Source organism: Nonomuraea sp. NPDC050643 (assembly GCF_040654715.1).
Taxonomy (GTDB): domain Bacteria; phylum Actinomycetota; class Actinomycetes; order Streptosporangiales; family Streptosporangiaceae; genus Nonomuraea.
Window position 1 is genome coordinate 268582 of sequence record NZ_JBFAIM010000004.1, and the last position, 54510, is coordinate 323091.

Annotated in this window: 59 protein-coding genes; 27 read left to right on the forward strand and 32 right to left on the reverse strand. The window is 69.9% G+C overall.

Going from position 1 to position 54510, the window contains the following annotated elements; genetic code table 11:
- Positions 1–244: 244 nt before the first annotated feature.
- On the reverse strand, positions 245–457 hold the full coding sequence (locus tag AB0I15_RS07365; protein ID WP_358091398.1) for a hypothetical protein: 213 nt from the start codon (positions 455–457) through the stop codon (positions 245–247).
- 228 nt (positions 458–685) lie between these two features.
- Here AB0I15_RS07365 and AB0I15_RS07370 point away from each other — a divergent pair, with 228 nt between their 5' ends.
- The 9 genes from AB0I15_RS07370 to AB0I15_RS07410 all read left to right on the forward strand — a co-directional run bounded on the left by AB0I15_RS07370 (position 686) and on the right by AB0I15_RS07410 (position 9926).
- The gene (locus AB0I15_RS07370) at positions 686–3403 is read left to right on the forward strand and encodes a fibronectin type III domain-containing protein (RefSeq protein ID WP_358091400.1); all 2718 of its coding nucleotides are present in this window, start codon (positions 686–688) and stop codon (positions 3401–3403) included.
- Positions 3404–3407: 4 nt separating this feature from the next.
- Entirely contained in the window at positions 3408–3848 is a 441-nt protein-coding gene (locus tag AB0I15_RS07375) for a hypothetical protein (RefSeq protein ID WP_358091402.1), read from the forward strand.
- Between the two features lie 467 nt (positions 3849–4315).
- Positions 4316–4495 carry a hypothetical protein gene (locus tag AB0I15_RS07380; protein ID WP_358091404.1) on the forward strand — a complete coding sequence of 60 codons (180 nt, stop codon included), beginning with the start codon at positions 4316–4318 and terminating at the stop codon, positions 4493–4495.
- The gene (locus tag AB0I15_RS07385; protein ID WP_358091406.1) at positions 4473–7280 is read left to right on the forward strand and encodes a hypothetical protein; all 2808 of its coding nucleotides are present in this window, start codon (positions 4473–4475) and stop codon (positions 7278–7280) included. The genes AB0I15_RS07380 and AB0I15_RS07385 overlap by 23 nt, the downstream gene beginning before the upstream one ends.
- On the forward strand, positions 7277–7942 hold the full coding sequence (locus AB0I15_RS07390; RefSeq protein ID WP_358091408.1) for a hypothetical protein: 666 nt from the start codon (positions 7277–7279) through the stop codon (positions 7940–7942). Before AB0I15_RS07385 ends, AB0I15_RS07390 begins: the two co-directional genes overlap by 4 nt.
- Entirely contained in the window at positions 7939–8277 is a 339-nt protein-coding gene (locus AB0I15_RS07395; protein WP_358091410.1) for a hypothetical protein, read from the forward strand. The genes AB0I15_RS07390 and AB0I15_RS07395 overlap by 4 nt, the downstream gene beginning before the upstream one ends.
- A 40-nt stretch (positions 8278–8317) precedes the next feature.
- Positions 8318–9280: an N-acetylmuramoyl-L-alanine amidase gene (locus AB0I15_RS07400; protein WP_358091412.1), complete on the forward strand. Its 963-nt coding sequence runs from the start codon at positions 8318–8320 to the stop codon at positions 9278–9280.
- Between the two features lie 32 nt (positions 9281–9312).
- On the forward strand, positions 9313–9609 hold the full coding sequence (locus AB0I15_RS07405) for a hypothetical protein (protein WP_358091414.1): 297 nt from the start codon (positions 9313–9315) through the stop codon (positions 9607–9609).
- A gap of 56 nt (positions 9610–9665) precedes the next feature.
- A complete protein-coding gene (locus tag AB0I15_RS07410; RefSeq protein WP_358091416.1) occupies positions 9666–9926 on the forward strand; it encodes a hypothetical protein in 261 nt (86 codons plus the stop codon).
- 104 nt (positions 9927–10030) lie between these two features.
- Here AB0I15_RS07410 and AB0I15_RS07415 read toward each other — a convergent pair whose 3' ends face one another.
- The 11 genes from AB0I15_RS07415 to AB0I15_RS07465 form a co-directional block, all read right to left on the reverse strand.
- Complete coding sequence (locus AB0I15_RS07415; RefSeq protein ID WP_358091418.1) at positions 10031–10798, reverse strand: endonuclease/exonuclease/phosphatase family protein; 768 nt, start codon at positions 10796–10798, stop codon at positions 10031–10033.
- Positions 10795–11415 (reverse strand): HAD family hydrolase, encoded by a 621-nt coding sequence (locus tag AB0I15_RS07420; protein WP_358091420.1) that lies wholly within the window; start codon positions 11413–11415, stop codon positions 10795–10797. The genes AB0I15_RS07415 and AB0I15_RS07420 overlap by 4 nt, the downstream gene beginning before the upstream one ends.
- Positions 11325–12137 carry a hypothetical protein gene (locus AB0I15_RS07425; RefSeq protein ID WP_358091422.1) on the reverse strand — a complete coding sequence of 271 codons (813 nt, stop codon included), beginning with the start codon at positions 12135–12137 and terminating at the stop codon, positions 11325–11327. Before AB0I15_RS07425 ends, AB0I15_RS07420 begins: the two co-directional genes overlap by 91 nt.
- A 70-nt stretch (positions 12138–12207) precedes the next feature.
- A complete protein-coding gene (locus AB0I15_RS07430; RefSeq protein ID WP_358091424.1) occupies positions 12208–12339 on the reverse strand; it encodes a hypothetical protein in 132 nt (43 codons plus the stop codon).
- The gene (locus tag AB0I15_RS07435) at positions 12336–13451 is read right to left on the reverse strand and encodes a radical SAM protein (RefSeq protein ID WP_358091426.1); all 1116 of its coding nucleotides are present in this window, start codon (positions 13449–13451) and stop codon (positions 12336–12338) included. The genes AB0I15_RS07430 and AB0I15_RS07435 overlap by 4 nt, the downstream gene beginning before the upstream one ends.
- Positions 13452–13635: 184 nt before the next feature.
- Positions 13636–14772, reverse strand: coding sequence for a methyltransferase (locus tag AB0I15_RS07440; RefSeq protein WP_358091428.1), 1137 nt, complete (start codon positions 14770–14772; stop codon positions 13636–13638).
- Positions 14769–15800: an ABC transporter substrate-binding protein gene (locus AB0I15_RS07445; protein ID WP_358091430.1), complete on the reverse strand. Its 1032-nt coding sequence runs from the start codon at positions 15798–15800 to the stop codon at positions 14769–14771. Before AB0I15_RS07445 ends, AB0I15_RS07440 begins: the two co-directional genes overlap by 4 nt.
- A 36-nt stretch (positions 15801–15836) precedes the next feature.
- Complete coding sequence (locus AB0I15_RS07450; protein ID WP_358091432.1) at positions 15837–15989, reverse strand: hypothetical protein; 153 nt, start codon at positions 15987–15989, stop codon at positions 15837–15839.
- A gap of 2 nt (positions 15990–15991) precedes the next feature.
- Positions 15992–16267 (reverse strand): hypothetical protein, encoded by a 276-nt coding sequence (locus AB0I15_RS07455; protein ID WP_358091434.1) that lies wholly within the window; start codon positions 16265–16267, stop codon positions 15992–15994.
- A gap of 328 nt (positions 16268–16595) precedes the next feature.
- Complete coding sequence (locus AB0I15_RS07460) at positions 16596–17510, reverse strand: hypothetical protein (RefSeq protein ID WP_358091436.1); 915 nt, start codon at positions 17508–17510, stop codon at positions 16596–16598.
- A gap of 35 nt (positions 17511–17545) precedes the next feature.
- Entirely contained in the window at positions 17546–18364 is an 819-nt protein-coding gene (locus AB0I15_RS07465) for an SAM-dependent methyltransferase (RefSeq protein WP_358091438.1), read from the reverse strand.
- Between the two features lie 306 nt (positions 18365–18670).
- Here AB0I15_RS07465 and AB0I15_RS07470 point away from each other — a divergent pair, with 306 nt between their 5' ends.
- Positions 18671–19903 carry a helix-turn-helix domain-containing protein gene (locus AB0I15_RS07470; RefSeq protein WP_358091440.1) on the forward strand — a complete coding sequence of 411 codons (1233 nt, stop codon included), beginning with the start codon at positions 18671–18673 and terminating at the stop codon, positions 19901–19903.
- Between the two features lie 26 nt (positions 19904–19929).
- Positions 19930–20775 (forward strand): bifunctional diaminohydroxyphosphoribosylaminopyrimidine deaminase/5-amino-6-(5-phosphoribosylamino)uracil reductase RibD, encoded by an 846-nt coding sequence (gene ribD, locus AB0I15_RS07475; RefSeq protein ID WP_358091588.1) that lies wholly within the window; start codon positions 19930–19932, stop codon positions 20773–20775.
- On the opposite strand, the gene AB0I15_RS07480 is transcribed toward ribD, so the two are convergent.
- Positions 20762–21463 (reverse strand): GntR family transcriptional regulator, encoded by a 702-nt coding sequence (locus AB0I15_RS07480; RefSeq protein ID WP_358091442.1) that lies wholly within the window; start codon positions 21461–21463, stop codon positions 20762–20764. The two genes, ribD and AB0I15_RS07480, sit on opposite strands and share 14 nt — an antisense overlap.
- A 288-nt stretch (positions 21464–21751) precedes the next feature.
- Between AB0I15_RS07480 and AB0I15_RS07485 the strand changes: the two genes are divergently transcribed.
- The 8 genes from AB0I15_RS07485 to AB0I15_RS07520 all read left to right on the forward strand — a co-directional run bounded on the left by AB0I15_RS07485 (position 21752) and on the right by AB0I15_RS07520 (position 27856).
- Positions 21752–22108 (forward strand): WhiB family transcriptional regulator, encoded by a 357-nt coding sequence (locus tag AB0I15_RS07485; protein ID WP_358091444.1) that lies wholly within the window; start codon positions 21752–21754, stop codon positions 22106–22108.
- Complete coding sequence (locus tag AB0I15_RS07490; protein ID WP_358091446.1) at positions 22105–23364, forward strand: DUF2637 domain-containing protein; 1260 nt, start codon at positions 22105–22107, stop codon at positions 23362–23364. The genes AB0I15_RS07485 and AB0I15_RS07490 overlap by 4 nt, the downstream gene beginning before the upstream one ends.
- Complete coding sequence (locus tag AB0I15_RS07495; RefSeq protein ID WP_358091448.1) at positions 23361–23789, forward strand: hypothetical protein; 429 nt, start codon at positions 23361–23363, stop codon at positions 23787–23789. The genes AB0I15_RS07490 and AB0I15_RS07495 overlap by 4 nt, the downstream gene beginning before the upstream one ends.
- 159 nt (positions 23790–23948) lie before the next feature.
- Positions 23949–24173 carry a hypothetical protein gene (locus AB0I15_RS07500; RefSeq protein ID WP_358091450.1) on the forward strand — a complete coding sequence of 75 codons (225 nt, stop codon included), beginning with the start codon at positions 23949–23951 and terminating at the stop codon, positions 24171–24173.
- A 2-nt stretch (positions 24174–24175) separates the two neighbouring features.
- Complete coding sequence (locus AB0I15_RS07505) at positions 24176–24628, forward strand: hypothetical protein (protein ID WP_358091452.1); 453 nt, start codon at positions 24176–24178, stop codon at positions 24626–24628.
- A gap of 15 nt (positions 24629–24643) precedes the next feature.
- Positions 24644–25057, forward strand: a complete 414-nt coding sequence (locus AB0I15_RS07510) for a hypothetical protein (RefSeq protein ID WP_358091454.1) — start codon at positions 24644–24646, stop codon at positions 25055–25057.
- Complete coding sequence (locus tag AB0I15_RS07515) at positions 25054–25905, forward strand: hypothetical protein (RefSeq protein WP_358091456.1); 852 nt, start codon at positions 25054–25056, stop codon at positions 25903–25905. Before AB0I15_RS07510 ends, AB0I15_RS07515 begins: the two co-directional genes overlap by 4 nt.
- A 130-nt stretch (positions 25906–26035) precedes the next feature.
- Positions 26036–27856, forward strand: coding sequence for a hypothetical protein (locus AB0I15_RS07520; protein WP_358091458.1), 1821 nt, complete (start codon positions 26036–26038; stop codon positions 27854–27856).
- A gap of 307 nt (positions 27857–28163) precedes the next feature.
- Here AB0I15_RS07520 and AB0I15_RS07525 read toward each other — a convergent pair whose 3' ends face one another.
- On the reverse strand, positions 28164–28898 hold the full coding sequence (locus AB0I15_RS07525) for a hypothetical protein (RefSeq protein ID WP_358091460.1): 735 nt from the start codon (positions 28896–28898) through the stop codon (positions 28164–28166).
- A gap of 229 nt (positions 28899–29127) precedes the next feature.
- On the opposite strand from AB0I15_RS07525, the gene AB0I15_RS07530 reads away from it, so the two are divergent.
- Complete coding sequence (locus tag AB0I15_RS07530) at positions 29128–29316, forward strand: helix-turn-helix domain-containing protein (protein ID WP_358091462.1); 189 nt, start codon at positions 29128–29130, stop codon at positions 29314–29316.
- A gap of 181 nt (positions 29317–29497) precedes the next feature.
- Here AB0I15_RS07530 and glnA read toward each other — a convergent pair whose 3' ends face one another.
- Complete coding sequence (gene glnA, locus AB0I15_RS07535; RefSeq protein ID WP_358091464.1) at positions 29498–30922, reverse strand: type I glutamate--ammonia ligase; 1425 nt, start codon at positions 30920–30922, stop codon at positions 29498–29500.
- A gap of 132 nt (positions 30923–31054) precedes the next feature.
- Positions 31055–31354, reverse strand: a complete 300-nt coding sequence (locus AB0I15_RS07540; RefSeq protein WP_358091466.1) for a hypothetical protein — start codon at positions 31352–31354, stop codon at positions 31055–31057.
- A 77-nt stretch (positions 31355–31431) separates the two neighbouring features.
- On the opposite strand from AB0I15_RS07540, the gene AB0I15_RS07545 reads away from it, so the two are divergent.
- Genes AB0I15_RS07545 through AB0I15_RS07555 form a run of 3 tightly spaced genes read left to right on the forward strand, consistent with a single transcriptional unit; the run spans position 31432 to position 33505 of the window.
- Complete coding sequence (locus AB0I15_RS07545; protein ID WP_358091468.1) at positions 31432–31893, forward strand: RDD family protein; 462 nt, start codon at positions 31432–31434, stop codon at positions 31891–31893.
- A gap of 59 nt (positions 31894–31952) precedes the next feature.
- Positions 31953–32573 (forward strand): helix-turn-helix domain-containing protein, encoded by a 621-nt coding sequence (locus AB0I15_RS07550; protein WP_358091470.1) that lies wholly within the window; start codon positions 31953–31955, stop codon positions 32571–32573.
- Positions 32570–33505 carry a hypothetical protein gene (locus AB0I15_RS07555; protein WP_358091472.1) on the forward strand — a complete coding sequence of 312 codons (936 nt, stop codon included), beginning with the start codon at positions 32570–32572 and terminating at the stop codon, positions 33503–33505. The genes AB0I15_RS07550 and AB0I15_RS07555 overlap by 4 nt, the downstream gene beginning before the upstream one ends.
- Here AB0I15_RS07555 and AB0I15_RS07560 read toward each other — a convergent pair.
- The 14 genes from AB0I15_RS07560 to AB0I15_RS07625 form a co-directional block, all read right to left on the reverse strand.
- Positions 33486–34250 carry a methyltransferase domain-containing protein gene (locus tag AB0I15_RS07560; RefSeq protein WP_358091474.1) on the reverse strand — a complete coding sequence of 255 codons (765 nt, stop codon included), beginning with the start codon at positions 34248–34250 and terminating at the stop codon, positions 33486–33488. The genes AB0I15_RS07555 and AB0I15_RS07560 overlap by 20 nt on opposite strands.
- Complete coding sequence (locus AB0I15_RS07565; protein WP_358091476.1) at positions 34250–34930, reverse strand: DUF4191 domain-containing protein; 681 nt, start codon at positions 34928–34930, stop codon at positions 34250–34252. Before AB0I15_RS07565 ends, AB0I15_RS07560 begins: the two co-directional genes overlap by 1 nt.
- 66 nt (positions 34931–34996) lie before the next feature.
- A complete protein-coding gene (locus AB0I15_RS07570; RefSeq protein ID WP_358091590.1) occupies positions 34997–37288 on the reverse strand; it encodes a glycoside hydrolase family 3 C-terminal domain-containing protein in 2292 nt (763 codons plus the stop codon).
- Between the two features lie 122 nt (positions 37289–37410).
- Entirely contained in the window at positions 37411–38229 is an 819-nt protein-coding gene (locus AB0I15_RS07575; protein WP_358091478.1) for an alpha/beta fold hydrolase, read from the reverse strand.
- Positions 38205–38591, reverse strand: coding sequence for a VOC family protein (locus tag AB0I15_RS07580; RefSeq protein ID WP_358091480.1), 387 nt, complete (start codon positions 38589–38591; stop codon positions 38205–38207). Before AB0I15_RS07580 ends, AB0I15_RS07575 begins: the two co-directional genes overlap by 25 nt.
- 90 nt (positions 38592–38681) lie before the next feature.
- Entirely contained in the window at positions 38682–39638 is a 957-nt protein-coding gene (locus AB0I15_RS07585) for a helix-turn-helix domain-containing protein (protein WP_358091482.1), read from the reverse strand.
- Positions 39639–39783: 145 nt separating this feature from the next.
- Positions 39784–40713 (reverse strand): lipoyl synthase, encoded by a 930-nt coding sequence (gene lipA, locus AB0I15_RS07590; protein WP_358091484.1) that lies wholly within the window; start codon positions 40711–40713, stop codon positions 39784–39786.
- Positions 40714–40755: 42 nt separating this feature from the next.
- Complete coding sequence (locus tag AB0I15_RS07595) at positions 40756–41742, reverse strand: hypothetical protein (RefSeq protein ID WP_358091486.1); 987 nt, start codon at positions 41740–41742, stop codon at positions 40756–40758.
- A gap of 110 nt (positions 41743–41852) precedes the next feature.
- The gene (gene lipB / locus AB0I15_RS07600; RefSeq protein WP_358091488.1) at positions 41853–42545 is read right to left on the reverse strand and encodes a lipoyl(octanoyl) transferase LipB; all 693 of its coding nucleotides are present in this window, start codon (positions 42543–42545) and stop codon (positions 41853–41855) included.
- A 37-nt stretch (positions 42546–42582) separates the two neighbouring features.
- Positions 42583–43320 (reverse strand): peptidase E, encoded by a 738-nt coding sequence (locus AB0I15_RS07605; protein ID WP_358091490.1) that lies wholly within the window; start codon positions 43318–43320, stop codon positions 42583–42585.
- A gap of 38 nt (positions 43321–43358) precedes the next feature.
- Complete coding sequence (locus AB0I15_RS07610; RefSeq protein WP_358091492.1) at positions 43359–44252, reverse strand: TIGR01777 family oxidoreductase; 894 nt, start codon at positions 44250–44252, stop codon at positions 43359–43361.
- 237 nt (positions 44253–44489) lie between these two features.
- Positions 44490–45938 carry a 2-oxoglutarate dehydrogenase, E2 component, dihydrolipoamide succinyltransferase gene (sucB, locus tag AB0I15_RS07615; RefSeq protein WP_358091494.1) on the reverse strand — a complete coding sequence of 483 codons (1449 nt, stop codon included), beginning with the start codon at positions 45936–45938 and terminating at the stop codon, positions 44490–44492.
- 38 nt (positions 45939–45976) lie between these two features.
- Positions 45977–47341 (reverse strand): dihydrolipoyl dehydrogenase, encoded by a 1365-nt coding sequence (gene lpdA, locus AB0I15_RS07620; protein WP_358091495.1) that lies wholly within the window; start codon positions 47339–47341, stop codon positions 45977–45979.
- Positions 47342–47392: 51 nt separating this feature from the next.
- Complete coding sequence (locus AB0I15_RS07625) at positions 47393–48874, reverse strand: leucyl aminopeptidase (protein ID WP_358091497.1); 1482 nt, start codon at positions 48872–48874, stop codon at positions 47393–47395.
- Between the two features lie 105 nt (positions 48875–48979).
- Between AB0I15_RS07625 and AB0I15_RS07630 the strand changes: the two genes are divergently transcribed.
- From AB0I15_RS07630 to AB0I15_RS07640, 3 genes are read left to right on the forward strand one after another with little or no spacing between them, the layout of a single operon-like run.
- A complete protein-coding gene (locus AB0I15_RS07630; protein WP_358091499.1) occupies positions 48980–49327 on the forward strand; it encodes a GntR family transcriptional regulator in 348 nt (115 codons plus the stop codon).
- Positions 49324–50286: a hypothetical protein gene (locus AB0I15_RS07635; RefSeq protein WP_358091501.1), complete on the forward strand. Its 963-nt coding sequence runs from the start codon at positions 49324–49326 to the stop codon at positions 50284–50286. Before AB0I15_RS07630 ends, AB0I15_RS07635 begins: the two co-directional genes overlap by 4 nt.
- A complete protein-coding gene (locus tag AB0I15_RS07640) occupies positions 50283–51215 on the forward strand; it encodes a CPBP family intramembrane glutamic endopeptidase (RefSeq protein WP_358091503.1) in 933 nt (310 codons plus the stop codon). Before AB0I15_RS07635 ends, AB0I15_RS07640 begins: the two co-directional genes overlap by 4 nt.
- Before the next feature lie 101 nt (positions 51216–51316).
- Here AB0I15_RS07640 and AB0I15_RS07645 read toward each other — a convergent pair whose 3' ends face one another.
- Positions 51317–52372 carry an adenosylcobinamide-GDP ribazoletransferase gene (locus AB0I15_RS07645; protein ID WP_358091505.1) on the reverse strand — a complete coding sequence of 352 codons (1056 nt, stop codon included), beginning with the start codon at positions 52370–52372 and terminating at the stop codon, positions 51317–51319.
- Between the two features lie 34 nt (positions 52373–52406).
- Between AB0I15_RS07645 and AB0I15_RS07650 the strand changes: the two genes are divergently transcribed.
- On the forward strand, positions 52407–53207 hold the full coding sequence (locus tag AB0I15_RS07650; protein ID WP_358091507.1) for an ATP-binding cassette domain-containing protein: 801 nt from the start codon (positions 52407–52409) through the stop codon (positions 53205–53207).
- Positions 53208–53293: 86 nt separating this feature from the next.
- On the opposite strand, the gene AB0I15_RS07655 is transcribed toward AB0I15_RS07650, so the two are convergent.
- A complete protein-coding gene (locus tag AB0I15_RS07655) occupies positions 53294–54409 on the reverse strand; it encodes a bifunctional adenosylcobinamide kinase/adenosylcobinamide-phosphate guanylyltransferase (protein ID WP_358091508.1) in 1116 nt (371 codons plus the stop codon).
- Positions 54410–54510 lie beyond the last annotated feature (101 nt).

The following is a 54510-nucleotide window of genomic DNA, read 5'->3' on the forward strand; positions in this document are numbered from 1 at the left end:
GGCAGTTCGGAGAAGTTGAGTTCCCACGAACGGGAAGTTCTGGTTCCAGCGTGTGTTGGCAGTTCGGAGAAGTTGAGTTCCCACGAACGGGAAGTTCTGGTTCCAGCGGGAGATGGGAAGTTGCTAGACTGCCAACGAGTTCTAGCGGCTGGCCAGAGATGGCCGGTCGAGACAGATTTGGGGTGACCCCGCTCCTGGCCGCCAAACCGTAGAGCGGGGCCTGACGAACCAGCTAGCGCTATGCCTAGCTAGGCCCGATCCCCTTGAGAAGGTCGAGCAGGGCGATCAGGAGTTGGATCACTACTATTAACCACTCCTGGTCGTCCGGATCGCCCGAACCCGCTTCTTGCATCCGTGCCTCCATCTGGACCGACATCGCCTCGGGGGCAGCCGCGGCCCGTTCGGCCGCCCCGCGAGAGATCCACAAGGACTGATCCTGTTGGGTCTCCCGCAGCACGGCCGCGCGAACCATGGAGTGAACGCGCAGTGCAAGCTATGAGCCGTAAGTCTAGCGCGCCCGCAACCTTGGCATTGCCTTTCTTTGTGGCTGTGGGAATCGGTAGGAAATGGTTCCACAACTGCTACTTAAGAAAGCTGCGCAGGTCAGCAGTTCAGGCGACACATTCGCGACGCATTTTAGCCTAGTGAAATGTTTCCGAACTTGGGTCGATGAGGAGGCGAGCCGGTGTCGTTCGACCTCCGACTTGTCGTTTTCGCCCCATTCGGCGACAGGGTTGGCACGCTCCCGCATCCGCTGTCGGTCGAGGCTGGCTGGCCGCTCAACGACGTGCCGTCGCTTCAGTTCGCATACACCACCACGGCGACCGGCGCGGCCCTGCTCGATCAGCCGTGCGAGATCGCCGTCGAGTGGAGTACGGACGGCATCGTGTGGACTGAAGGGCCGGACGCGCGGTTCCTGCGCATCAAGCGCCGTGGTGACGGCTCTGACACGACTGGGCTGGCCAAGTTCGAGCTGCCTGGCTTTGTGTGGATGCTCCGCAAGATCGTGCTTCATCCCGGTGTGGCGCCGCTGGTGGACGGCAAGAGGCCGTTCCTCTCGGCTACGGCTGGAGAGATCCTGCAGACGTTCATCGGTGAGGCCCAGGGCCGGGGCGCCGTGCCGGGTCTGCAATGGGACTTCAGCCCGGAAGAGGACAGCGCGGGCCAGGCGTGGGACAAGGTCATCACGATCTACTACCAGCCGGGTACCGACGCGCTGACCGCGCTGCAGAACCTTGCTGAACAGGGCGTCTGCGACTTCCGTACGTCCGGTCGCACCGTCCAGGTGTTCAACGCCGACACCACGATGGCGGACGACCTGGCGTCCGGGCCCAGCCCGGTGGACCTTCGGTACGGACGCGACGTTGCCGAAGCACCCGACGAGGGCACGCTGGAGGACACGGCGTCATCGGTACTTGTCGTCGGCGACAACGGACTCGTCAAGACCTTCACCAACCCCGCCGCCGTCCAGCCGTGGGGGCCTTGGGAGCAGTACGTCGGTGCGGGTGGCGTGTCGGATGAGGGGACTGCGACGATCTTGGCGCAGTCCGCGCTCGAGCGCGCCGGGGCTGAGCGGGTGCAACGGACGCGCGGCGTCGTCTTGTACGGGGCGCGCTGGCTGCCGCTGGCGGACTACCGGCCGGGTGACCGGGTGCTCGCGCCCGAGGACGGCGGCGTGCTGGAGTCGCTGCGCATCCGGCAGGTGACGTTGGCGCGCAGCTCCACCGGCGTGCTCGGTGGGTCACTGGTGCTGCATGACCGGTTCCTGGAGCGGGACATCCGGCTGGCCAGGCGGACAGCCGGGATTGTCGGCGGTTCGACGGCGGACGGCGGGTCAGGGGCTCGCCCGGCCCCGGAAACTCCGGAGCCGCGCACACCGGCGGCTCCGGCCGGGCTGGTCGTGAACCCGCTCGCGTACATCGACGAGCACGGCCTGCCGCATGGGCAGGTGACGGTCACGTGGGGCGCGGTCACCTCCGACGTCGGCGGGGTCGCGCTGAACGTGGGCGGCTACGAGCTGTTCATGCGGATCAACGAGACTGGCGCGCCGTGGTTCCTCGTCACCTCGACAGAGGCGGGCGATACAACGGCGACGTACTCGCCGCTCGTCATCGGCGAGTCGTACGCCTTCAAGGTCCGGGCGGTCAACCTCGGCAAGGTCGGGGCGTTCTCCGAACCGGTGGCGGTGACGATCCCCGACGACGACGAAGCGCCCCCGGTGCCGACTGCTCCGCAGCTCTCCACGCGGCTTGGCGTCATCCGGGCCACGTGGAACGGGCTCGGCGTCGGTTCGGTGCCGATGCCGATGGACTTCCTGCACGTCCGTGTGTGGATGCAGGACCCGCTCACGCCCGGCTGGTCGGAGATCGGCGTTTTGGGTGAGGCCGGGGCGATTCTCGTCCCGGGTCTTCCGTACGGCGCGGACCGGCAGTTCCGGTTCACGGCCATTGACAGGTCCGGCAATGAATCTTCCCCATCCTCGTCGGCGACGATCGCCGCGGTGCAGCTTGTCCAGGGCGACGCCGCGAACGAGTCGATCACGACGGGTGCGTTGGTCGCGAACGCGGTCACCGCCGACAAGCTGGCCGTGGGCGCTGTCGAGGCCGAGCACATCAAGGCCGGTGCGGTGGTGGCCGACAAGCTCGCCGCCGTGCTGACGTTGTCCACGCGGGTCGTCGCGGGCAGCGCGTCCGGTGCGCGGGTCGAGCTCAACAGCTCGGGCCTGGTGGCGTTCAACGGCTCCGGGCAGCAGACCGCCAGCATCTCGGCGGCCACCGGCGCGGTGTCGATCGTGGGCCAGCTCGCATCCGGGGTGACCGGCGCGCGGATCGTGGTCAACCCCGCAGGTGCGGCCAGCCCGGAGATCCGCTTCATCCCGGGCAGCGGGATCAACCAGTCGCGCATCTACAGCGACGGCTCCCGCTTCACCGGGGAGGCGACGCTGGTCATGGAGTCGGGCACCAACCAGGCGGCTACGGCGATGTGCCGCCTGACGCACGCGGCCGGTTTCTGGCAGGCGGCCATCCTGAACCCCACGAACGGGGAGCAGCGCGGTGGCGCGGTGTCGGCGGTGGAGGGGCAGGCGTCGATCGGGTGGGTGCACCCGACGCAGCAGGACCAGCTCCTCGTATTCGATCAGACGGGCACGTTTCATCGGGGGACGTGGCTTTACGCCAACGACTCCGGCTTGATCATGCTGTCGGTCACGGTATCGAGAGGCGCCACCTACTACCAGGTGGCGCTCGGCTTCGCCTTCCCAAGCGTGCCGAAGGTGACGTTCACGGCCGAGCAGACCACGACCATACAGCTCTTCAGCCGCACCAACAGCGACCTGTTCTTCTTCGATCCGTCCGCCGGGACTTCGCCGCCGGCGCGGACGTTTCACATCTGGGCCTGGAGGTGATGCGGTGCCGGACGATTGGCAGGTCACGGAGGTGACCGATACGGCGGACGATTCCGGGAGGGTCGAGGCGTGGGAGATCACGCTGACCCGGGCGGCCGATGGGGTCACGGTAGGGGTGTTTCTGCCGAAGGTGGCGATCGAGTCCACCGCCGTGGCGTGCGGGCTGGTCTCGACGGATGAGGCGATCGACGTGCTGATGCACCGCGCGGTCCATCCGATCTATGAGCCGAACCTTCCCGAGGCAAACCCGTGGCAGCTCAGCGGCGAGCAGGCCCGCGCTGCCGTGCTGGAGCGGGTCGAGCGTTGCAAACGCGATCACGCGACCGTTGTGACAGCCGCGCCGAAGGCCCGTACGGCGGCTGACGTGCTCGCGCCGTTGCGGGCCGCGCGGATCGACCCGGTGAAGGCTGCGGCCACGCGACTGGAGCGGCGTGCGCATCTGTGACACGGTGACCATGGCGATACCAGGGTTCGAGTGAACCAAGGGCATATGGGTACGGCGGTTACAAAAGCTGGGCCTGGCCCTGATCCTGTGCGCGCCCCCGATAGTGCGCACGGGTGCTACGGCCTACCAGCTACCCATCGACCCTGTGGCCATGGAACCATCCGCCGACGCACACGCGGTTCCCTTCTATGACTGCAACGCTGCCGCCGCCAGCGTTGCATTGCCAAGCCGCGATCTGAGGCAGGGCCAGAGCCGGGGTGGCGAAGCCGGTGACGAGGGCGGCCGCCACGAGGGCAGGGGCAACGAGACGCTTCACGGTACTCCATGTAGTTGAGTGACTACTGACAGTGTTGATTATGGCTTGATGGCGAGCCGCCAGCAATAGCCGTGAATCGAGCAGTTGCGCTGCCCTGGCGCGCGGCGCGGGGTCCTGCCTCCTCTATACGAAGGATTCGCATGACTGCACGATGCCGCAGGCACTTATGCAGGACCTGACGGTTGAGCCCGCGCGGATTATCGCCGTGCTGCGCCGCCGCGTCGAGGAACTGCTGTACGAGAACGCTGTGCTGTCGGCGGCTGTGGACCAGCAGCGCGACGAGATCAACGAACTGAGGGGGACCAGCGGTGCAGGTGATCATCCCGGGTGAGGCCGCGAAGTTCGCGCTGCGGCTGGCGGCGTACGCGCCTAACGGCGGTCGGCTGGGGGTGTTGCCGCAGCACAGCGGGTTCGAGCTGGGCGACCCGCTGAACGACGTGCCCAGTCTCAAGGTGACCTATCCGACCGGCGGGCTGAACTGGAACCTGATCGCCGGGCACTGCGAGGTCGCGGTGGAGTACGCGGTGAGCAGCGGCCTGTGGGTCGAACCGCCGAACGCTCGGTTCCTCCGCATCAAGCGGAGCGGCGACAGCACGGACCGCGCCGGTTCCCGATCATACGACCTGCCCGGCTGGGCGTGGATGATGCGGAAGGTCGTGCTGTACCCCAACAGCGCGATGGTGGACGGCAAGCGCCAGTTCAACGCCGTGTCGCCGGGCGAGATCCTGGCGACGTTCATCCAGGAGGGGAAGGCGCGCGGCGCGCTGACCCACCTGGGATTCGACTTCTCGCTGTCGCAGGACAGCGATGGGAAGGCGTGGGCGAAGACGCTGACGCTGGCGATCGAGCCGGGCAAGGATCTGCTCAGCGTCCTGATCAATTTGAGCGAGCAGGGCGTGCTCGACTGGCGGATGCAGGGCCGCACCTTGCAGGTGTTCAACCCGGACACGGTGCTCGGCCGGGACCGGGCATCTGGGCCGACACCGGTTGATCTGCGGCTTGGCCGTGACGTCATCGAAGCTCCGGACACGGGGACGCTGGAGGATGCCGTGTCGGCCATCCTGATCGGCGGCGAGGCCGGCCTGTCGGTGGAGGTGACCAACTCGGCCGCTGTCGCGCCGTGGGGCAGGTGGGAGACCTACCAATCGCAGAGCGGCGTCTCGGATGAGGGAACGGCGAGGCTCCTGGGACAGAACGCCCTGGAACGGGTCGCTCGCGAGCGGGTGCAGGTCACTCGCGGCCTGATGTTCGACCTCGCGCGGTGGCTGCCGTTCGAGCACTACCAGCCGGGGGACTACCTGCTCGCGCCGGGGGACGGCGGGGCGATGGAGTCGCTCCGTCTGCGGCAGATCACCCTGTCGGTGGACACGGACGGCCAGGTCGGCGGCAACGTCGTCTTGAATGATCGTTTCCTGGAACGCGAGATCAGGTTGGCCAGGCAAGCCGCCGGGATCCTCGACGGAGGAGTGGGGTCGGGCGGATCCGGCGGCGAGCCGGCTCCGGAGACGAACAACCGGACTCCTGCCGCGCCGCAGGGTCTCATCGTCGAGGCCGCTGCCTACCTGGATGAGCACGGGTACGCGCGCGGGCAGGCCACCGTCACCTGGTCGGCGGTGAATCAGGACGTCAACGGCGTCGCGCTCGGCATCGACGGATACGAGGTGTACACCCGCCGCAACCAGGCGGGGGAGCTGTGGCTGCTGGTCGCGCAGACCGCTTCCGGCGACACCACGGCGACCGTCTCACCGCTGGTGGTCGGCTGGGAGTACGCGTGGAAGGTCCGCACCATCTCGGCCGGCGTCAAGGGCGCATTCTCCGATCAAGTGGTCAAGCTGGTGCCCGGCGACGCGACGCCGCCGCCGGTGCCCACCGCCCCGCAGCTTTCGACGCGGTTGGGCGTGATCCACGTCGCGTGGGATGGGCTCGGCGCGGGCGGTGTTGTCATGCCGATCGACTTCGAGCGGATCCGCGTCTGGATGGATGACCCGCTTACGCAGGAGGCTGCGGCCGAGGTCGGGTACCTCGACGCGGCCGGGTCGATCGTCGTGCCGGATCAGCCGTACAACGCGGACTGCACGTTCTGGTTCACCGCCGTTGACCGGTCGCAGAACGAGTCGGCCGCATCGGGGCCCGCAACTATCGCGACGCAGCCGCTCGTTGATGCGGACCTGATCGGCGAGGTGATCGACGGCGCGACCAACATCATCGACGGGACGATCCCTGGCGACGCGAAGATCACCGCTGACTCGATCACGGGCCGCCTGATCCGGGCGCTGGCGATCGAGGCCGACAAGATCGCCGTCAACGCCGTCACGGCGGACAAGGTGGCCGCGGGCGCGATCCAGGCCGGGCACATCTCGGCGAACGCCATCACGGCGGACAAGATCGCGGCCAACGCCATCACGGCCGCGAAGCTCTCAGCGGACGCGATCAACGGCAAGACGATCACGGGCAGCCTGATCCGGACGGGGACGACTGGACAGCGGATCGTGATCGACCCCAGCACGCTGGACATCCGTTTCTACCCGGACGGCAACTCCAACTACAGCCGGTTGTGGACGTCCGACGACGACTTCGCCGGTGAGGCGACCTTCCGCATCACATCCGGCACGAACCCGGGCATGACGGCGAGGACGTACTTCACCCTGGCCGCCGGCTGGACGAAGCTCCAGGTGCTGAACCCGAACAACTCCAACGCCAACGGCGGGTTCCTGGAGTCGGCCGAGGACTACAGCCGGATCGGCTACGAGAACGACACCTCCGACAACCAGTACATGTGGTTCGACGCGTCCGGGATGACCACCCATTACGGCAAGTGGTGGGACTCCGCGTTCGCGTCGAACACGTGGGGTGTCCACGCCGGGTCGCGGATCGCCAGCTCGGGTTGGACCGGGGTGGAGATCGGCTATGGGCCCACGATGCAGGGGAACATGGGGCCCGTCGCGGTGCTCCGGGATGGCGCGATGACGGCGGATCCCAGCCTGCAGCCGAACTTCTACTGGTGCATCGAGTACTCCACCCAGACGTCTTTCCTGATCTCCTGGTCGGAGGGCGGCGGGGTGCGCTCGGGCAAGGCGGTCTATTGGTGGGCCCATCGACACAACGGGAGCGCATGATGCCTTTGGCCTGGACAACCTGGGACGCCGAACTGTCCTACGGTCCTGTCTACTTTTCGCAGAAGGACGCGGTTCGCGCCAACCCGATGGGGGCTGAGCCACTGTGGGGTGTCGCGGTCGTCAAGGAGGACGATTCCCGGTTCCTCAAGACGTTCCCTCACTCCACCCTGGAGTGGCGAAGCGCGGAGTATGGCGTTGATCACGAGGACGTGGACACGCTTCTCGACATCATCCTGCACGAGAGCTACATCCCGCGCGAGGACGACCCGCTCGCCCTCATGGACCCCGCGTCGTCGAGGATCTTGGCGGCCACGCGCGGTACGCCCGTCTGCTGGACTCCCGGCGTCTCGGACAAGGACCGGCTCGACGCGCACCTGAACCGGATCGCCGCGGTGAAGAAGTACCGTGTGCGGCTGGAGCCCGCCAGCGTGGACGACCGGCAGGGCGCTCTCACGTACGTGGGGTCGCGCAGGGTCGCGCCGGCTGATCCGCTGGATCCGATCCGGGCGGCGCAGCTCGACCCTATCCGGGTGGAGTCGCGGCGCCTGGCGGTCGAGTGGGCTCGCTCGACGGGAGGGATGGCGCAGGAGCCCAACTTCTCGCTGAAGCCGCCGGACGCGTTCATGGGCATGCCGACTCAGATGGGCGCTGCGACGATATGACCGAGGAAAGGCCCAACCTCGCGCTGGCGTTGGCCGAGCTGCGTGGCGCGGTCGAGTTGGGGTTCGAGCGGACGAACGGCAGCACGGCGTTGATCTTGCTGCGTCTTGAACAGGCGGACGACCGGCACGCCGAACTGGTCAAGCGCGTTGAGCAGGACCGGGCTGCTGGTGAAGCTCGATATGCCGTGCTGGAAGGACGCTTGGACGTGATCGAGCGTGAGGCGGTGACGCGCGGCCAACTCGCCGAACGGACCCGGCAGATCATCGCCGTCGTCACCGTCCTGGTCGGCGTGGCGGGCGCGGTGATTGCGCTGATTCAGCTCACGCGCGGCTGACCGGTCAGTTCTTCCCATCAACGAACCCGAGGGGGATCACATGCCATGGCTGACGCAGCTCGCCGACGTCGCCCGTAAGACCGGCTTCCCGGTGACGGAGGTCGGCGGGTGGAAGACCCGTGGCCACGGGCCGCAGGGCTCCGTCGAGGGCGTGGTCTGCCACCACACCGCCGGATGGAATGACCGACACATCGTCGTGAACGGTCGGCCGGGCCTGGACGGGCCGCTCAGCCAGTTCTGGCTGCAGCACACCGGACAGATCTGGGTCGTCGCCGCCGGGCGGTGCTGGCATAACGCGCCGTCCACCAGCCCACATCACATGAACAGCACGAGCATCGGCATTGAAGCCGAGAACGACGGCCGCACTCCGTGGCCAGACGTGCAGATCGACGCCTACGAAGCCCTCTGCGCCGAGCTGTGCCGAGCGTTCGAGCTGCCCGCCTCGCGAGTGAAGGCACACCGGGAGGTCAACACCGGCAAGCCCGACCCCCACTCCATCAACATGACGAACTTCCGGGCGCGCGTCGCCGCGCTGATCAAGAACCCGGGAACCCCGATCAAGCAGGAGGAAGACGTGCCCGAGGTGATCTCTCTGGGTGCCGGTGAGGACCAGGCGGTCCCGGCCGGCGGCGAGCTGGCGGTGCGTTGGCACACCGAGTACGCCGATGACCCGCCCGGCCACGGCGCGGACGGTGTCGCGGTGCTGGCCAAGGCCGCGCGCTGGTGCATCGTGGACGGCTTGGTGAAGGTCCGCGGGCTGAAGCCGGGGACGGAGATCGACGTGGCGTGGTCGCGCTACTCCCGGGACGGCAAGACGTTCGAGGACGACGCCTGGCAGTTGTCCGTCCGCGCCGACATCAACGGCCGCGTCGAGTCCAGCGTGGGCGGTCAGTTCGCGCTCAACACCAAGAACCAGCTCCAACTTCGGATCATCAACCCGACCGACGCCGCGGCGGTCGTCGAGAAGGTCACGATGGCCAAGATCTCGATGTTCAACCGCTAACAGCGGTTCCGCTTTCGACAGGAGGCACTCCCATGTCCACCCCCACCGAGACCGCGCCGACGATCGGCCGGATCGTTCACTACAAGCTGTCCGGCCACGACGTCAGCATGATCAACCTGGAGTCGATGCAGTCGTTCGGCGGTCAGGGCGTCGTCCGGTCGCCAGTCAAGCTCGGCGACGTCTTCCCAGCGATCATCACGCGCACCTTCGAGGGAGCCGGGACCGCCGTGAACCTTCAGGTGTTCCTGGACGGCAACCACTCCTACTGGGCCACGTCGCGCTCGGAGGGCACAGACCACGGCCAGTGGTCGTGGCCAGCCCGCGCCTAATTTCCACCCTTTCTCTGAATTTCCCGCTGTGAGCGGGCTGTCCCGAAGGAGGGGCTATGCGCGCAGATCCCCAGGTCGCCTATTCCAAGCCGCCCGTCGAGAACAAGGTCAAGGCGATGGGTCTGACGGCCTACCTGGCCGGTGTCGCCGGTATGGCGGCGCTGCAGGCTCTCGCTGACGACCCGTCGATGATCGCTTTTCTTCCTGACTGGATCGAGGCGATCACGCTGCCGCTGGTGCCCACTGCGCTGGCGGCCCTTGCTGGGTTCAAGGCCCGGCACACGCCGCGGCCGGACCTCCCGGACGACCAGCGATAGGTTCCACCGTTAACGAGCGCGCCCTGCTCCTCCTGACCAGGAGGAGCAGGGCGCCTTTCTGCGTTTCCTGCCCGAAGGGCTGGGCGGCAGGTTGGCCAGCCGGGTTACTCGCGGGGTACCGCGAACGTGGCGACTAGTAGGGGATGATCGCTTTCTCTGGTCGGGTGGATCTCGAAAGTCTGTGCCCATGTGGGGCGTGTTGTGTATATCCTGTCGCACCGGTAGGGGATGGGGCGCTTGACTGTTGGCGCGGTGTTGCCCAGCAGCGCGCCGACGTCGTGTAGGCCGGCGTCGGCCAGCGCTTGGGCTGGGCCTGTGTCGAGCTTGCGGAGGGCTATGGGGTCCTTCGTCGCGATCTGGAGTGCGGGATCGTGCAATGCGGCCGCGTTGAAGTCCCCTACCGCGATTACGGCTCGGCTGCCCTTGAGGAGCAGGTGCCATGCCTCTGCCTCGGTCTGTCGGGTGGCCGGGCTGGCTGGTGCGAGGTGGCCGTTCTCGAACTCGATCTCGCGCTCGTCGCCGTCGGCCCCGTCGAGCCGGAGTGCCAGGCGCAGGCATGCGACGGCGTGCCAGTAAGGGCGTCCGCGTACGTGTCGGGCCTCGATGATCCGCAGCCGTCCCGGCCGGATGAAGATCACTAGGTGGCAGCCGTGATGACGAGACTTCACCAGCGCCGAGCGCATGCCAAGGATCTGCTCGGCCTCGTACCTGAGCCGCCCATGATCGCGGCCCCAGTGCTTGGCTTCCTGCACCCCGAGCAGGTCCAAGCCCTGTTCGGAGAGCATGCCGAGTTGTCGTTTGAGGCGAGCGTCGCTCCCGCGATCTACGCCGCCGTTGTGGATGTTGTAGGAGCCGACGCGGATCGTGGTCACTGAGACCCCCTAAACAGCGAAGGTAGGCGGCCGATGCTGTCGATCACGCAGGCGCCCGGCGGCAGCATCTCGCCCTGGCGGAGCACGCCGCCGGAGCGGATAAGGAATGCTGCGCCGAACCCGTAATCCAGCGGTGCGCTCACGTCATTGAGCAGGTTGTTGCCGACCGCCGCTATCTCGGCGGCAGGCAGGCCGAGCGCGTCCTCTACCAGGCGGTAGAACGTCGGGTCCGGTTTGCGGATCCCGGCCTGCTCCGATTCGATGACTGCGTCGAACAGTTCCTCCACACCGGCCGCCCGCAGCGCCCGCCGCCGGCACTGGCCCGGCTTGGTATTGGAGCCGAGGGCGAATCTCAGACCCAGGTCATGCAGGAGTCGCAGTGTGGCGGCGGCGCGCGGACAGATCGGTTTCTGGCCGAGCTGCGCATCGATGTAGGGACTCGTCAGCGTCCCGCCATAGTCAATCGATATGCCTCGGCAAGGCAAGGTACCTCCCTCGTGGTCTGGTTGGCTCCGCAGCCAAGACGTCAGGTGCGGCGGTGATCGGCCCACTCGTGTGCGGCTTCGGCCATGCGGCCGGTCCAGGACACCGGGTCGCGGTCGGCGATCTCCTGCCATAGGCGCGTGCTGGCGTCGGCGAACGCGTTGACGGCTTCGGCCGGAGCCCCTTGCCAGGCGGGCAGGCTGGCGACGACGTGCTCGGCCTGGCGGGCCGTGTGGCCGTCCGCGATCAGCCGGACGATCAGGCAGGCCGGGTCGATCCATCCGGCCCCTCGGGTGGGCCATGCCCAGTCGATCAGCAGAGCGCCGCGCCCGTCTTCGGCGATGAGCACGTTGAGCGGGTTGTAGTCGGTGTGCAGCAGCCGATCTCCGACCAGCAGGCCCGCATCGTCGGGGGTGGCCATGTAGGGCTTCCACCGGTTCTCTGCCGTTTTCATTGGCACCTGCGGGCACGCGATTGTTCCGAGGATGCGCATGGTGGTGAGCAGCAGGGCCAGGTCGGACGAGCCGGGCTGGTAGGTGGCGTGGCGGCTGGCGACCGCCTCGAAGCCGAGCAGGTCCCACTCCGGGTCGTCTTCGGTTCGCCACAGTGTGCGGGGGGCGACACCACCGAGGTGCTTGCCGATCATCCATTCCATGTCCTGCGTCCACTGACGCGGGTAGTCGCGGCGCAGCCCCTTGACGAACACGTCCCCGGTGTCGGTGCTGAGCAGGAGCGCCACCGCCGAGTTGAGCCCTTCGGCCACGGTGCGCGCGTCGAGCACCGTGCCGGTGTGCTTCTCCACCGCCGCCCGGGTCTGTTCAGGAAGGTCGTCCCAGTCGATACGGGTCAACGCCATGAGTTCTCCATCCTCGCGCGGCGGGGCCGCCCCACGATAACCCGCAGGACGGTCCCTCACCTGCGCCTTTCTAGTAGGGCTGATCGTCACTTGATGAGCACGAGCACTTCTGCGGACCCAGCAGCGTCTCCAGGTCCGTGATGACCTCCACCTCGGGTCGAGGTGCGGGCCGCGCGATGAGCTCGACGAGAACGGCCGTCATGGGGTGTTCACCTCCTCTCGTTCTCGGTGCTGGCAGTAGCGCGCCAGCGGCGACTTGGCCTGGCGGTAGAGCTGCACGAGCGGCATGCAGGTGCCGCAGGTGCCCTGCAGGGTGCACCCGGTGCAGCCGCCCTGCCGCAGGAGAAGCGAGTCGGCGATCTGCCCGAGCCGGGCCAGCCCTTCGGCGCCCTCCTCAATCAGGCGCACGTTCGGCTCGCGCCCGATTTTGCAGATCGACGCTGTGCCGTGCGGATCGACGTGGAAGAACGTGTGACCGGCGTTGCAGCCCGTGAACACCTTCCGCTTGCGCAGATGCTCCACCGACTGCGACGGCAGCGTCTCCGCGCCGCCGTAGATCGTGGGGCTCATGTTCACGAAGGTCACGTACGGGATGCCCCAGCCGTCGGCGAGGGCTTGCATCTTGGTCACCTCGGGGGCGCTGTGGTTGGTGACGATCAGGGAGAACTTGAGCGGCAGGCCCGCCTCGACGGCGGCGCTGACGCCCTTGTGGAACTTGCGGAAGCTGCCCGGCCGGCGTGTCAGCCCGTCGTAGGCGGCTTCGGTCGCGCCGTACACGCTGACAGTGATTTCGTGCGGCCGATGCGTGGTGAGCAGGTCGAGGACCTTCGGCTCGTGGAGCTTGGAGCCGTTGGACAGGATGGACAGCATCATGCCCATCTCGTAGGCCAGGCCGTAGGTTTCGCAGAACAGCCTGTCGATGGTGGGTTCCCCGCCGGTGAGCTGGAGCCACAGCACCCCGACGTCGCGCAGGATGTGGAGCATCTTCTCCCGATCGGGCCAGGGCAGGCTCTTGAACTCCTTGACGCCGAGGTAGCAGTGCTCGCAGTCGTAGTTGCAGCCCAGGTTCAGCTCGTAGGTGGCGCGCACGTACTCGTAGCCGGTGAGGGGCCGGACCAGGACCTTCTCCCGGTACGGGCGCAGGGCGAGGTCGCCCCACAGGCCGGCGGCGGCCTCGGCGAGCCAGGCGGGCGGCTCGTCAGCGTGGGCGAGCTCGTCGTACTTGGCGCGCGAGAGCCGCAGGCCGCCCTGACGGCCTGGGCTCACCACCAGGTGATCGCCATCGAGGTACGGGCTCACGATGAGGTCATGCATGATCGCTCCGATCCATGGCGGGTAAGCGAACGTCACGAGGATGACGTTGTGGTTGGGGTGGGGATGGGGATTCCTGGACTCTCCACAGGGGCGTGGTGGCCGGGTGGGGGGTGGAGGGCGGGCGACCGGTAGGGGTACGGGGTGACCGGCCGCCCGCCCGCCCCTCGGGGGATGGCCGCCGGGGTCAGTCGTCGCTGTCGGCCATGGCGATCATGAGGGTGTGGTCGCCGGGCAGGTCCACGACATGGACGAGGTCGAGTCCGGCCAGCGCCAGCAGCGCGCGGTACTGCCGCCGCGTGCGCTCCCGGCCGCCGGCGAACAGTGCCATCATCCGCAGGTCCAAGTCTGTGCCGCTGGTGTAGATGCCGGGCTCGGGCAGCGGTACTTCGACCACCCACAGTTGGGCGTGCGGGCCCGCCTCCGTCAACGCCTGGCGGGCGTGGCCCAGTAACCGGCCGCTGGTGGGGTCGTCGAGGTTGTGCACGACGGAGGAGAGGATGATCCGGTCGGCGGGCGGGCAGGCGTCCTTGACGATGTCGCCGGTGATGATCTGGACGCGCCCGGCCAGGCCCTGTTCGGCGAGACGGCGTTCGGCGCGGGCGGCGACGTCGGCCCGCTCGACCAGAACCCCGTTCAGGTGCGGGTGGGCGGTGAGGATTTCGGCCAGCATGCTGCCGTCCCCGCCGCCGAGGTCGGCCACGGTGCGGACCTCGGCGTACCCGCGGGCGGCCAGCTCGGCGGCCAGGCCGGCGGTCCGGCCGCTCATGAACGCGTCGAACTTTTCCGCCAGGGGCGGATCGGCGGCCAGCAGCGGGTAGGGGGTGGCGTCGCCGTTCAGGACAGGGGGTCGTCCGGTGCAGATGGTGGCGGCCAGGCTGTCTCCTGCCCGCTGCCACAGCGGTGAGGTGATCACGCCGAGGGTCGCCCACAACGGGGAGTGGGGGCGCAGGGATCGGCCGATGGGGGTCAGCCCGTAGCGGCCATCCGCGTCAATCGTCAGCACGTCCAGGGCGTGCAGGGCGTACAGGTAGCGGCCCATCTTCTCCGGGTCGGCCTGGCAGTGCTCGGTGAGCTCGTCGCTGGTCCGAAACTCGTCGGCCAGGATGTCGGCGATGCCGAGGTCGACGAATGCCTTCAGTGCCTTCAGCCGGATGTCGGCGCCGGTCATCTGCTGGATGGCCTCGTACGTCATGAGGGCCTGCAACCCGGCGGGAGCGAACGGGCCAATGCTGACCCCAGCGTCGCGTTCGGCGTGGAGTTCGGTAGCGCCGTTGGGGCCTTCCGTGGGCAGGGCAGGCGCGTGGTGGTCGTGGGCGGTCATGGGGTGGGTCCCTGCTGGGTCGGGGCGGCGGACGGTGGTGGCGGGAGGGTGGCGGCGGACGTCGTGGCGGGGAGTGCGGGCTGGGGCAGCAGCATGTCCTGGATGTTCGGGCCTGGGGCGGGGATGTAGTCGTAGGTCTGCATGAGGTCGGACACCCGCTGTACCCGGCTGAGGGCCAGGTTGAGGGGGAAGGTGCCGATCGTGATGGTGGCCGCCGTCGCCGGGTCGATCCGGGTGTAGGTCGGCAGCACGGCCGTGACGAGGCTCCGGTCCCGGCCGACATCGGTCTGCGCGCGCAGCATGGCGCGCTGGAAGGCGCGGACCGTCTCCGGCTGGCGTTCGGCGTAGTCGCCGCTCGTGGCCCACCCGGCGATGGGCAGTGCGTTGGTCTCGGCCTGCATCATGTCGTCGAGTTTGCGACCGCCGGCCTTGGCATAGGCGCTGATGAAGGGCTCGGTCATCCAGGCGGCGTCGTAGGTCCCGCTGTTCAGGGCGTCGATCATGTCCTGCACCGGCTTTTCGGCGATGAGCACGTCCTTCTTCGTGAGGCCGTGCACGCGCAGCCGGGATTCCAGCGACAGGGTGCTGACGGAGTTGAGGGTCAGCACCAGGATGCGTTTGCCGCGCAGATCGGCGACGGAGCGGATGGGGCTGGCGCCGGGGACCATGAGCATGAAGGCTTCCGGCACGGCCTGGTAGGCGTCGGTGACGAGCTTGATCTCGCCGGGCTCGCTCACCTCGCTCTGGATGGCGGCCACGTAATTCATGATCGAGAAGTCCAGGGCGCCGCTCTTGAGCTTGGGCAGCGCGACGCCGCCGCCCTGGACGATCTCTGTGGCGATGCGGAGGCCCTCGGCCTCGAAGTACTTCCTGTTTCGGGCCACGAAGAGGGTGGCGGAGTCGGGGATGGTCATGATCCCGACCTTGACGATCGTCAGGGGTCGTCCGGTCGGTCCGGGAGAGGGGCTGCCGCAACCTACTACTACTACGACGAGTAGCACAATCATGACTATATGTAACAGTCGCATGGATGGCTGTTTTCTGTGAGGGGTGGATGGGATTTTTCAGGTCCGGCCGGCTCCGCCGACCAGGAGGTGCCAGATCAACACCGTTGCGACGATCAGCCGCGCGAGTCCTGGGCGGACGATCGTGTCCGGCTGGTGCAGGATCTGGACGGCGATCTGGTACCTGAGCCAGTCTCCGCCGAGATCGTCCATGGCTACGTGGGGATGCTCACGGCGCTGGTGGTGGCGCCAGGGGGACAGGCGTGCACGAGCTTCGCCTGGCAGGCGAGCGCCGAGCCGAGCGAGAAGGCGTCCGGCCGGCGGATGACCTCGACCACGCCCGCAGCGCGCATCGGTGCGGTGATCGGGCGCCGCAGGCGTGCGCCCCAGCATTCGTGGCCATGCTCGTCCGTTCCCCGGACGATGTTCCAGCCCGGATAGGTCCGGCGCAGGGTGGAGAGCCGCCGGTGGGCGACTGCTGTGTCATTCATCGGGGTCACCGTGGAGTGCGTTGATGATCGCGAGCGTTGATGATCGTGGGGGAAGGCGAAGCGGCTGCGCTTCGGCTCCGCGCCTTCCCACGACCTCCCGGCCGCCCCGCTCATGGGGGCACGATCCAGGCGGCCGGGAGACGTGGGCCCCGCCGTCCGCGACAGCGTCGCTGCTCTGTCGCGGACGGCGAGAGATGGACGGCGCGGGCAGCCTGATGGCGGCTGTTGGTCAGCCTGCCCGCGCCGCAGCGCGCGGTGCGTCACCGGTCTACCGTGTAGGCGAGGTCAGTCTCGCGGGCCTGCATGGCACGCCTCCTTCGCAATCGGGTCAGATCTGGCCGACCAGGTAGGCCAGCCATTCCTGGCCGGCGTCGGCCAGGCGGGCGGACGCCTCGTCGGGCTCGTCCGCGTGGTAGCCCTGGTGCAGGTGGGAGAGTGTCCACAGCGCGGTCAGGCCGGCCATCAGGTCGGCGGGCGCGTCCCGCCAGGCCGGGATCGCCCACAGCAGTTCGTGCACCTGCTCCGGGGAGTGGCGAGAGTGGCGCCCGGCGACAAGGTGGGGTGCGAGCAGCGCGGGGTCGATCCACGCCTGCCCAGCGCACGCTTCCCCCCAGCCGACGACGGACCCGCCCCCGTCTTTGATGAGCAGATGCCGCGGGCTGAGGTTGGCGTGCAGCAGGCTGGTGCCGCGCAGCCGGTCGATGATGAAGCCGTTCAACGCCTTGGTGTACAGGTCGCTCCCGCGAAGTTCGGGTGAGGACCGCATGATGCGGGCCCTGGCCACCAGGCCGGCCAGACGCTGCACGATCGACGGGGCTCCCGGCGGGCAGGGGGTGAGCAGCTTGCCGAGCTCTGTCACCGCCTCCAGGACGATCGGCACGTCGGCCGACCACCGGCTCAGATCGGCGCGGCGGGCGTGGTCGTTGATCAGCTCCCACGCGCTCAGGTGGTAGGGCGGGGCGCTGAGCGAGGCGGCCTCCATGGCCCACAGCATGCGGGGCACGGGCGCCGACGGTGCGACGGAGGCCATGTGGCGGGCCGCCCACCGCTCTCGCTGGTGCAGGTAGGCGTGCGGGCTGCTCATCGGGAGCGTCTTGACGAACACGTCGTCGTCGCGGCCGTACATGCGCGCCGCGAACTCCCCCGGCTGGCCGGGGATGCTCTGGACGTCGTCGTCCTGTACGGGGCCGATCTGCGCCACGATGGCATCTCGCACGTGAGGCGGCACGTCTTCCCAGCGCATGGGGTGCTCCATTGCAGTCTCCAAGGGGGGTGAGGTCATGCTGCGTACTGCCCGAACCCGGCCACGGCCGCGAGGAAATGCGCGCGGCCGACGTCGAGCAGAACCGGGTCGTCCGGCCGCCACGTGGACGCCTCGACCAGGCCGGGCTCCAGCACGTCCAGCCCGTCGAGGAACATGGACCGGATGACGGGCAGCGATCGCGCGTACATGTCCGCCGTCCTCCGGTAGTCGGCCGTCATCTGCTCGTACTCCTCATCGGTGAGCAGATCGCGGCGGGCGTGGCTGATGATGAGGTAGCCGCCGGGGAAGGCCGCCTGGTAGCGGCGCATGACGCCGCCCGGGTCGTCCGAGTCCGGCCAGAAGTGCACCAGCGCAGTGGCGACGAGACCCACCCGCTGGCGAAAGTCGAGCACACTGCTTGCCGCCGCCAGGACGAGGTCCACGTTGCGGGCGTCGGCGTGCACGACCATCGTGGCCGTGCCGCCGACGTCGAGCAGGGCCCGGCCGTGCACGGTGACCTGCGGGTCGTTGTCCGCGTAGACCACACGAGAATCCCTGCTGTGACGGATGACCGTGTCGTAGGTGGTATCGCAGCCTTGCGGCGGCAGCCCGCATCCGAGGTTCAGCCACTGGTGGATCCCCAGTTCGGCGACCACGTTGGTGGCTCGGGTGACGAACTCCAGTTGCGCTCGGGCGGCTACCCGCAATTCGGGGGCCGTTTTTGTCAATGCGTCCAGTACGTCCCGGTCCGGCTCCAGGTTGTCTTTGCCACCGGTGGCGGCGTTCCAGACGCGGGCGATCGATGGCTGGCCGAAGTCGTAGCGGTCTTCATCAGGCGCGTCTTGGGAAGCCACTTTGGCGCTGCTCATGAGGCTTCGCGTGCGTGGTGCCAGCGGATCCGGATGGCTCTAGGCTTCTCCATAGGTCAGGACCTCGTTTCCTGATCAGGCCCCGGAGCTCCCGGTGTTCACGCACCGGGCCGGGGCCGAACTAGTTCTGCAGGCGAATCACCACCGAGGAGCTTGGTAACCGGCGTGATCCGCCTCTTTCCAGCAATGGAATCGCCAGATCGGGTTACCGTGGGAGATGTTGACCGTTGCCCTTGGGCCAACGGGCAACAGCGGTCAACAGGTCAACACGCATTCGGACGTGGGCAGGCAATGACGACCTTCGGCGAGAAGATGCGGGCGCTGGTAGCTGAGCGCGGTGTCTCATTGCGCCAGCTAGCCAAGGTCACGCACTACGACGTCGGATACCTATCGAAGGTCGCTAACGACCTGAAACGCCCATCCCTACCACTGGCCGAGCAACTCGAAGCGGCGTTGGCTGCTGACGGCGAACTCGTTGACCTGGTGCCCGCGCGCGCGGCTGAGCAGCGTCGAGCGCCGGTCGCTAAACGGTCGATCCGCGATGATGGGCAAATGGTCAGCCCCCTGCCTTTGCCCGTGCCGAGCGTGGACCCGCTTGTGGATCGCCGTATGCAACGCCTATCGGTGAGTCACGCTGAGGAATTGCTGTCCCACGTGGGGGAGCAGTGGCACATGCTGGTGCGCACGGATAACTTGCTGGGACCGCGGCACGCCCTCGGCGGTGTCTGCACGCAGCTCACCATCTTGACGGCGTTGCTCCGCCACGTACGCCCTCCTCTCCGTGACAGGGCTCTTCGCCTCGCTGCGAAGTACGCCGAGTCCGCAGCGTGGCTGTATGAGGACGCTGGGGACTTGATCGCCAGCCGTCGTTGGACGGGGCATGCAATGGAATGGGCGCTGGAGGTCGGCGACCGTCCGATGGTCGCGTGGGCGCTGTTCCGGCGAAGCCAGCAGGCGCAATCCGAGGGCAACGGGGCCCAGGTGGTCGGCCTGGCCGAGGCTGCGCGCCGCGAGCAAGGCAATGTCGCTGGCCCGATGCTGGCTGCGATCTTGCAACAGCAGGCGCATGGGTTGGCCTTGAGTGGAGCAGAGGTGGCATCTCATGAGCTGCTCGACCGCGCGCACGAGCATGCGACAACTGACGATGCCGGAGACGCGAGGGCGGGCCACGGTTCCTTCTGCACCCCTGCGTACGTTGAGCTCCAGCGCGGCCGGGTCTGGCTCACACTGGGGTGTCCAGGGCGGGCGGTGAACGCGTTTGAGTCCGCGATCAGGGATTTGTCGCCGACGTACCAGCGGGATCGCGGCCTGGCTCACGCCGGGTTGTCGATCGCTTTGGCTGCAGAGCGTCAGCCTGAAGCGGCCGCCCACGCGGCTGTCCAGGCGTTGACCGTTGCCCAGGACAGCGGATCGACCAGAATCTTCTCCATGGTCACTTCAGTTGCGCCTCAACTCGCACGCCATGCTCACCTGGATCCGGTCGCGGAGTTCCTGGCTGATCTAGCTGCCACGTCTGCGGTCTGATGGCGTCCACGGTAGAGATCGCGGCGATGCGACGTGCGATTGCTGTGTCTGCGCTGGGGCTTGGTACGACGAGCCCGAATCCGCCGGTGGGGTGTGTGATTCTCGATTCGGGCGGTCGTGTGGTCGGTGAGGGCTTCCATCGGCGTAAAGGTGAGGCGCATGCGGAGGGGAACGCGCTCGCTGCGGCCGGAACGGCGGCGCATGGCGGAACGGCCGTGGTGACCTTGGAGCCTTGCAATCATGTGGGTCGCTCTCCGGCCTGCCGCGCGCTGCTGATCGAGGCTGGGATCGCGCGCGTGGTGGTTGCCCTGATCGATCCGACTTCGCGGGGCGGGGGCGGCGTGGCCGAGCTGCGCCGGGCGGGGGTAGACGTGGAAGTCGGCGTGTTGGCCGACGAGGGCGAAGTGGTGCTGCGGCCTTGGCTGACCGCGTTGCAGCGAGGTACCCCGTTCGTCACGTGGGCATACTGCACCGACGCTGATGATGACCGCCAGGTGCCCGGCCTCGACGTGTACGGGTACGACGTTGTGGTGGAACCGGACGGGCAATTGCGGGAAGGCGCGCCAGGCGGGCACGGCGACACGTTCGTTCTGCCTGGCGAGCTGCTGCTGGGTGATCCGGAGAAGGCGCTGCAGACGCTCTATGTGGCTGGTGCCCGGTCACTGCTGATGCTTGGTGGCGGTGGGCTCGCCGAGTCGTACGCCGCTGCAGGTCTGGTTGACGAGGTCCTTGTTCACCTGTCCGACCGTGCTGCCTCCTCGCAAGGTGGAGAACTCGCTCCTGCGGGCTTTCGTGTCACGGTTGTTCGACGTCTGGAAGATCATGTGCTGGTGCAGGCGGAGCGTCAGGGCATGCCGTTCAAGGCGATGTGAGCGGCAGTCGCTGATCGGCGATGTGGACCCGCTGAGGATTGACCAGGCGGCGCAGCAGTTGGAGGGGCTGGTCGGCGTGGTCGTAGGTGATGCGGGTGAGGTCGAGCAGAGGACTGCCGCGGCTGACCCGGAATTTCTTCGCTTCCTCGGGGCCGGCCAAGCGGATCCGGGTGCGAAGCTCCACGACGCCAGATGATCGCTCCACCTCGAAGGCGTCGGCTTTGTGCCGCTCCCCGGACACATGCATCTGGTCGAGGCACACGAGCTGGCCGCCGATGTCGCCGTGCAGTTCCCAGATGACGACAGGTGAGCCCGGGTCGAGATGTAGACCTTGTGCGACGTCCTCGGCTGCAGCCTCGTCGCGGGTACGGTGCGCCGTCAGGTGGCCGGTGGTGCCGGCCCGGCGGCACGCGGCCGCCCACGCGGCAGGTTCGTCGCGCTGGTCGATGGCCATGGCGATCTCGATGATGACGGCCGGTCCCTGGACGATCATGCCTTTGTTGGCGACGCGCCGGATGAGCCCTTCCGCCTTCAGTTCCCGCATGGCGCTGGTGATGACGTACCTGCCTACGCTGTAGGCCTGAAGTAGTTCTTCAGTGTGCGGGAGTGGTTCGCCCGCCGAATAGGTGCCGTCGAGGATCTTGGTCCGGAGGTCGGCTAGGACCTCGGGAAACCTCGCGACGGGCACGGGCGGGCTCCTTTGTTGGACTGTTCTGGCTGGCGTTGATCGTAGTACGGCGATGCGGTTGGTGCTTCTCACCTGCGGGCTTGACAGTGATCGTCGGGTGATGCAGCATAGCTATAGTAAAGTCGTTTACTAGTAAACACAGCGTAGCAGAGTGCGAAAAAGCGGCCCTCCGCTCCACCGGAAAGCCGCCCGCCACAAGCCCTTACGGGCCCGCGCCCAGAACTCCACTTCCAGGCGGGGCCCTAGATCACCAGGTCTCTCACCCCTCGTGAAAGGAACCGAGACCCGATGTCCAGCCACATCGTGGCATCACGCCGCCACACTGTCACATCCAACCCCGAGCGCCAGGCTGCCGCCCGCCTCCGCGAGCTCGACGAACTCCTGCTCACGTCGAAGGCGCTGTGCCGCAAGCCGGGCACCGACCCCGACGACTGGTTCCCCATCGCGGAGACCGCCGACGCCTACGAAGAGGCGAAGAAGCGGTGCTCTGGCTGCCCCTTCAGCGGGCTGGCCGGCCCGTGCGTCGAGCGGGCAGGGCTCCTGCCGTACGACCCGGTCGGCGTCATCGGCGGCACCGACCCCGCGCTGCGCCGCCAGCTCGGCATCGGCACGTACTTCGAGGGCTACGACGGGATGGCAGCGTGACCACGCCCCGCACGCTTACGCAGGCCGAGCACAACGCCATCAACGCCGTCACCATCGCAGTCGGCGTCCTCGGAGTGATCGGCTTCGTCAACTCCTTCAAGAAGGTTATGGACGCCGCGGCGCCCACCTTCGGAGCGCTCGCGTTCACCGTCCCGCTTGGCATCGACCTCGGCATCCTCGCGTTCTCCGCGCTGGACATCGTCCTGGCCCGCCTGGAGATGCGGATCGTGTGGCTGCGGCTCATCCCGTGGGCACTGACTGGCGCGACGGTCTATCTGAACGTTGCCACCGAGGAAACCCTGTTCGGTGTCGTGGCCCACGCCACCCTGCCGCTTCTGTGGGTCGTCGCGGTCGAGGTCGGCGCGCACGTCGTCCGTAAGCGGGCCAGGCTGTCGAACCCGACCCGCCTGGACAAGATCCGCATCTCTCGCTGGATCCTCGCGCCGCTGAAGACGTTCGCTCTGTGGCGGCGGATGGTGCTGTGGGAGATCCGCTCCTACCCCGACGCCCTGCGCCGCGAGCGTGACCGCGTGCTCGCCAAGACGGACCTGCAAGACCAGCACGGCTCGCTGTGGCGGTGGAAGGCGACGCGTCGCGAGCGGGCGCTCTATCGGCTCGGCGAGCTCGCTCCGGTTCCGCAGCCGCGTCACGCGATCGAGGCTGGCACGGGTGTCACTTCCCCAGCGCCCATGCCAGCCGAGACGAGTGACACGACCGGTGACACGCCGAGTGTCACGGCGGGCGACACGGCCGAGGACGCGAGTGTCACGCGCGGTGGCACGCCGAGCGGCACGGCCGGTGACACGGAGAACGGCACCGTGCCACACCCCAACGGCGTGACACCACCCGTGTCACGGACTCCCGCGTCACGGTCCGCCAGGCCCGTGACACGCCGCCCGGCTGGCGCGCGTCGAGTCACGGCCACGCCGGCCCCTGACAGAGAGCTTGAGCAGCGCATTACGTGGCTGCACAACCTCGCCAAGGGGAAGCCCGGCATGACAGTGACGGAGCTGCGTGACGCGGTGCTCGACGAGTACCAGGTGAGCCCGCGCACGGCCTACCGCTGGATCGAGAGGGCCGGGCTTGCCGAGCGTGACACGGCCGATGGCACGAGCGGTGGCACGGCTGATGACACGAGTAACACGGCCGATGACGCGCCTGATGGCACGGCAAGTGACACGGCAGGCGACGACATGACACGCGCCGATGACACGCAGACCCGTGACGCGACCGACGACGAAGGTGACAGTCGATGACCACCCACCAGATGGACCAGGCGACCGAGTGGTCCTGCTACGTGCCGATGTGGGACGAGGCCAACGACGAGTTCCACAACGGGTGGCTGACTTACCGGACGAACGACCCGGGGTTCGTCCGCCTGGAGATCGAGGACTGGCCCGCCCCGGTGGTCGCGCCCCGCGGCGTCTTGCTGGCCGGCTTGGGCTCGCGGGCCGAGTGCCTGTCGAAGCCGGACCGCACCGCGTTGCGCGTCGAGCCGGCCTCGGACGGCAGGCACGTGCTGCTCGGGATCACGCAGGGAGATCTTCTGCTGGGCGTGTTCCGTGCTCCCGCCGACGTCCTCACTCGGCACGTGACCGGCTTCCACAAGCTGGTGCCGACCAGTGAGGCGATGGCGCGGATCCACTGGGATGTCGTGATCGCCAACCTCATGCGGGCGTGACTGGCCGTGACCAGCTACCAGGCGGTGTTCACCGCCGTCCAGCGCCTGAAGGCCGCCGCGCGGCGACCCAACGCGCGCAGGTGTACGTGCGCGCACGTGCGCGAGAGCGTACCACGGCCTCGCCAGCCGTAACCGTCCGTGACGATCGGGAGGAGTCACGTGCCCACCAAGCCGACCCGCCGCACAGCGCGCAAGGCCCGCTTCCACGCCAGCATCGCGGGCGCGCCGACCGCCAAGGAGGCGTTCCACGAGGCCATCCGCTACCTGACGGCCGAACTCGCCGACATGCACAACGCCGACGAGGCCGAGGGCGATCGGCTCTACACGCACTACGCCGCCGAACTCCGTAGCAGCGGCAACGACGTCAACCGCCAGAGGAGGTGACCATGCGCAGCATCCGCTCCCCGTACTCGGAGCCCGACCAGCAGCCGAAGAACGAGCAGCCCGACGCGACCGCCAAGGAGACCCAGCCCGCCGCCGACGCAGACGAGCAGGTCGCTCCGGTCGTGCCCCTGCGCGAGGACCAACCCCAAATGGCCGTCAAGCCTGCCGCGCCGCGACTGGGCCAGCTCGTCGAGTTCGTCCAGGGCCCGCTGTCGGACTGGATCGCCCGCGAACGGCCCTCCTACATGCCTTCGCCCATCACGTTCATCCGGGAGCGGTGGTCGCCGCAGTGGCTGCCGGGCGACGTCGGCGCGCTGGTGTGGGCCTGGCGGGTGCTGCTCCTGGCCCGCGCGCTGCTGTACAGCGCCTTCTACGTGCCCGCCATGACGATCTTCCTCCCGGAGCTGACCACGGCCGCGATCGTCGCCTCGCTCATCCTGTACTTCTTCGCCTGAAAGGGACCCCTCACCGTGGACAACCTGCTCGTTGGGCTCGGTGCCTCGACCGCCCTGCTCCTGGCGGTCGGCATCGTGCTCGTCTGGAAGAAGGTCGCGCCGCGCTTCACCGCCTGGTGGATGCTCGTGGCCGGCTTCGGCCTGATCGGCACGTTCTTCGAGACCATCGTCCGCACCGCCACCGGGCGGCTGCACCCGATCGTTCCGGCGGTCGCGCTCGGAATCTGCGGCACCATCTGGGTCGCGGACGTGTGGGGCAAGTCGAACAAGGTCGGCCGGGCCACCGCGATCGTCGCCCCGCTCATCCCCACGCTGCTGGTCGTCAGCGCCATCACCATCTTCGGCGTCAACACGGCCGACCTCGGGCGCGACGTCAAGAAGGCGTGGCAGGAGACCGTGACCGCCGAGGTCGAGGGAGGCCGCAAGTGATCACCGTCATCCTGTTGCTGGCCCTGTCCGGAGTCATCACCGCCGCCCTGGTGAAGCGGCCCGACGCCCGCGCCGCCACCATGGGCGGCCTCCGCGCCGGTACGGCGGCGGCCGACGTCGAGTTCCGCAAGGGATTCGCCGCCGCGCGGATGCACTACGACCAGGCCCAGAAGTACCTCACTCGCCCCATGGCGTCCGGCGCTCCGCCGGGACCGCGCAACCTCCGCTGGTGGACGTCCCTCGCCTTCGGGATTGTCGGCGGCACCACCGCGGCGGTCGCGGGCGGAACGTATGGGCTGCTCAAGGTTCTCGGTGGCGCGGTCCGCATCGGACGTCAGGCCGCCGAGGGTGCCCGTCAGGCCTACCGCGACTACCAGGCCACCCGCGAGATCGAAGAGGCCGAGGTGATCGAGGAGATCGAGGAGGAAGCCCCACAGACCGAGGAGGAAGCACCCGAGGAGACGCCGGAGCTGTCGGCCGCCGCCGACGCCCGCGACGAGAAGCCCGTCATCGACCTGACCGCGTACGACACCACCGGAGGGATCCCTGTGAACGCCGAATTCACCAGCTTTGCCCAGCTCAAGCACGACCACGACACCGCCAACACCGACATGACCCAGGTCGCCGCCGCCATCGACGGTCAGGTGGCCGGCCTGCTGCAGAAGAACATGGGCCGAGGCGAGCTCATCACGGCGCTGATGGCCGCGCACGAGACCGCGAACCAGCTCGCCGACCAGCACCAGCGGATCGCCGACCTCGCGGACGCCCAGTCCAACGTGGCCGAGGCCCACGCGGCGGTCGGCGGTGTGGACAACGTGGCCGACAAGGAGGCGTACGCGGGCGGCTGACCCCCGCCGTACGCCAGCACCATCCAGGCGAAAGGAGCCGTCGTTGTCCAAGGTCAGCAAGCAGAAGCCGACCGAAGAGGTTGCCCGTACCGTGAGGCGGGTTGCCTTCCGTCAGCGGTACCGCCTCGTGATGGCGGCTCCGTTCGCGTGGCTGATAGCGCTACCGCTATCAGCGGGGATCTACCTGCTGCCGGTCCACCCGGCCGTGGCCGTCCTCATCGCGGCGGCCACGGTCGTGGTCCCGGTCCGCAAGGCAGTCCAGGCCCGCCAGAACGTCGCCGCCGCGGCGTTCGGCGCGGCCTGGCTCATCGCCACCGCCCCGATCGGCCCCACCGGATTGGTGGTCGAGGTCGGGGTGGCCGGCTGGCTGACGTTCACGCTGCTGCACTGGCGGCGGCACCGCCGCCTGCCCCTGCCCGGCCGCGCGCCGGTGGTCGAGGAGGATCCGCTGATCACCGTCGAGCAGGTCGCGCTCGACCCCGAGGTGGCGCGGATCATCGCGCGGTTCAACGAGCGCCTGGCCGCCAAGGGCAAGGCTCTGGACGGCATGACGCTGACGACGCCGAAGCGGATCGACGCCGGGTACCGCGCAGAGATCCGGGCGGTGCCGGGGGAGAAGGAGACCAAGGACATCATCGCGGCCGCGGGGAAGGTGGCCTCCGCTTTCCAGACCTCGACGCAGCTCGCCGTCCTGGAGCCGTCGCCCTCGGGCGACAACTCCCGCGCCCTGTTCACCCTGCTGCAGGATGACACGCTGGCGCAGGTGCGCCGGTTCGAGGACGTCCAGCCCCGCATCGGCGCAGACGGCCGCGCGCACGTCGGCTACTTTTACGACCTCGCCCCGGCCCACTGGGCATTCTTCACGAAGTCCGGCGGCATGCGGCACGGCATCATCGTCGGCGACTCCGAAGCGGGCAAGTCCCGCTCAGTGGAGACGCTGCTCGGCCTGGCTCACTTGTCCGACAAGGTCGCCACCGTGCTGCTCGACCCACAGGGCGGCTCCATGCCGGACTGGAACGACCGCACCCACCGCTGCGCCCTGGGCGAGGACGACTGCGCGGACGAGCTGGAGTTGTGGCACTGGGTGATGCGCCGCCGCGTGCGCCATCTCGCGCGGATTCCATGGGTGGACGAGGACGGTGACGAGCGGATCGGCAAGACGCACCTGGTGCCCGGTGACTCCGACGCGGGCGGCATGACGGGGATCTTCTTCGTCCTGGAGGAGGCACCGGAACTGCTGACGCACGACGTGCACGGCAAGAAGGCCGTGGCCACGCTCGCGTCCGGCGCGAAGACCTGGCGTAAGGGCGGCGGCGGGATCGTCTTGGTCGCGCAGGACCCGAACATGACCGAGCTGGGCGGCTCGGTGACGCTGCGGGCGCAGCTCCGCAAGAACGCGTGCGCGCTGCGGACGCAGACGCCAGGCGCGGCCTACCAGATGGGTCTCCCGCAGGACCCGTCGCTGCTCCCGGCGACGTTCAAGGACGGGAAGCTGACGCAGGGCCTGGCCTACCTGTCCGGGATCGACCGGCGGGCCGCGCTGATGCGGTGGCTGTACACCGAGAAGCCGAAGTACATCGCCCGGCAGCCCGCGGCCGGCCGGATCGACGACCTGACGATGGGTTGGATCGAGGAGTACGCCAGCGCGAAGAAGGAGGGGCGCGAGCCGCGCGCGGGCAAGCGTGCAGCCGCGGGGGACGAGCCGCGTTCGACGCCGGGTGACGTGAAGGCCGCGATCATCGACGTGCTCGCCGACGCGGACGGCCTGGCTCTGGAGCTGGGGGAGGTGCTGCACCTGGTGCTCAAGCGGCGGGTGACGGCGCCGCCAAGCGAGATCCACACGCAGCTCAAGCGGCTCGTGACGGACGGGCGGGTGCGGCTGGTCGGCAAGGGCGCGGGAGAGGCTTACGCCCTGCCTGAGGAGATTCTGGAACGTCTGGAGACCCGATGAAAGAAGCGATCCGGATCGCCGCGGTGTCAGCGTGGCTGGCGGTCGTCTGGGCGGCCGCCCCGCGGGCGCAGATGTCCAACGTGAACCTGGCGGCGGCGGTGCCGCTGGTCGTCATGACCGGTCGGCGCGGCCCTGGTGGCGCTGGAGCGGCTCGACGGGGGCGTGGTCGGCGTCGTGCTGACCGTCGTCGCGGTTTGGATGTTCTCGGTCGCTACGCGGGGCCTGCTCGGCGGCTTGGTGCTGCTGGTGTCGGGTTTAGCGGTTCCGGTCGCATTCGGCCATCGCGGTAGACGAGGCTGGCTGACCCTCAGACGCAGGAAGACACCTTCCTCATCCGCTCCACGCCGTCATGTATTCCTTGGAGATAAATCTTCGGGACAGTGACTTCCTCCTGCTGCCACGGAAGCCAGGTCTCGACTATTCGGGCCTGTTCCCCCGGGGCTGGCACGGACCATAGGCGACCGTCGATCGTGTTGTGAAGACCGAACTTAATTCTCTCATCTTGCAATGCCGGGTCGTCTGGCAATCCGACCAAAAAGTCAACCTCGGTGCACGCGGGGATTGTAAAAGGTGAGAGGAACAAGACAAACCCCGGTCTCTCCTGCGGGAACATCCTGCCCTCCACGGTCACGGGCACGGTGTTGCTGTTCTGCATCGTGTACGTGATGGTGTCGCGGAGCGGCTCATCCGGTACATATGTTGCACTGTCGGCAGCCGTTACACGATTGGCGAACTGCTGAGCTGCCAGCACTGCTTGCTGTTCGCTGATCTTTAATGCGTTCAGGGCGATGAAGAGCGCTGGCACCGCTGCAATACCCGCCAGGACGGTGCCGACTGCAGTCCACACTTGAAGCGCCCGCCCTTCTCGCGGATGGGCTTGCTTCGCTTTTCGTATGCGCGCTCGTTCGGCGGCACGGATGGTGGCCTTCGCGGTCGGCCGTGGGTGCCGGGGATTGATACGCACGCGCGCGGGCCGTCGAGGTGTCGCGGGCTCGGCGAGGCGCTGGAGGAAGCGGGCGAGGCGTAGGTGGAAGCGCGGCATGCCTCCATCGTGCCGACAGTCGTCGCGGTCTGGGCGTTCTCGGCCGTTTATGTGGAGCCTGACGGGCGGGAGCTCGCTGGTGCTGTCGGCCGCCGTGGTCCTGGTAGCTGGTGAGTTCCGCAGGCCGACTAGCAATGGTGACGCATGTGACGCGTCAAATTCATCGAAGCACGTCATATGCGTCATACTGGGCGCGGATGAGGAAGAACGGGAAGCGCGGAGGGCCGCAATGGCAGAGGTTCACCTGACTCCGGATGATCTGGCGACGCGGTTCAGCCTGCCGAAGAAGACGATCTACAAGATGAACTCGGACGGCACGGGCCCGCAGTACATGAAGATCGGCAAGCACGTGCGGTACAAGGAGGCCGACGTGCGAGCATGGGAGGACGCGCAGTACGCGCAAGCGGGGGCCGCCTGACCGGCAGTCCCTCCCACGTGCAGAAACGGCCCGGCATCGAGATTCGATGCCGGGCCGTTCTGTTCCGGTCCTGTTCCGCCAGAGGACGAGAAGGGACGGGAAACAACGAGCAAGGACGAGAACGTTTTTCCAGCTCAGCAGCCACATCGGCCAAGATCGCCGAGGCCGGAAAACCCCGCCGTCACACGTCGTAGTAGAGCTCGAACTCGTGCGGGTGCGGGCGGAGGCGGATCGGGTCGACCTCGTTCTCGCGCTTGTAGGCCACCCACGTCTCGATCAGGTCGGGCGTGAACACGCCGCCCTCGAGCAGGTAGTCGTGGTCCTCCTCCAGCGCGGTGAGCACCTCGGGCAGCGAGCCGGGCACCTGCGGCACCTGGCGGGCCTCCTCGGGCGGGAGCTCGTAGAGGTCCTTGTCGACCGGCTCCGGCGGCTCGATCTTGTTGCGGATGCCGTCGATGCCGGCCATCAGCATCGCCGAGAACGCGAAGTACGGGTTGCACGACGGGTCGGGCACGCGGAACTCGATGCGCTTGGCCTTCGGGTTGGAACCCGTGATCGGGATGCGCACGCAGGCCGAGCGGTTGCGCTGCGAGTAGACCAGGTTGACCGGCGCCTCGTAGCCCGGGACCAGACGGTGGTAGGAGTTGACCGTCGGGTTGGTGAAGGCCAGCAGCGACGGGGCGTGCCGGAGCAGGCCGCCGATGTAGTAGCGGGCGGTGTCGGACAGGCCCGCGTAGCCGACCTCGTCGTAGAAGAGCGGTGAGCCGTCCTTCCACAGCGACTGGTGGCAGTGCATGCCGGAGCCGTTGTCACCGAAGATCGGCTTGGGCATGAACGTGACCGTGTGGCCGTATTCGAGCGCCGTGCTCTTGATGACGTACTTGTAGAGCATCAGGTTGTCGGCGGTCTTGAGCAGCGTGCCGAACTTGAAGTCGATCTCCGCCTGACCGGCCGTGCCGACCTCGTGGTGCTGCATCTCGACGTCGATGCCGCACTCGATGAGGTTGCGCACCATCTCCGAGCGCAGGTCGGTGAAGTGGTCCATCGGCGGGACCGGGAAGTAGCCGCCCTTGTAGCGCGGCTTGTAGCCCAGGTTGCCGCCCTCGGTCGCCTTGCCGGTGTTCCAGGCGCCCTCGATGGAGTCGATGTAGTAGTAGCCGGCGTTCTGCCTCGTCTCGAAGCGCACGTCGTCGAAGATGTAGAACTCGGCCTCGGGGCCGAAATAGACCGTGTCGGCGATCCCGGTGCCCTTGAGGAACTCCTCCGCCTTGCGGGCGACGTTGCGCGGGTCGCGGCTGTAGGCCTCGCCGGTCAGCGGGTCGTGCACGAAGAAGTTCAGGTTGAGCGTCTTGTGCTGGCGGAACGGGTCGACCACGGCACTGGACGGGTCGGGCAGCAGAAGCATGTCGGACTCATGGATCGCCTGGAAACCGCGGATCGACGAGCCGTCGAACATGAGACCGTCGGTGAAGACGCTCGCGCTGAAGTTTTCAACCGGGAAGGTGAAGTGGTGCGTCGTCCCCGGCAGGTCGGTGAACCTGACATCGACGAACTGCACCCCTTCGTCACTGATGAACTTCAGGACGTCGTCGGCGGAGTTGAACACTCTCGAACCTCCCTGGGGACTGGCCATCATGCCGACGCTAGGGCTTGGCCGTTTCCGAATGGTGTCTCGATTGTTTCGCACGTGTTACGCAGAGTCAGGCCGGTCGGGGCGCCCCGCGGTCCTCGCCTCGTCCTACGGGATCGCGCCCGTGGGGACGAACAGGTCGGGGCGGAAGGTCGAGACGAGGAGCGCGGCGATCAGCACCACCGAGATCCCCGCCGTCAGCAGCCAGCCGCGCCTGACCTTGCGCCTGGGCTCCCGCCGGGCCACGGGGCCGGACCGGCGGGAGGGCCTGGACGGGGCCTTCGGGCTCTCCCTGCGAGCCGCCCGCGCCTGTTTGGCGGCCGACGAGCGCATCCTGCGCCGCTCCTCGGCGTCTATCTGTGCGACCAGCTCGTTGAAACGCTGGTCGAGGTCGTCCCCGTATGGCATGGCGTACATGATGGCCGGTCCGTGACGCGGTTGGGTCACAATCGGGACCGGCTCCAGGGGCGGCTACCGTGGAGGGTATGAGCAGCAACGAGCCTCGGTGGACGCAGACCTGGCTGGGCGGGGTCCGGTCCGCCGGAGTCGATCTGGGATACCCGGGTCAGCGCCTGGGGCTGCCCGAGGAGGGCGGCGGTTCGATCGCCGGGTGGGGGCGCAGGATCGGCGCGCTCGTCATCGACTGGATGATCTGCACGTGGGTCGTCGTGCAGTTGGTGCTCCGGATGAACCCGGCCGAGTCGCCGTGGGCGCCGGCGCTCGTCTTCGCCCTGCAGTACCTGCTCCTGGTCGGCTTCATGGGGCAGACGTTCGGGCACCGGCTGATGGGCATCCGGGTCGCCGCGATGGACGGCGGTGACCCGCGGCTGCTGCCCGTGCTCGTCCGCACCGTGCTGCTGGGCCTGGCGGTGCCGGCCGTGATCTGGGACCGCGACCACCGCGGGGTGCACGACCGGGTGTCCAACACCATGGTCGTCCGCATGTAGCGAAAGTAAAAAGCCGTACCGGGTTCAAAAATGTACCCGGTACGGTTTATGCTGTCCGCATGATGATGGCGGGGCTCAGGGAGCGGAAGAAGGAGCAGACGCGGCGCCGGATCTCCGAGGTCGCGCTGCGGATGTTCGACGAGCGCGGCTACGACGCGGTGACCGTCAACGAGATCGCGGAGGCGGCCGGGGTCGCCAAGGTGACGCTGTTCAACTACTTCGCGACCAAGGAGTGCCTCGTCCTCGACGCGGTCAAGGACGACACGGCCGCGATCGTGGCCGGGCGCGCGGAGGGGCAGTCGCCGATCGACGCCCTGCGCGCCCACTACCGGGAGATGGCCGGGCAGGGCGGCGGTGACATGGACGTCGAAGCGCTGCTGACCAGGATCCGGGTGATCTCGTCGTCCCCGGCGCTGCTCGCCGGGGTGTACCAGGCGCACGCCGGCCAGCGCTACGAACTGGCCGCCGCGCTCGGCGACGCGACGAAGGACGCCATCTCCGCTCAGCTCATGGCCGCGCAGATCACCGGCGTCATCACCACGCTCCAGGAGGCGTTCTTCCACCGGCTCTCCGCGGGAGTGCCGCTGGATGAGGCGGGGCGGCTCCTGGAGGAGGAGGTCGAGCTGGGGTTCGACCTCCTGGAACACGGCTTCTCATCAATAAAAGGGGAAAAATCGTGAAAAAGGGGATCAACTATGACACGGGGTTCCTGCCGGGCGCCGGCTCGCGCCTGACGTTCGACCCTGACATGGTCGCCCGCGAGATGAAGGTGATCGCCCGCGACCTGCACTGCCAGGTCGTCCGCGTCTCGGGCCGCGACCCGGGACGGCTGAGCCTCGCGGCCGAGCACGCCGCCGCCGAGGGCCTGGAGGTCTGGTTCGCGCCGTTCCCGGTGGACCTCCCGGCACAGGAGATCCTCCCGCTGTACGCCGACTGCGCCGAACGCGCCGAGGCCATCCGCCGCGGCGGCACCGAGGTGGTGCTGGTCACCGGCTGCGAGACCAGCGCCTTCTGCCCCGGCTACATCGAGGGCGACCACTACCTGGCCCGCCTGCAGGCGATGGCGACGGCCGACATGGACTGGTGGGCCTCGCTGGGCGCCAGGATGGAGCGTTTCAACGGCTTCCTGGCCGAGGCGGCCGAGGTCGTCAGACCCCGGTTCGGCGGCCGGATCACCTACGCCGCCGGGCCGTGGGAGTTCATCGACTGGACCCCGTTCGACCTGGTGGGCACGGACGCCTACCGGGCGGCGTACAACGCCGACTCCTTCGTCGAGGAGGTGCGCGGCCACTTCAAGCACGGCAAGCCGGTCGCGGTGACCGAGTTCGGCACCTGCCCGTACACCGGGGCGGGGGAGCGGGGCGGCATGGCCTGGACGGTGCCCAAGGGCGCGGTGCGCGACGAGGGCGAGCAGGTCCGCTACCTCAACGAGCTGCTCGACGTGTTCGAGCGGGAGGGCGTCGAGACCGCGCTCTGGTTCACCTGGGCCACCTACAGCAAGCCGGGGGATGACGACCTGGGCGCGTACGGGGTGGTCAGGATGCTCGACGGCACGACGTGGGAGCCCAAGGAGGTCTTCCACGCCATGGCCGCTAGATATTCGCGCAGCTGAAGATGGCCGTGCCCGGCAGGTGCGCGCCGCGCAGCGGGCTCCACCCGCCCCACGTCAACTCGTTCTTCTCGGGCCACTCGGGCTCCAGCAGCCCGGTGAGGGTCAGCCCGGAGGCCACCACCAGGTTCACCCAGTCGGCCATCGTACGGTGGTGCTCGACGTAGGTGAGAGCGCCGTGCTCGTCGCGCTCCTCGTAGGGGGACCGGTCGAAGTAGGACCGGTCGGAGGTCAGCCCGCGCGGCCCCGGGTCGTCGGGGAAGGCCCACCGGATCGGATGGCTCACCGAGAACACGAACCGGCCGCCCGGCCGCAGCACCCGGCGCACCTCGCACAGCACGACCAGCGGATCGGCCACGAACGGCAGCGCCCCGTACGCCGAGCAGACCAGGTCGAAGGCGTCCGCGGCGAACGGCAGCGACTCGGCGTCGGCCTGCAGCACGGGAACCCGCAGGCCGGTCTCGAGATCGATGCGCTGGGAATGGCGCAACTGGCGGTGCGAGATGTCGAACGCCGCCACCTCGGCCCCCTGCGTCACCAGCCACCGCCCGCACTGGGCGGCGCCGCAGCCGATCTCGAGCACGCGCCGGCCGCGCACCTCGCCGAGGAGGTGCGCGCCGGCCTCGTCGACGCCCTCGGGGCCCCACACGAACCCGGTGTCCCCCAGGAACTCGCCGTGCTCGACCTGGTAGTCGTCGGCGTTGCCGTCCCACCAGCCGCGGTTGGCCCGCGACGAGAGCGACGGCACTAGCGCATCTTGGGCCCGCGCGGCATGCGCGCGCCCTTGGGCATCGGGCCCTTGGGCAGCGGCATGTTGCGCGGCAGCGAGCGCAGGCGGTCCTTGACCTCGTTGACCGAGGGCTTCTTCAGGTTGCGCGGCAGCTTCATCAGGTGGCGCTGCAGCTTGCCGAGCGGCACCTGGCCCTCGCCGTCGCCGCACTGGACGTCATAGATCTCGACGCCCAGCACCACCCGCGCGACCCGCTTCTTCTCGGCCGCCAGCATCTTCGCCACCCGGTTGCCCGGCCCCTCGGACACCAGCACCACGCCGGGATAGCCGATCACGAGGTGCACGAGGTCCTGGTCGCGGTTGACCGCGATGGCCGGGGTGACCTGCCAGTTGCCCCGCATCCCCTGCAGCACGGCCGCGGCGGCGCCGGTCTGGCCGTCGAGGATCGAATACTGGGCCTTCTGCGCGAGCTGCCCGAACACGACCAGCCCGACGGTGAACGCGGCCAGGACGCCGATGAACACCGAATACCACAGGTAGTCCGTGACCAGGCCGATCACCACGACCACAGCCAGCGTGCCGATCGCCGAAAGGAAGACGATCGGCAACCCCTTGGGGTTGGCCTGCTTGATGATCTGCGCGATCATGCGGAGCTGCTTGATGCGCCCCGGCTTCTCTGGGTCCTCGGACTTTGCCATGCTCAGAAGGATACAAACCAACTGCTGCACTATGGAAAACGCGGCCCGGCCGTTTTGCCCCTGTGACTAGATCTTCACCGTCGCCGACAGGGGAAGGTCCGCGGCGCTGCGGCCCGCCCGCACCGGGTGCTCGCCCTCGGCCGTGCGCCAGCCGTCCTCCCAGACCTGGAAGGCCCGCTCGGGCAGGAACAGGGTGCTGATCACGGTCTGCCCCGGCTCGGCCTCGACCACGTCGAACCCGGCCAGCGTCCCTCGCGGCCCGGCGTAGACCTGCACGACCTCCCGGCCGGGTCGCGTCCCGGTGTTGGTGACGGCCACGCTGACGGTGGTGCCGTCGACGGCGATCGAGTCGTACGACCAGGTCGTGTAGCCGAGCCCGTGCCCGAACCAGAACGCGGGCTCCCGTCCCGAGCGCTCCCACGCCGGGTAGCCGATGTCCACTCCTTCGTCGTACGCCACCACCCCGTCCACCGGCGTCACCCGCGTCACGGGCGCGTCCTCCAGGTGGCGCGGCCACGTCGTGGGCAGCCGCCCGCCCGGCTCGGCGTCGCCGAACAGCACGTCGGCCAGCGCGGCCCCGGCCTCCTGCCCGGGGAACCAGGTGAGCAGCACGGCCGCGACGTCGTCCGCCCACGGCATCTCGACCGGCGAGCCCGCGTTCACCACGACCACGGTGCGCGGGTTGGCCGCGGCCACGGCGCGGATCAGCTCGTCCTGCCGCCCCGGCAGCCGGAGGTCCGAGCGGTCGAAGCCCTCGCTCTCCACCTCCGGCGTGGTCCCGGCCACGACCACCGCCACGTCGCACTCCGCCGCCACGCGCACGGCTTCGGCCATGAGCTCCTCCTCGCCGGGGCCGGGGTCGGCGTGACCGAGCGTGAACGACACCGTGACCATGCCGCCGAACCTGCCCGCCGGATGCACGAGGGCCAGCTCGTACGGCTCGCCCGCGGTCATCCGCACGGGCACCCGCCGCTCCGGGGGCGACAGGAACGCCGCCGCCGGGTCGCCGCCCGGCAGGTCGATGGTGTCGTCGAAGACGGCCTCACCGTTCACCGTCAGCGTGAACGGGCCCACCCCGATCACCGACAGCTCGTGCTCGCCCGTGACCTCCGGCGTGTACGCCGCCACCAGCCGCACCGTCCTGAGCCGCCGCCGGTCCACGTCGGGCGGCAACTGGCCGATCCAGCGGGCCTCGCCGTCCGGCAGCGGGTGCTCGGCCAGGACCGCGCCCTCCTCGTCCAGGAACCGGGCCCTGACGGGGCAGGGGAGCGGCGACAGGCGGACACGGGGGTCGGTGCCGAGGGCGTACCGGACGGTGGCGCGTTCGCCGAGGCCCCGCAGCGGCGAGACGACGCGATCGGGGAAGACCTGCGCGCTCCCGCCGCCCATGACGCGCGCCTCGCGCGCCGCCGCCCCGATGAGGGCGATCGTCGCGGTGCTCCGCAGCGGCAGGACGCCGTCGTTGGTCAGCAGGGTGAAGCCCCGCGTGGCGACCTCCCTGGCCAGCGCGGGCCCGTCGATGGCGGCGGGCGGCGCGCTCCTCGCCGGGCCGCCTGGGCCGCCCGAGCCGCCCGGGCCGTTCAGGGCGCCGACGCGCTCGGCCAGGCGCAGGATGCGGCGTACGCGGTCGTCGATGACGGACTCCGGCACCCGCCCCTCGCGCACCGCCGCCTCGAGCCGCTCTCCCCACGGCCCGGACGGCCCCGGCATCGCCACGTCGGTCCCGCCCAGGGCGGCAGGCTCGGTCGAGCGCACCGCCGTCCAGTCGGACACGACGAACCCGTCGAACCCCCACTCGTCCTTCAGCACCCCGTGCACCAGCTCCGCGTGCTCGGTCATGGTGACGCCGTTCACGGCGTTGTAGGCCGTCATGACGCCCCACGCCCCGGCCTCGACGACCCGCTCGAACGGCCGCAGGTAGACCTCCCGCAGCGCCCGCTCGCCCACCTGGACGTCCACGGTGAAGCGGTCGGTCTCGAAGTCGTTGGCCACGAAGTGCTTGGGCGTGGTGGCCACCCCGCCCTCCTGCGCGCCCTCCACGTACGCGGCCCCGAGCTCACCCGTCAGGTACGGGTCCTCCGAGAAGCACTCGAAGTGCCGGCCGCCGAGCGGCGAGCGGTGCAGGTTGAGCGTGGGCGCGAGCAGGACGTGCACGCCCTTGCGCCGGGCCTCCTGGGCGAGCAGCCGGCCCGCCCGCCTGACCAGCTCCACGTCCCACGTGGCGGCCAGCGCGGTCGGGCTCGGCAGCGCGATGGAGGGGTCGGCGGAGGTCCACTGCTCACCGCGTACGCCGATGGGCCCGTCGCTCATCACGAGCCGATCGAGCCCGATCTCGGGCAGCGGCGGCAGGGACCACATGTCGGCCCCCGTGAGCAGGCGGATCTTGGTGGGTAGGGCGAGCCGGGAGATGAGTTCGTCGAAGTCCACCACGACAGTGTTCACCAGAAAACCGAGCGCTAGATAGGTTTGTTATCTTAGCGTTACGCAAAGCTCTTCCGTGCTGCCACGAAGAACTCCAGCAACTCCGGCACCAGGGCCTCCGGAGCCACGTTGTGCGCCTGACCCTCCAGCACGCGGCGCACCGCGCCGGGCACCGCCGCCGCGACCGCGGCCCCCGCGTTCGCCATCCACGCGGGGCTGAGCTCCCCGTTGAGCACCAGCGTCGGCCGCGTGATGGCCGCCAGCCGGTCGGCGGGCAGCGCGTTGCCGGGCCCCAGGACGGCCGCCTCGTACGCCAGCGTGTGCGCCACGGCCTCGATCGCCGGCCACGACGGGTCGGCCCGCATCCCGGCCACGACCGCCGCCGGCACCTCGGCCGCCTCCACCATGAACCGCTCCACCGCCTCCGCCCGCCGCCCCGCCGCGACCAGGTCGCCGAGCCGCCGCGCGAAGTCGCCGGGCAGCGCGGGCGCGCTGTCGTCCACGTGGTACGGCGGCTCCCAGACGGCCAGCTTCACGATCGCCGGGTTCACGGCGGCCGCCTCGAGCGCCAGCGCCGCCCCCGACGAGCCGCCGAACACCATGGCCGAGCCGCCCGCCGCCACCACCACCGCCGCCAGGTCCTCGATCTCCCGCCCGACGGCGTAGGGCGGCGTGTCACCGCTGCCGCCACGCCCCCTGCGGTCGTAGGAGTAGACCGTGAACCACGGCGCCAGGGCGGTCGCGATGGCGGTCATCTGGGGATGCCGCCGGTCCGCGAACGCGCCCTGGACCAGGACGACCGCAGGGCCCTCGCCGTAGCGGTCACAGGCGAGCGCGGTGCCGTCTGCGGAGGTCAGCCCGCCGGCTGTACCAGGCACAGCGCCTCCCAGTGGTGGCCGTCGAGGTCGGCGAAGCCGCGCTGGTAGCGGACCCCGTCCTCCTGCCGGACGCCCGCCGGGGTCGCGCCCGCCGCCAGCGCCTTGTCCACCAGCTCGTCCACCTGGGCCGGGTTCTCCAGCCCGAGCACCATGACGGCCTCGGTGCTCTTGCCGGCGTCGGCGATCTCCTTGGTGATGTACGAGGCGAACGTCGGCTCGGTCAGCAACATGACCTGGGTCTGCTCACTGATCACCACCGACGCCATCGTGTCGGCCATGCCGAACAGCGTGAAGCCGAGTTCGGTGAAGAACGCCTTCGACCGGTCCAGATCCTTGACCGGGAGATTCACGAAGAGCTGCATTTCCTTGGTCCCTTCCTCCGTGCGAACACCCTCAGTCTGCTGAACCGAGGGCTCGCCGGTCTTGGATCAGGGTGCCAGGAGGATTGACGTTCAGCGCACGGAGCGGGCGCGCCGGTATTCGGCGGGCGGCATCCCGTACGTGCCGCGGAACAACCTGCTGAAATGGGCCGAGTCCGGCAGCCCCCACCGGGCGCCGACCGCGCTCACCGGCTCGCTGCCGCCCCCGGACAGCTCCGCCCGGCACCGCTCCAGCCGCCGCTCCCGGATCCAGGCGGCCACCGTCGTCCGCTCCGACTCGAACAGCCGGTGCAGGTAGCGCACGGAGATGTGGTGGGCGGCCGCGATGGCCGCCGGGTCGAGGTCGAGGTCGCCCAGCCGCCGCTCGATGAAGGCCTGGACGCGCAGCAGCAACGTACGCCGCCGCGCCTCGCCGTCCGGCGGCCGGACCTCCTCGGCGCGCTCGGCCACCGCCGTGCCGATCAGGTCCATCACCACGGTCGCCAGCCGGGCGGCGCTGTCGGCCGAGTAGGCGTCATGGTCGCTCGCCACCCGCCGCAGCAGCGGCCCGGCCAGCGCGCCCGCCCCGGTCTCGCCGCTGATCGGCACGGCGGTCAGCGGCGCCACGGAGTCGTGCGGCAGGGCCAGCAGGTCGTGCGGGAAGCTGAACACCGCCAGCTTCACCGCCGAGTCGTAGGCCAGGTCGTAGGGCCGGGTGAAGTCGTAGATCGCGAACTCGCCCCTGCCGAGCCGCGCCTGCCGGTCGTCCTGCTCCAGCCGCACGCTGCCCGAGACGGCCAGCACCACGCGGTAGAGCTCGGGGTTGTCGCGGTGGATCAGGCGGGCGGTGCGGTGCACGCTGTGCGGCGTGGAGGTGCGGATGCGGCCGACGCCGACGGGGCCGAGCCGGCCGATCTCGATCTCGCCGCGCAGCGGCGCGCCGGGGGCGATGCGGGTGTCGAGCGGGCCCAGCGTGTCGCACACGATGTCACGCCAGGCGTCGTGACGGTCCTTGACCGGCAGGTCACTCGTGCGGATCAGAACGGCCATCCCCGTCGCCCCTCCGTCGGTCGGCCCTGCCATGCTAGCCACGTTCTCCGGCAAGCCGGTCATGTCGGCGATGCCCTCTGACAGGGTGGTATGCCCGGACATGCGAAAACGGCCCCGGAAGGGGGCCGTTTCGGAGGGAGGACCCTCAGGCGCTCTGGCGCGCCTCGATGGCCTGCTTGTAGAGCCTGCCCGCCCGGTAGGACGAGCGGACCAGCGGCCCCGACAGGACCCCGGCGAAGCCGATGGCCTCGGCCTCGGCCTGCAGCTCGACGAACTCCTCCGGCTTGACCCACCGCTCCACCGGGTGGTGGCGCGGCGTCGGCCGCAGGTATTGCGTGATCGTGAGCAGGTCGGTGCCCGCCGCGTGCAGGTCGCGCATGGCCTCGGAGACCTCTTCGCGGGTCTCGCCCATGCCCAGGATCAGGTTGGACTTGGTGACCAGCCCGGCCTCGCGAGCCGTCGTGATCACGCCGAGCGAACGCTCGTAGCGGAACGCCGGGCGGATGCGCTTGAAGATGCGCGGCACCGTCTCGACGTTGTGCGCGAACACCTCGGGCTTGCTCGAGAAGACCTCCTCGAGCTGGTCGCGGTCGCCGTTGAAGTCGGGCACCAGCAGCTCGACGCCGCAGCCGGGCAGCAGCCCGTGAATCTGGCGCGCGGTCTCGGCGTAGAGCCAGGCCCCGCCGTCGGGCAGGTCGTCGCGGGCCACGCCGGTCACGGTCGCGTATTTCAGGCCCATCTGCTGGACGGACTCGGCCACCCTGCGCGGCTCGTCGCGGTCGTATTCCTTTGGCTTGCCCGTGTCGATCTGGCAGAAGTCGCAGCGGCGCGTGCACTGGTCGCCGCCGATGAGGAAGGTCGCCTCGCGGTCTTCCCAGCACTCGTAGATATTGGGACAGCCCGCCTCTTCACAGACCGTGTGCAGGCCCTCCCGGCGCACGAGCGATTTCAGCTCGGTGTATTCGGGGCCCGTCTTCAGCTTGGTCTTGATCCACGGGGGCTTGCGCTCGATAGGGGTTTCGGCGTTACGCACCTCCAGGCGGAGGAGCTTTCGGCCTTCAGGGGCAACGGTCACGAATCCAGCTTACGTCTCCTGAGGTAGCGGCCTGCTCCAGGGTCAGGAGATGAGCCCGAAACCCCGGATCGCCCTGGCGTAGTGGGCGGCCAGCTCCTCGTCGATCCGCTCCGACTCGCGCAGGCCGAGCAGCTCCGAGTGCGGCGCCGAGGCGAGCACCCCGTCCGCCGTGAGCCGGAACCGGGCCAGCGCACCCTGCCTGATCGCGGCCACGCTCTCACCGCGCAGCGCCGCCGCCTGGATCGGCGCCAGATAGCCGCCGCCGGCCGCCAGCGCGTCGAGCTCGGCCAGCTCCTCCTCGGACGCGACCCGCCGCGCCAGGGCCCGCTGCCTGTCCCGGGTACGGCCGTCGCCGGCGCGGGCCAGCCGGGTCAGCGCGTAGCGCATGAGCAGCACCGGGCCGCCGAGGACCCGGCCGACCAGGCGGCCGAGGAAGCCCGCGACCTCGTACGTGGTGCCCGGGTGGTCCATCGCGCCCAGCGACGAGGCCGCGATCTTGGTCTGCGCCTCCTCCCTGACCCGCAGCGGCGCGGCGGCCCCCAGGAGGGCGTCCCACCAGGACTCCAGCGTGACCAGGGCGCCCGCCACGACCCGCTCGTCGCCGGTCGGCAGCCGCCCGTACGCCGCCGCCAGGAGTCCCACCCGCTGCTTCGGCGGCAGCGCCAGCCACAGCGGCAGCCCGACCGCCAGGACCGGGGTACGCGCCAGGCCGACATGGTCATAACGGGTCTCGGTGGACAGGTCCATGACCGCGATCTTCCTGGGCCGTTTGACGCCGACCTGGTCGGCCACGCGGTCGGCCAGCTCGTACAGCTCGGTGGCCGACGAGCGCTCCAGCACCTCGGCGTCGGCGGGGAGGCGGTCCAGGCGTGGCCGCAGCGCCCAGGCGATGGCCAGGCCGGTGGCACCGAAGATCCACGACAGCACGGAGCCGGGGGCCCGCAGGATCAGCCACGCGCCCAGGGCGGCGAAGGCCAGCGTCAGCAGGTGGACCACGAGTGCGAGCACAAGAGCGGAAAGGCGCTTCACAGGGGCGATCGTAAGCCGGAGACGTCCGGTTTTCCGCCGCGCTTGGATGCCGATTCGGTCACCGCCGCGGGATCACCACCAGCGCGGCCTCCGCCGGGGCGGCCTCCGTCTCACCGGCGGAGCAGATCCTCCTCGTGCAGTTCGTACGCCTCCCTGCCCAGCGCCTCGGCCAGCCGCTTCTCCGCGATCGGCATGACCTCCTCGACCACGATGCGGCGGCCCGTCTCCGCCGACAGCGAGGAGACCCCCACGTCGGGCAGCCCGCACGGCGTGATCCGGTTGAACCAGCGGGGATCGTTGGCGCAGTTGAGCGCGAAGCCGTGCATGGTCACCCCCCGCGCGAACCGCAGGCCCACCGCGCCGAGCTGCCGGTCGGGCAGGCCGAGCGCCGGGTCGCCCATCGCCCAGACGCCGCCGCGGCCGGGCACGCGCCGGGCCGTGACGCCGAAGTCGGCGCAGACCTGGATCATCGTCTCCTCCAGGCGGCACGCGTACGCGGTCACGTCGGTGACGCCGACGATCGGGTAGGCGACGAGCTGCCCGGGACCGTGCCAGGTCAGGCGCCCGCCCCGGTCGACGTCGACGACCGGGGTGCCGTCGGAGGGCCGCTCGTGCGGGGCGGTGCGCTTGCCCGCGGTGTAGACGGGCGCGTGCTCCAGGATCAGGACGGTGTCGGTGAGCTCTCCGGCGACGCGCTTGCCGTGCACCCAGCGCTGCAGCGACCAGGCCTGCTCGTAGGGGACGTCGACACCGAGGCGGACGATGGCGAGTGCGTGGGGATCGTCCCCGTGGATGGGGCGCATGAGCCTATTGTGCCGTTCCCTCACCCATGAAGGGTAATCAGGGGGTCAGCAGCCGTGGCTCGATCCTGAACTCCTTTACCCTTCCGTCGCCGTCGCTCTCCAGCTTGTACGCGTAGCCGCCCGGGTCGGTGGAGACGGCCTGGATGAACTCGGTGCCCACGTAGTGCAGGCCCACGCCCTCGTCGGCGGCGTATCCGCCGGGCAGCTCGCCACTGGCCACCGACTGCTGCAGCAGCGGGCGGCGCTGCGGCTCGGAGTTGTAGTGCACCCCGCACGAGTAGGGCAGCAGCGCCAGCCCCTCCGCCCACACCCGCAGGTCGGGGCCGAAGGAGTCGGTGTTGCCGCCGATGTGCCAGCACAACGCGCCCGCGCTCTGCCCCGACAGCACCACCCCGGACCGCCACGCCTCCTCGAAGGCCTCGTCATAGCCGTGCAGCCGCCACAGGGCCATCAGGTTGGCCACGCTGCCGCCGCTGACGTAGATCATGTCCTGTTCGAGCATCCAGGCCCGGGGATCGGGCACGTTGGGCATCGGGAACACCGTCAGGTGACTCAGCTCGACGTCCCAGCCGGCGAACGCGCCGTACATCTTCAGCACCCAGTCCGCCGAGTCGCCGCCCGCCGTGGCGACCAGGCCCAGCTTCGGCCGGTCCTGCCCGGTCAGGTCGAGGCCGTAGCGCAGCAGGGGGCTCGCCTCGATGAAGCTGTGACGCCTGCTCGGGCGGAAGGATCCGCCCCCGATGGCGAGGATGTGCGACTGTCCTGACCGGCTCATGTCAAGATTCTCCCACCTGCTGAAGGACGAACGGCACACTAGAGTACGGCGGCCAGGGCCTCGTCGAGACGTGTATGAGTGAAGCGGAAACCGCTGTCCGTCAGCTTGGCCGGTTCGAGCCGGTGCGACGGCAGCAGCCCCTCGCGAGCGAACTCGCCCAGTCCGAGACTGAGCGCGAACGCCGGCGCGGGAATGGGCATCGTGCCCCTGTGCAGGGCTTTTCCTAGAGTACGGGTGAATTCGGCGTTGGTGACGGGCGACGGGGCCGCGAAATTGACCGGCCCGGTCATGTCCCGATTTTTCAGCACATGCTGGGCGGCGGCCACCCAGTCGTCCACGCTGATCCACGACCAGAACTGCTTCCCCGAACCCAGCGGCGCCCCCATCCCGATGCGGAAGATCGGCGCCATCCGCCCCAGCGCCCCGCCCTTCCCGCTGAGCACCATCGCCGTACGGGCCTGCACGGTCCTGATCCCCGCCTCCCCGGCCCGCCGGGCCTCGCCCTCCCACACCTCGCACAGGTCGGCCAGGAACCCGCGGCCCTTGCCCTGGCTCTCGTCGATCACCCGGTCGCCGGTGTCGCCGTAGAAGTCCATCCCGGAGGCCGACAACAGCACCTCGGGCGGCCTGGAGAGCTCGCTGAGGGCGTTGACCAGCAGGCGTGTCCCCTCGACCCGGCTGGCGACGAGTTCGCGCTTGTACGCCTCGTTCCACCGCCTGTCGCCGATCGACGCCCCCGCCAGGTGCACGACGGCCTCGGCGCCCTCGAGCACGCCCAGATCGAGGACCTGCTCGGTGGGCTGCCAGAACGCCTCGTCGTCGGCGCGGGGCTGACGGCGTACGAGCTTGACGACCTCCTGCCCGCCACCCCGCAGCGCCTCCACCAGCGCCGACCCGAGCAACCCCGACGCCCCCGTCACAATGATCGCCATCACCCCACAGTACGCCCGCCACCCCCGCCCCCACCCGGAACACACCCCCGAGATCCCCCCGATTCCACCCCCACCCCCGCCAAAAGCGAACCCCAACCCCCGCCTCCGACCCCCGGTCCCCGCCCCGCCTCACGCCCCGGCGTCCGCCCCGGCCAGGCTCCAGCCCCCGCTTCGGCCCCGGACATGGGAAAGGCCGGGCGGTCCCGTGGGGGAGCCGCCCGGCCTTGAAGGCGCGCCTTACGCGAGGCCGAGCTGGGCCTCGAAGCGGCCCTCCTCGAGACGACGCTTGATCGTCGTGAGGAAGCGGGCCGCGTCCGCACCGTCCACCAGGCGGTGGTCGTAGGTCAGCGCCAGGTAGACCATCGACCGCACCGCGATGACCTCGCCCTCAGGCGTGTCGATCACCACGGGCCGCTTGACGACGGCGCCCGTGCCGAGCATGCCGACCTGCGGCTGGTTGAGGATCGGCGTGTCGAACAGGGCGCCACGGCTGCCCGTGTTCGTCAGCGTGAACGTGCCGCCGGTGATCTCGTCGGGCGTCACCTGGTTGTTGCGGGTGCGCTCGGCGAGGTCGGTGATCTTGCGGGTGATCCCGGCCAGGTTGAGGTCGCCGGCGTTCTTGACGACCGCCGCGAGCAGGCCACGCTCGGTGTCGACCGCGATGCCGAGGTTCTCGACGTCGAAGTAGGTCACCTCGTTGGTCTCGTTGTTGATCGTGGCGTTGAGCTTCGGGTGCTGCTTGAGCGCCTCGACCGTGGCCATCGCGAAGAACGGGGTGAAGGTCAGCTTCACGCCCTCACGGCGGAAGAAGTCGTCCTTCGCCTGCGCCCGGAGCCGGGCGATCTTCGTGACGTCGACCTCGACGACCGACGTGAGCTGCGCGGCCGTCTGCAGCGACTCGACCATGCGCTTGGCGATGGTCTGACGCAGCCGCGTCATCTTCTCCGTACGGCCGCGCAGCGTCGTGTCGACCTCCACGGGCTCGGGCGCCGTGGCCGGAGCCGGAGCGGCGGCCTGGGCCGGAGCCGCGGCGGCCGGAGCCGGCTGGGCGGCGGCGGGAGCCGGGGCGGCCGAGGCCTTCTCGCGCTGGGCCTTGGCCGCCTCGAGCACGTCCTGCTTGCGGATGCGGCCACCCACGCCGGTGCCGTTGATGGCGTCGAGGTCGACCCCGTGCTCGTTGGCGAGCTTGCGCACCAGCGGCGTCACGTAGGGGCTGTCACCCGAGGTCGCCACCGGGGCGGGCGCGGCGGCCGGAGCCGGCTGAGCCGGGGGAGCGGCCTGCGGCGCGGGCGCCGGGGCGGGTGCGGCCTGGGCGGGCTGCGCCGGGGCCGGCTGCGGGATCGAGGAGGCCGGAGGCGCCGGAGCGGGCTCGGGCTCAGGCTCGGGCTCGGGCTGCGGAGTCGGCGCGGGGGCCGCCTCCGCCGCCGGAGCGGCGCCGCCCGGCTGGCCGTTCTCGTCGATGACGGCGAGCTCGGCACCGACCTCGACCGTCTCGTCCTCAGCCACGACGATCTTGGTGAGGACACCCGCGGACGGCGACGGGATCTCGGTGTCGACCTTGTCGGTCGACACTTCGAGGAGCGGCTCGTCAGCCTCGACGCGCTCGCCCTCCTTTTTCAGCCAACGGGTTACCGTGCCCTCGGTCACGCTCTCGCCGAGCTGGGGCATCTGTACGGAGACCGGCATCGTTATTCTTCTCTCGCGTTCTGATCTCGAGGGCTGGACTAGTTGTGTACGTGCAACGGCTTGCCGGCCAGAGCCAGCATCGCCTCACCCATGGCCTCGGACTGGGTCGGGTGTGCGTGGATGAGCTGGGCGACCTCTGCGGGCAGCGCCTCCCAGTTGTAGATCAGCTGGCCCTCGGTGACGAGCTCGCCGATGCGCCGGCCCACCATGTGGACACCGACGACGGGGCCGTCCTTCTGGGCGATGACCTTCACGGCGCCCGCGGTGCCGAGGATCTGGCTCTTGGGGTTGCCCGCGAGGTCGTAGACCTGCTCGACGATCTCGAGACCGCGCTCGGCCGCCTGGGCCGAGGTGATCCCGACCGAGGCCACCTCGGGGTCGGAGTAGGTGATGCGCGGCACGCCCGCGTAGTCGATGGGCGGCGGGTTGAGACCGGCGATGTGCTCGGCCACCATGATCCCCTCCGCGAACCCCGCGTGCGCGAGCTGCAGAGTCGGGATGAGGTCGCCGATGGCGTAGACGCCCGGCACGGACGTCTGGCAGTGCTCGTCGACCACGACCGCGCCGCGCTCGACGGTGATGCCCTGCTCCTCGAAGCCCATGCCCGCCGACACCGCGCCGCGGCCGACGGCGACGAGCAGCAGCTCGGCGTCGAGCGTCTTGCCGTTGGCCAGGGTGACGACCACGCCCGTCTCGGTGGTCTTGGCGCTGTCGAAGAAGACGCCCAGCTCGTATTTGATGCCGCGGCGGCGGAAGGCCCGCTCGAGCAGCTTGGAGCTGGACTCCTCCTCGGTCGGCAGCAGGTGCGGCAGCGCCTCGACGATCGTGACCTCGGCCCCGAACGAGCGGTAGACGCTGGCCAGCTCGACGCCGATCACGCCGCCGCCGAGCACGATCACCGAGGCGGGCACGCGCTCCATCTTCAGCGTGTGCTCGCTGGTGATGACGCGCTCGCCGTCGATGTCGAGGCCGGGCAGCGACTTGGGGGCCGAGCCGGTGGCCAGGACGAGGTTGCGGCCCTCGACGACCTCCGAGCCGACCTGGATCCGGTTGGCGCCGACCAGCCGGCCCTCGCCCTCGATGATCGTCACGCCCGCGCCCTTGAGCAGGCCCTGCACGCCCTTCCAGGCCCGCGTGACGATCTTGTCCTTGAAGGCGTGGACGCCCTGCACGTCGATGCCCTCGAAGCGGGCCTTGACGCCGTACGCCTCGCTCTCGCGGGTCTCGTCGGCGACCTCGGCGGAGTGGAGCAGGGCCTTCGTGGGGATGCATCCCCTGTGGAGGCAGGTGCCGCCGATCTTGTCCTTCTCGATCAGGGCGACCGACTTGCCCAGCTCAGCCGCCCTTAGCGCGCAGGCGTAACCGCCGCTGCCGCCCCCTAGGACGACGATGTCATAGGCCACAGGAAGGCTCCTTGTCGGGGTGTTCGTGATGCCGTCATCTTTTCATTTGTTTCAGATGCTCGCGTGCCGCTCTGCGAGTCCGATGAGGGTGCGGGTGATGGCGCCGGTGCCGCCCTTCGGTGTGTAACCGTACGGCTCGCCCTTGTTGAACGCGGGACCGGCCATGTCGATGTGGGCCCAGCGCACTCCGTCGGGCACGAACTCCTTCAGGAAGATGCCCGCCGCCAGCATGCTGCCCCACCGCTCCGGCTGGAGGTTGGCGATGTCGGCGATCGGGGAGTCGAGACCCTTGCGCAGTTCCTCCGGCAGCGGCATGCCCCACGCGCCCTCGCCGGCGGCGCCCGCGGCCTCGACCACCAGCTCCCTGATGGCGTCGTCGTTGGCCATGACGCCGGCGGTGCGCCAGCCGAGCGCGACGATCTGCGCGCCCGTGAGGGTGGCCACGTCGACGATCAGGTCAGGGTTGTCCTCGGCGGCCCTGGCGATGCCGTCCATGAGCACCAGGCGGCCCTCGGCGTCGGTGTCGAGCACCTCGACCGTCTTGCCGCTGTAGCTGTGGATGACGTCGGAGGGGCGCTGCGCGGTGCCGCTCGGCAGGTTTTCCGCCAGGCACAGGTAGCCGACGGCGTTGACGGGCAGGCCGAGCCGGGCGATGCCGAGCACCGCGCCGAGCACCGCGCCCGCGCCGCCCATGTCGGACTTCATCCAGTCCATGGAGGCCGAGGGCTTGAGCGACAGGCCGCCCGAGTCGAACGTGATGCCCTTGCCCACGAAGGCGAGCGTCTTGCCGGCCTCGGGGTGGCTGTAGGCGAGGCGGACCAGGCGCGGCGGGTTGGCCGAGCCCTGGCCGACGCCGATGAGGCCGCCGTAGCCGCCGTCCTTGAGCTGCTTGTCGTCGAGCACCTCGACGCGCAGCCCCGCCTCCCCGCCCAGCCGCTCGGCGATCTCGGCGAACTTCGCCGGCCACAGGTCGGAGGGAGGCGTGTTGACCAGGTCGCGGACCAGCGAGACCGACTCGGCCAGCACACCGGCGCGCTCGGCCACGGCCTCCGATTCGCCGGACAGCTCGCCGGTCAGCACCGTGAGCTCGGCGACCGGCGCCTTCTGCTCGCCGTTGGTGCGGTAGCGGGCGAAGGCGTACGCGCCCAGCAGCCCGCCGAGCGCCACGGCCTCGGCCTCCTCCGCGGTGCCGGCGGGCAGGGCGAGCACGGCGCGGGAGGTGCCGGCCAGGGAGCGCACGGCGGCGCCGGCGGCGCGGCGCAGACCCTCCGGGCCGGGGGACTCGCCCAGGCCGACGGCGACCAGCAGCGGGGCGGCGATGGCGCCGAACGTCGGCAGCTTGGCCAGTTCACCCGCCTTGCCGGAGAAGGCGACGGCGCTGAGCGAGGCGGCGAGCTTGCCGCCGAAGGCGGCCTCGAGCGCCTCGCCGCCCGTCGCGGGGGCGGGGCCGTCCTGGCCCGACCGGAAGCCGACGACCAACGCGTCGGTGTCGATGGAGACTGGATCTGCTGAGTTCAGCCGCACAGTGGTCACGTAAACCGATGCTATCCACGGTTTCTACGTACTCACAAACAGGGGTTCATCCTACCAATCAATGGTCAGTGCATCCTGATTGATGGTGCTAGTCTCATTAGCACCATGTTGCTGACCCTCGATATGAATGACGCCCGGCCGCTGCACGAGCAGGTCGCGGGCGCCATCCGCCGCGCCATCGGCGAGGGCTCCTACCGGCCGGGCGACCGCCTGCCGCCGGCCCGGGACCTGGCCGGCGCACTGGGCATCAACCCCAACACCGTCCTGCGCGCGCTGCGTGAGCTGCGGGACGAGGGGCTGCTGGAGTTCAGGCGGGGCCGCGGCGTCAGCGTGTCCGGGCGCGCCGACGGCCGCGCCCTGATCGCGCAGCGGGCGCGCGAACTGCTCGACGAGGCCAAGAAGCACGGCTACAGCCGTGACGACCTCATCACCATCCTGGAGGAACTGACGTGAAACCCCATGTCATCGCCGCCGCGTGGGGACCGGCCGTGACCGCCGTGCTGCTCCTGGCCTCCTTCCCGGTACGCGACCGGCTGCCCGAGCCGATGGCCACGCACTGGTCGGGCAGCGTGCCCGACGGCTCCAACTCGTTCACGGGACACCTGGTCACCATCACGATCATCTGGGCCGGGACGTGGCTGCTCCTGCTGGCGGTCAGTGCGCGGGGGCAAGGGCGGCGCGTCCACCGGATGGTCTCGCGGGGCTCCCTCTTCGGGGCGGGCGCGCTCATGCTCGCCGCGAACGCCTCCACGCTGGCGGCCAACCTCGACGCCGCCGACTGGAGAGCGGCCGTCCAGCCGGGCTGGCACCTGCCCGCGGTCCTCGCCACCATGGTCGCGACCGGCCTCCTCGCCGGATACCTGGGCCGGGGCGCCCCCGACCGGCCTGCCCCGGAGAGCCAGTCACCGCCGCGCCTGCGGCTCAAGCCCGGCCAGCGGACGGTCTGGATCAGCCGGACCGGCAACCCGTGGCTCTCCGCGGTCGCCCTCGTCTCGTTCGCCGCCGTCGCCGGGGTGGCCGTGCCGACCTTCCTGGGCGTCATACCGGAGGGCGTCGCCGCCGCCGTCCTGCCGGGCCTCGTCCTGGTGCTCGCGCTCTCCCTGGTGACCATGTCGGTCACCGTCCGGGCCGGGGACGACGCGGTCAGGCTGGCGTTCGGCGCGCTGGGATGGCCGGCGCGCCGGATCCTGCTGTCCAGGATCGACGCGGCCTGGGCGGAGGAGCGCCGGCCCGGCGAGGTCGGCGGCTGGGGCTTTCGCGGAGTGCCGGGAAGCGCCACCATCATGCTGCGTGGTGGCGAGTGCCTGGTCCTCCGCTACCGCTCCGGCGGCCGGCTCGCGATCAGCATCGACGACGCCGAACGCGGCGCATCCCTCATCAACGCCCTAATCGCGGAGCGTGTGGAGTCATGAAGAGACCTCTGCTCATTTTCATCGTCCCGGCCTTCGGGCTGTCCTGGGCGGCGGCGCTGCCCCTCTGGCTGAACGGAGGACTGGGCTCGCCGCAGCTTGCCGGACTGGCCACGCTGATGATGTTCACACCGGCCGTGGGCGTGCTCGGCGTGTGGGCCGTCTCGCGCACGCCGTTCCGTGAGTGGGCCACGCACACCGGTCTGACGCTCGGCGAGCGGAAGGGGCGCACGGGCCTGCTCGTGCTGGCCGCCTGGCTCGGCGTGCCGCTGCTGGTGCTGCTCGCCATGGGCCTCAGCGCCGCCGTCGGCCTGGTCTCCCTGGACCTGGAGGAGTTCAGCCTGCTCAGGGCGGCGCTGGAGGCCCGGGGCATGCAGGTCCCCGCCGACCTCGGCACGGTGGTGGTCCTGCAACTCGTGGTGGCCATCGCGGCCGGGCCGGTGCTGAACGCGATCCCGGTGCTGGGGGAGGAGTGGGGCTGGCGCGGCTGGCTGCTGCCCCGGCTCACCTCCACGAACGGCATGGTCGCCGGCCTGCTGATGTCCGGGGCGATCTGGGGCCTGTGGCACGCCCCGCTCACCCTGCTCGGCTACAACTACCCGAGGCTGGGCTCGTGGGCGGCGCTGTTCTTCATCGGCTTCTGCGTGCTGGCCGGGGTGCTGATCGGGTGGTTGCGGCTGCGTACGGGCAGCGTGTGGCCGGCGGTGGTCGCCCACGGCTCGCTGAACGCCGTCGCCCCGCCCGCCCTGCTGCTCGGCTCCGCCGCCGCGCCCCCGAACGAGGTCCTGGCCGGGATCACCGGCCTGGTGGGCTGGGTCCTGCTGGCCCTGGTCGGCGCCGTCCTCCTCCGCTTCTTCCCGGTACGCCCCCCGCAGCCGCCCACCGCGGACCCCGCGGAGCGGCACTCACCCTCACAGGCCGCCGAAGCCTGACCCCGCCCCGCCGTACGGGGATCACCCTCGCGCTTCCCGCACGAGACCCGTTACCGGAGCGCGTCCACCGGGGAGGGGCGCCCGCTCGCCCGAAGGATCGCTTACGAAAGGGCGACCGCTGCGACCAGTGCCGTGGCGGCGGCGCTCTCCACGAGGGCGCCCAGGACGTCGCCGGTGATCCCGCCGAGGCGGCGCCTGGCCCGCCGCAGCAGCATCAGCGCGGCGGCCAGCCCGGCCAGCAACGCCATCGGCGCCGCCACCACACCGGACAACCCCAGCCCGACGCCCCCGGCCCGCTCCTCCGGCTCGTCCGCCACGGCCACGGCGACGAACCGACCGGTGAGAGGGTCCGGCGAGGGGCAGGCGATGCCGTCGTGGACGCCTCCCTCGGCCTCGCTCCCTCCGGCGGGAAGGCCGAGGCGGCAGAGCACCTGCGCCGAGACGGCGGCCCTCTCCTCGGCTTGCGCCGATTCGCCGGACGCCGATCCGGGAGGCGCCGATTCGGTGGGCGCGGTGGGCGCCGGCTCGGTGAGGGAGGAGCCCGTCGGCGGCCGGCCGTCCAAGGCCCAGATGCCGGCGCCGGGGGTGGTGAGCAGGCCGAGCACGGCGGTCCCCAGCAGTGCGGCCAGGGTGGCGAGCCAGGCGGCGGAGCGGCCGACCGTACCCGCCACCATCGCGCCCAGGCCGTCGGGCCGGGCGGCGGGGACGCCCGCGCGGCAGGCCCACGTGAGCGCCAGCCGCCCCGCCACGCAGGCCGTGACCAGAGCGGCGAACCCGGTCTCCGCCAGGGCGGCCATCTGGATGATCAGCGTGAACACCAGGGTCAGCACCCCGAACGGCCCGATGTCCGATTTTTTCATGATGTCGAGCGCCTGCTGGGCCGGTTTCCCGCTCCCCAGCCCGTCCGCGAGATCGGCCAGCCCGTCGAGGTGCAGCCCCCGGGTGAGCAGGGCCAGCAGCCCGAGCGCCAGCGCCGCTCCCAGCAGGGGCGGCAGACCGAGCAGCAGCGGCAGCCCGGCTGCGGATCCGAGCACCAGCCCCACCGCCGGGGCCAGCGTCATCGCCTGCCCCGCCACCTCCCGATCCACCCGCTCCACGCGGACGGGGAACACGCTGAGCGTGCCCACGGCGAACCGCAGCCCGTGCACCAGACGCATAACGGACGATCCTAGGGCCCACTAGTGTGGCGGGATGCACGTGGTTGAACTGGAAGGCGTAGGTGTCCGGGTCGTCGGCAAGTCACTGCTCGACGCCGTTGATTGGCAGGTGGACTACGGCGACCACTGGGCGGTCCTCGGCCCCAACGGCGCGGGAAAGACGACGTTGCTGTCGCTGGCCGGCGCCGTACGGCATCCCAGCGAGGGCACGGTCAAGGTGCTCGGTCACCGGCTCGGCCGGGTCGACGTCCGTGAGCTGCGCCGCCACATCGGCCTCGTCGCGGTCAGCCAGGGGCTGATCGACGAGGAACTGCTGGAGGAGGAGGGCGCGACCGCCCACACGGTGGTGCTCACCGGCCACACGGGGACGAGCGTGCCGCTGTGGGACAAGTACGGCGACACCGAGCACGACCGAGCCCACCGGCTCCTGGCCGACCTGGGCTGCAAGGACCTGGCGGAGCGGCCGTTCCGCGTCTGCTCGCAGGGGGAGCGGGCCCGGATCAGGGTGGCCAGGGCGCTCATGGCGGACCCGGCGGTGCTACTGCTCGACGAGCCGTTCGCCGGCCTCGACCTCCCGGCCCGCGAAGACCTCATCGCCGCCGTCGAAGACCTGGCCACGACCAGGCCCGTGCTCACCACCGTGACGGTGACCCACCACCTTGAGGAGGTGCCGGCGACGACCACGCACGCCATGCTGATGCGCGACGCGCGCGTCCTGGCCTCGGGCCCGGTGGCGGACGTCCTCACCCCGGCCAACCTCTCCGACTGCTTCGGCCGCTCCCTGCACGTGGACCGCCTCGACGGCCGCTGGTACGCCAGAGCCGCACGTTCCTGACCCGATCCGACCCGGTCTCACCCGACCGGGCCCGTCCCTCACCCGGCCCCATGTGAGCTCCGGGCCGTCACGGCTCCTGAGCGAAGTCAGAGGTCGAGGACGCGTCCCGCGACCACCAGCGCCGCCTGCTCCGACTCGGCGGCCAGACGCGCGTTGAGACGGCCCAGGGCGTCCCTGAACGCCCGCCCGCTGGCCGTCGCGGGCACCACCCCCAGCCCCACCTCGTCCGACACCGCCACGATCCGCTCAGGCGTCTGCCGCCACGCCGCCACCAGCTCGTCGCAGCGGGCCTCGACGGGAGCCCGGTCGCCCTCCCAGGCCCCGTGCTCGTCGAACACCGCCGCCAGCCAGGTCCCCAGGCCGTCGACGAGCAGCGGCGCGGTCGCCGAGCGGATCGCCGTGACCAGGTCGATGGTCTCGGCGGTGTCCCAGTGCGCGGGCCGCCGCTCCCGGTGCGCCCGCACCCGGGCCGCCCACTCCCCGTCGCCCGCGCCGTCCGGGCCGGTGGCGACGTACGTGACGTACGGCTCGGCCGCCAGCCACAGCTCCGCCTCGGCCGACTTCCCGGACCGGGAGCCGCCCAGTAGCAGCGCACGCCGGGGCGGCGGGTCCTGAGCGGCGCCGGCGGCTGTCATGTTCAGCTCGGGGCCACCGGCTGTGACGTCCGGCTCGGCGCCGGCGGTCGTGACGTTCAGTTCGGCGCCGTCGGTGACCAGGCGCGCTCCCCACAGCCGCAGCCGCCTGGCCAGCTCCTCCTCCGAACGCACCCGGTGATCGAGCCAGGCGGCCACCACCAGGGTCGCGCCGTCCACCAGCCCCGCCCGCCGCAGCTCTCCGAGGCGCTCCGGGCGGTCGAGCAGGTCGATCAGCACCACGTCGTACCTGGCGGGGCCGTCGGCGGGCACCGGCCGCCCCGGCGGCAGGCAGAGGAGGCTGGAGCCGTCCGGGCAGGTCAGGGCCAGGCCGCCGGCGCAGGCCCGGTAGCCGTCCGGCAGCACGCCGCCGGCGCGGCCGGCGCGGCCGTCGGGGGAGTCGGGGGAGCCGCTGGTGAAGCCGTCGGTGAGGGAGAAGCGCGCGAGGCCGTCCACGACCGCGCCGAAGGGGCGACGGTGGCCGGAGGGGAGGGCGGCGCACGAAACGCAGCGGCAGCCGGGCTCGGGCCAGCCCGCGCCGCCCGCCGTGCCGGTGAGGAGGACTTTCACCGCGCCGAGCGTACAGAGCCGCGAAAGGCGAGGGCGACGGCCGCCCGCTTCGCCGCACCGGCGGGGGACGACACGATGTGCGCGCGGCATCGATGGAACTC

Excerpts from the sequence above, each read along its gene's own strand:
- AB0I15_RS07570 (WP_358091590.1), bottom strand. The coding sequence starts at position 37,288 with ATGTGGTCCCTGCCGCCGCTGCCCGAGATCGGGCTCGATCGGCTCGTG.
- AB0I15_RS07450 (WP_358091432.1), bottom strand. The coding sequence starts at position 15,989 with ATGGACGATCTCGGCGGAGACTGGCTCAGGTACCAGATCGCCGTCCAG.
- AB0I15_RS07460 (WP_358091436.1), bottom strand. The coding sequence starts at position 17,510 with ATGCGCTGGGAAGACGTGCCGCCTCACGTGCGAGATGCCATCGTGGCG.
- ribD (WP_358091588.1), top strand. The coding sequence starts at position 19,930 with ATGCGACGTGCGATTGCTGTGTCTGCGCTGGGGCTTGGTACGACGAGC.
- AB0I15_RS07585 (WP_358091482.1), bottom strand. The coding sequence starts at position 39,638 with ATGGCCGTTCTGATCCGCACGAGTGACCTGCCGGTCAAGGACCGTCAC.
- AB0I15_RS07420 (WP_358091420.1), bottom strand. The coding sequence starts at position 11,415 with ATGGCAGGAGATCGCCGACCGCGACCCGGTGTCCTGGACCGGCCGCAT.
- AB0I15_RS07425 (WP_358091422.1), bottom strand. The coding sequence starts at position 12,137 with ATGGCGTTGACCCGTATCGACTGGGACGACCTTCCTGAACAGACCCGG.
- AB0I15_RS07435 (WP_358091426.1), bottom strand. The coding sequence starts at position 13,451 with ATGCATGACCTCATCGTGAGCCCGTACCTCGATGGCGATCACCTGGTG.
- AB0I15_RS07610 (WP_358091492.1), bottom strand. The coding sequence starts at position 44,252 with ATGGCGATCATTGTGACGGGGGCGTCGGGGTTGCTCGGGTCGGCGCTG.
- AB0I15_RS07630 (WP_358091499.1), top strand. The coding sequence starts at position 48,980 with ATGTTGCTGACCCTCGATATGAATGACGCCCGGCCGCTGCACGAGCAG.
- AB0I15_RS07400 (WP_358091412.1), top strand. The coding sequence starts at position 8,318 with ATGCCATGGCTGACGCAGCTCGCCGACGTCGCCCGTAAGACCGGCTTC.
- AB0I15_RS07540 (WP_358091466.1), bottom strand. The coding sequence starts at position 31,354 with ATGCCATACGGGGACGACCTCGACCAGCGTTTCAACGAGCTGGTCGCA.
- AB0I15_RS07520 (WP_358091458.1), top strand. The coding sequence starts at position 26,036 with ATGGCGGCTCCGTTCGCGTGGCTGATAGCGCTACCGCTATCAGCGGGG.
- sucB (WP_358091494.1), bottom strand. The coding sequence starts at position 45,938 with ATGCCGGTCTCCGTACAGATGCCCCAGCTCGGCGAGAGCGTGACCGAG.
- AB0I15_RS07545 (WP_358091468.1), top strand. The coding sequence starts at position 31,432 with ATGAGCAGCAACGAGCCTCGGTGGACGCAGACCTGGCTGGGCGGGGTC.
- AB0I15_RS07470 (WP_358091440.1), top strand. The coding sequence starts at position 18,671 with ATGACGACCTTCGGCGAGAAGATGCGGGCGCTGGTAGCTGAGCGCGGT.
- AB0I15_RS07390 (WP_358091408.1), top strand. The coding sequence starts at position 7,277 with ATGATGCCTTTGGCCTGGACAACCTGGGACGCCGAACTGTCCTACGGT.
- AB0I15_RS07550 (WP_358091470.1), top strand. The coding sequence starts at position 31,953 with ATGATGATGGCGGGGCTCAGGGAGCGGAAGAAGGAGCAGACGCGGCGC.
- lipB (WP_358091488.1), bottom strand. The coding sequence starts at position 42,545 with ATGCGCCCCATCCACGGGGACGATCCCCACGCACTCGCCATCGTCCGC.
- AB0I15_RS07580 (WP_358091480.1), bottom strand. The coding sequence starts at position 38,591 with ATGCAGCTCTTCGTGAATCTCCCGGTCAAGGATCTGGACCGGTCGAAG.
- AB0I15_RS07380 (WP_358091404.1), top strand. The coding sequence starts at position 4,316 with ATGCCGCAGGCACTTATGCAGGACCTGACGGTTGAGCCCGCGCGGATT.
- AB0I15_RS07650 (WP_358091507.1), top strand. The coding sequence starts at position 52,407 with ATGCACGTGGTTGAACTGGAAGGCGTAGGTGTCCGGGTCGTCGGCAAG.
- AB0I15_RS07440 (WP_358091428.1), bottom strand. The coding sequence starts at position 14,772 with ATGACCGCCCACGACCACCACGCGCCTGCCCTGCCCACGGAAGGCCCC.
- AB0I15_RS07405 (WP_358091414.1), top strand. The coding sequence starts at position 9,313 with ATGTCCACCCCCACCGAGACCGCGCCGACGATCGGCCGGATCGTTCAC.
- AB0I15_RS07455 (WP_358091434.1), bottom strand. The coding sequence starts at position 16,267 with ATGAATGACACAGCAGTCGCCCACCGGCGGCTCTCCACCCTGCGCCGG.
- AB0I15_RS07395 (WP_358091410.1), top strand. The coding sequence starts at position 7,939 with ATGACCGAGGAAAGGCCCAACCTCGCGCTGGCGTTGGCCGAGCTGCGT.
- AB0I15_RS07565 (WP_358091476.1), bottom strand. The coding sequence starts at position 34,930 with ATGGCAAAGTCCGAGGACCCAGAGAAGCCGGGGCGCATCAAGCAGCTC.
- AB0I15_RS07505 (WP_358091452.1), top strand. The coding sequence starts at position 24,176 with ATGCGCAGCATCCGCTCCCCGTACTCGGAGCCCGACCAGCAGCCGAAG.
- AB0I15_RS07530 (WP_358091462.1), top strand. The coding sequence starts at position 29,128 with ATGGCAGAGGTTCACCTGACTCCGGATGATCTGGCGACGCGGTTCAGC.
- AB0I15_RS07605 (WP_358091490.1), bottom strand. The coding sequence starts at position 43,320 with ATGAGCCGGTCAGGACAGTCGCACATCCTCGCCATCGGGGGCGGATCC.
- AB0I15_RS07445 (WP_358091430.1), bottom strand. The coding sequence starts at position 15,800 with ATGCGACTGTTACATATAGTCATGATTGTGCTACTCGTCGTAGTAGTA.
- AB0I15_RS07645 (WP_358091505.1), bottom strand. The coding sequence starts at position 52,372 with ATGCGTCTGGTGCACGGGCTGCGGTTCGCCGTGGGCACGCTCAGCGTG.
- AB0I15_RS07525 (WP_358091460.1), bottom strand. The coding sequence starts at position 28,898 with ATGCCGCGCTTCCACCTACGCCTCGCCCGCTTCCTCCAGCGCCTCGCC.
- AB0I15_RS07430 (WP_358091424.1), bottom strand. The coding sequence starts at position 12,339 with ATGACGGCCGTTCTCGTCGAGCTCATCGCGCGGCCCGCACCTCGACCC.
- AB0I15_RS07640 (WP_358091503.1), top strand. The coding sequence starts at position 50,283 with ATGAAGAGACCTCTGCTCATTTTCATCGTCCCGGCCTTCGGGCTGTCC.
- AB0I15_RS07495 (WP_358091448.1), top strand. The coding sequence starts at position 23,361 with ATGACCACCCACCAGATGGACCAGGCGACCGAGTGGTCCTGCTACGTG.
- AB0I15_RS07410 (WP_358091416.1), top strand. The coding sequence starts at position 9,666 with ATGCGCGCAGATCCCCAGGTCGCCTATTCCAAGCCGCCCGTCGAGAAC.
- AB0I15_RS07485 (WP_358091444.1), top strand. The coding sequence starts at position 21,752 with ATGTCCAGCCACATCGTGGCATCACGCCGCCACACTGTCACATCCAAC.